The organism is Algibacter marinivivus, assembly GCF_003143755.1.
Lineage (GTDB): Bacteria > Bacteroidota > Bacteroidia > Flavobacteriales > Flavobacteriaceae > Algibacter_B > Algibacter_B marinivivus.
Genome location: NZ_QFRI01000001.1, coordinates 634,385 through 692,055 on the forward strand (window position 1 = coordinate 634,385; position 57,671 = coordinate 692,055).

General features: G+C 32.0%; 62 protein-coding genes and 1 tRNA gene (2 of these 63 running past the window's edge). 25 read left to right on the plus strand and 38 right to left on the minus strand.

Annotated features, from left to right (window positions below; genetic code table 11):
• A protein-coding gene (locus DIS18_RS02990; RefSeq protein WP_109351546.1) for a DUF4407 domain-containing protein crosses the window boundary here: on the plus strand, positions 1 to 647 show its 3' portion. It extends 454 nt beyond the left edge of the window; 647 of the gene's 1,101 nt are visible here — the last part of the coding sequence; its start codon lies off the left edge, out of view; the stop codon is at positions 645 to 647.
• Here DIS18_RS02990 and DIS18_RS02995 read toward each other — a convergent pair whose 3' ends face one another.
• On the minus strand, positions 648 to 929 hold the full coding sequence (locus DIS18_RS02995) for an STAS domain-containing protein (RefSeq protein ID WP_109351547.1): 282 nt from the start codon (positions 927 to 929) through the stop codon (positions 648 to 650).
• 278 nt (positions 930 to 1,207) lie between these two features.
• On the opposite strand from DIS18_RS02995, the gene DIS18_RS03000 reads away from it, so the two are divergent.
• A complete protein-coding gene (locus DIS18_RS03000; protein ID WP_109351548.1) occupies positions 1,208 to 1,639 on the plus strand; it encodes a YybH family protein in 432 nt (143 codons plus the stop codon).
• 3 nt (positions 1,640 to 1,642) lie between these two features.
• Entirely contained in the window at positions 1,643 to 2,119 is a 477-nt protein-coding gene (locus DIS18_RS03005) for a GNAT family N-acetyltransferase (protein ID WP_109351549.1), read from the plus strand.
• Here the strand turns inward: DIS18_RS03005 and DIS18_RS03010 are convergent, their stop codons facing one another.
• The 4 genes from DIS18_RS03010 to DIS18_RS03025 all read right to left on the minus strand — a co-directional run bounded on the left by DIS18_RS03010 (position 2,120) and on the right by DIS18_RS03025 (position 7,161).
• Complete coding sequence (locus DIS18_RS03010) at positions 2,120 to 3,367, minus strand: NAD(P)/FAD-dependent oxidoreductase (protein WP_109351550.1); 1,248 nt, start codon at positions 3,365 to 3,367, stop codon at positions 2,120 to 2,122.
• Positions 3,368 to 3,416: 49 nt separating this feature from the next.
• The gene (locus DIS18_RS03015) at positions 3,417 to 4,424 is read right to left on the minus strand and encodes a 4-hydroxyproline epimerase (protein ID WP_109351551.1); all 1,008 of its coding nucleotides are present in this window, start codon (positions 4,422 to 4,424) and stop codon (positions 3,417 to 3,419) included.
• A gap of 28 nt (positions 4,425 to 4,452) precedes the next feature.
• Positions 4,453 to 6,036 carry an aldehyde dehydrogenase (NADP(+)) gene (locus tag DIS18_RS03020; protein WP_109351552.1) on the minus strand — a complete coding sequence of 528 codons (1,584 nt, stop codon included), beginning with the start codon at positions 6,034 to 6,036 and terminating at the stop codon, positions 4,453 to 4,455.
• A 195-nt stretch (positions 6,037 to 6,231) separates the two neighbouring features.
• The gene (locus tag DIS18_RS03025; RefSeq protein ID WP_109351553.1) at positions 6,232 to 7,161 is read right to left on the minus strand and encodes a dihydrodipicolinate synthase family protein; all 930 of its coding nucleotides are present in this window, start codon (positions 7,159 to 7,161) and stop codon (positions 6,232 to 6,234) included.
• 152 nt (positions 7,162 to 7,313) lie between these two features.
• On the opposite strand from DIS18_RS03025, the gene DIS18_RS03030 reads away from it, so the two are divergent.
• Entirely contained in the window at positions 7,314 to 8,159 is an 846-nt protein-coding gene (locus DIS18_RS03030) for an AraC family transcriptional regulator (protein WP_109351554.1), read from the plus strand.
• Here the strand turns inward: DIS18_RS03030 and DIS18_RS03035 are convergent.
• The 8 genes from DIS18_RS03035 to DIS18_RS03070 all read right to left on the minus strand — a co-directional run bounded on the left by DIS18_RS03035 (position 8,156) and on the right by DIS18_RS03070 (position 13,858).
• On the minus strand, positions 8,156 to 8,734 hold the full coding sequence (locus DIS18_RS03035; protein ID WP_109352566.1) for a PhnA domain-containing protein: 579 nt from the start codon (positions 8,732 to 8,734) through the stop codon (positions 8,156 to 8,158). The two genes, DIS18_RS03030 and DIS18_RS03035, sit on opposite strands and share 4 nt — an antisense overlap.
• A 112-nt stretch (positions 8,735 to 8,846) precedes the next feature.
• Positions 8,847 to 9,674, minus strand: coding sequence for a hypothetical protein (locus tag DIS18_RS03040; RefSeq protein ID WP_109351555.1), 828 nt, complete (start codon positions 9,672 to 9,674; stop codon positions 8,847 to 8,849).
• Positions 9,675 to 9,811: 137 nt separating this feature from the next.
• Positions 9,812 to 10,177, minus strand: coding sequence for an MmcQ/YjbR family DNA-binding protein (locus DIS18_RS03045; RefSeq protein WP_109351556.1), 366 nt, complete (start codon positions 10,175 to 10,177; stop codon positions 9,812 to 9,814).
• On the minus strand, positions 10,177 to 10,785 hold the full coding sequence (locus DIS18_RS03050) for a DUF4230 domain-containing protein (RefSeq protein WP_109351557.1): 609 nt from the start codon (positions 10,783 to 10,785) through the stop codon (positions 10,177 to 10,179). Before DIS18_RS03050 ends, DIS18_RS03045 begins: the two co-directional genes overlap by 1 nt.
• Complete coding sequence (locus tag DIS18_RS03055) at positions 10,786 to 11,535, minus strand: cyclase family protein (protein ID WP_109351558.1); 750 nt, start codon at positions 11,533 to 11,535, stop codon at positions 10,786 to 10,788.
• Entirely contained in the window at positions 11,532 to 12,665 is a 1,134-nt protein-coding gene (gene hemW, locus DIS18_RS03060) for a radical SAM family heme chaperone HemW (protein ID WP_109351559.1), read from the minus strand. The genes DIS18_RS03055 and hemW overlap by 4 nt, the downstream gene beginning before the upstream one ends.
• Positions 12,666 to 13,220, minus strand: a complete 555-nt coding sequence (gene ruvC, locus DIS18_RS03065; RefSeq protein ID WP_109352567.1) for a crossover junction endodeoxyribonuclease RuvC — start codon at positions 13,218 to 13,220, stop codon at positions 12,666 to 12,668. It lies immediately after the preceding gene.
• The gene (locus DIS18_RS03070; RefSeq protein ID WP_109351560.1) at positions 13,220 to 13,858 is read right to left on the minus strand and encodes an outer membrane beta-barrel protein; all 639 of its coding nucleotides are present in this window, start codon (positions 13,856 to 13,858) and stop codon (positions 13,220 to 13,222) included. Before DIS18_RS03070 ends, ruvC begins: the two co-directional genes overlap by 1 nt.
• A gap of 30 nt (positions 13,859 to 13,888) precedes the next feature.
• Between DIS18_RS03070 and DIS18_RS03075 the strand changes: the two genes are divergently transcribed.
• The 3 genes from DIS18_RS03075 (at position 13,889) to DIS18_RS03085 (ending at position 16,739) form a co-directional block, all read left to right on the plus strand.
• Positions 13,889 to 14,857 (plus strand): lysylphosphatidylglycerol synthase domain-containing protein, encoded by a 969-nt coding sequence (locus DIS18_RS03075; RefSeq protein WP_109351561.1) that lies wholly within the window; start codon positions 13,889 to 13,891, stop codon positions 14,855 to 14,857.
• Positions 14,858 to 14,958: 101 nt separating this feature from the next.
• Positions 14,959 to 15,984, plus strand: coding sequence for a glycosyltransferase family 2 protein (locus DIS18_RS03080; RefSeq protein ID WP_342752125.1), 1,026 nt, complete (start codon positions 14,959 to 14,961; stop codon positions 15,982 to 15,984).
• A 20-nt stretch (positions 15,985 to 16,004) separates the two neighbouring features.
• Complete coding sequence (locus DIS18_RS03085; protein ID WP_109351563.1) at positions 16,005 to 16,739, plus strand: Bax inhibitor-1/YccA family protein; 735 nt, start codon at positions 16,005 to 16,007, stop codon at positions 16,737 to 16,739.
• Positions 16,740 to 16,877: 138 nt separating this feature from the next.
• Here DIS18_RS03085 and DIS18_RS03090 read toward each other — a convergent pair whose 3' ends face one another.
• The 3 genes from DIS18_RS03090 to DIS18_RS03100 all read right to left on the minus strand — a co-directional run bounded on the left by DIS18_RS03090 (position 16,878) and on the right by DIS18_RS03100 (position 19,451).
• Positions 16,878 to 17,354: an energy transducer TonB gene (locus DIS18_RS03090; protein WP_109351564.1), complete on the minus strand. Its 477-nt coding sequence runs from the start codon at positions 17,352 to 17,354 to the stop codon at positions 16,878 to 16,880.
• 110 nt (positions 17,355 to 17,464) lie between these two features.
• Positions 17,465 to 19,087 (minus strand): M56 family metallopeptidase, encoded by a 1,623-nt coding sequence (locus DIS18_RS03095; RefSeq protein WP_109351565.1) that lies wholly within the window; start codon positions 19,085 to 19,087, stop codon positions 17,465 to 17,467.
• A gap of 1 nt (position 19,088) precedes the next feature.
• Positions 19,089 to 19,451: a BlaI/MecI/CopY family transcriptional regulator gene (locus DIS18_RS03100; protein WP_109351566.1), complete on the minus strand. Its 363-nt coding sequence runs from the start codon at positions 19,449 to 19,451 to the stop codon at positions 19,089 to 19,091.
• 142 nt (positions 19,452 to 19,593) lie between these two features.
• Between DIS18_RS03100 and DIS18_RS03105 the strand changes: the two genes are divergently transcribed.
• Positions 19,594 to 20,097 (plus strand): DUF456 domain-containing protein, encoded by a 504-nt coding sequence (locus DIS18_RS03105; protein WP_109351567.1) that lies wholly within the window; start codon positions 19,594 to 19,596, stop codon positions 20,095 to 20,097.
• A 261-nt stretch (positions 20,098 to 20,358) separates the two neighbouring features.
• Here DIS18_RS03105 and DIS18_RS03110 read toward each other — a convergent pair whose 3' ends face one another.
• The 4 genes from DIS18_RS03110 to DIS18_RS03120 all read right to left on the minus strand — a co-directional run bounded on the left by DIS18_RS03110 (position 20,359) and on the right by DIS18_RS03120 (position 24,502).
• Positions 20,359 to 21,033 carry a helix-turn-helix domain-containing protein gene (locus DIS18_RS03110; protein WP_109351568.1) on the minus strand — a complete coding sequence of 225 codons (675 nt, stop codon included), beginning with the start codon at positions 21,031 to 21,033 and terminating at the stop codon, positions 20,359 to 20,361.
• A gap of 9 nt (positions 21,034 to 21,042) precedes the next feature.
• Positions 21,043 to 22,878, minus strand: coding sequence for a tetratricopeptide repeat-containing sensor histidine kinase (locus DIS18_RS03115; RefSeq protein ID WP_109351569.1), 1,836 nt, complete (start codon positions 22,876 to 22,878; stop codon positions 21,043 to 21,045).
• A 106-nt stretch (positions 22,879 to 22,984) separates the two neighbouring features.
• Entirely contained in the window at positions 22,985 to 23,131 is a 147-nt protein-coding gene (locus DIS18_RS14905; protein ID WP_181363977.1) for a hypothetical protein, read from the minus strand.
• 366 nt (positions 23,132 to 23,497) lie between these two features.
• A complete protein-coding gene (locus DIS18_RS03120; protein WP_109351570.1) occupies positions 23,498 to 24,502 on the minus strand; it encodes a LacI family DNA-binding transcriptional regulator in 1,005 nt (334 codons plus the stop codon).
• A gap of 189 nt (positions 24,503 to 24,691) precedes the next feature.
• Here DIS18_RS03120 and DIS18_RS03125 point away from each other — a divergent pair, with 189 nt between their 5' ends.
• The gene (locus DIS18_RS03125; RefSeq protein WP_109351571.1) at positions 24,692 to 27,202 is read left to right on the plus strand and encodes a TonB-dependent receptor; all 2,511 of its coding nucleotides are present in this window, start codon (positions 24,692 to 24,694) and stop codon (positions 27,200 to 27,202) included.
• A 360-nt stretch (positions 27,203 to 27,562) separates the two neighbouring features.
• Here DIS18_RS03125 and DIS18_RS03130 read toward each other — a convergent pair whose 3' ends face one another.
• The 7 genes from DIS18_RS03130 to trxA all read right to left on the minus strand — a co-directional run bounded on the left by DIS18_RS03130 (position 27,563) and on the right by trxA (position 31,722).
• Positions 27,563 to 28,165, minus strand: a complete 603-nt coding sequence (locus DIS18_RS03130) for a hypothetical protein (protein ID WP_109351572.1) — start codon at positions 28,163 to 28,165, stop codon at positions 27,563 to 27,565.
• A gap of 242 nt (positions 28,166 to 28,407) precedes the next feature.
• Complete coding sequence (locus DIS18_RS03135) at positions 28,408 to 28,974, minus strand: hypothetical protein (RefSeq protein WP_109351573.1); 567 nt, start codon at positions 28,972 to 28,974, stop codon at positions 28,408 to 28,410.
• A 6-nt stretch (positions 28,975 to 28,980) separates the two neighbouring features.
• Complete coding sequence (locus DIS18_RS03140) at positions 28,981 to 29,199, minus strand: hypothetical protein (RefSeq protein WP_109351574.1); 219 nt, start codon at positions 29,197 to 29,199, stop codon at positions 28,981 to 28,983.
• Between the two features lie 322 nt (positions 29,200 to 29,521).
• Positions 29,522 to 29,595: transfer RNA gene (locus tag DIS18_RS03145), tRNA-Asp, on the minus strand.
• A gap of 141 nt (positions 29,596 to 29,736) precedes the next feature.
• Positions 29,737 to 30,666 (minus strand): DUF58 domain-containing protein, encoded by a 930-nt coding sequence (locus tag DIS18_RS03150; protein WP_109351575.1) that lies wholly within the window; start codon positions 30,664 to 30,666, stop codon positions 29,737 to 29,739.
• Between the two features lie 105 nt (positions 30,667 to 30,771).
• Positions 30,772 to 31,311 (minus strand): ClpP family protease, encoded by a 540-nt coding sequence (locus tag DIS18_RS03155; protein WP_109351576.1) that lies wholly within the window; start codon positions 31,309 to 31,311, stop codon positions 30,772 to 30,774.
• A gap of 93 nt (positions 31,312 to 31,404) precedes the next feature.
• Positions 31,405 to 31,722, minus strand: a complete 318-nt coding sequence (gene trxA, locus DIS18_RS03160) for a thioredoxin (RefSeq protein ID WP_109351577.1) — start codon at positions 31,720 to 31,722, stop codon at positions 31,405 to 31,407.
• Between the two features lie 336 nt (positions 31,723 to 32,058).
• Between trxA and DIS18_RS03165 the strand changes: the two genes are divergently transcribed.
• Together DIS18_RS03165 and DIS18_RS03170 are read left to right on the plus strand one after the other, a co-directional pair.
• Complete coding sequence (locus DIS18_RS03165) at positions 32,059 to 32,490, plus strand: SRPBCC family protein (protein WP_109351578.1); 432 nt, start codon at positions 32,059 to 32,061, stop codon at positions 32,488 to 32,490.
• Complete coding sequence (locus tag DIS18_RS03170) at positions 32,480 to 32,803, plus strand: ArsR/SmtB family transcription factor (protein WP_109351579.1); 324 nt, start codon at positions 32,480 to 32,482, stop codon at positions 32,801 to 32,803. The genes DIS18_RS03165 and DIS18_RS03170 overlap by 11 nt, the downstream gene beginning before the upstream one ends.
• Positions 32,804 to 32,928: 125 nt before the next feature.
• Here the strand turns inward: DIS18_RS03170 and dnaE are convergent, their stop codons facing one another.
• On the minus strand, positions 32,929 to 37,314 hold the full coding sequence (gene dnaE / locus DIS18_RS03175) for a DNA polymerase III subunit alpha (protein ID WP_109351580.1): 4,386 nt from the start codon (positions 37,312 to 37,314) through the stop codon (positions 32,929 to 32,931).
• Between the two features lie 295 nt (positions 37,315 to 37,609).
• On the opposite strand from dnaE, the gene DIS18_RS03180 reads away from it, so the two are divergent.
• The 4 genes from DIS18_RS03180 (at position 37,610) to DIS18_RS03195 (ending at position 40,686) form a co-directional block, all read left to right on the plus strand.
• Positions 37,610 to 38,668 (plus strand): lactonase family protein, encoded by a 1,059-nt coding sequence (locus tag DIS18_RS03180; protein ID WP_109351581.1) that lies wholly within the window; start codon positions 37,610 to 37,612, stop codon positions 38,666 to 38,668.
• A gap of 96 nt (positions 38,669 to 38,764) precedes the next feature.
• Complete coding sequence (locus DIS18_RS03185) at positions 38,765 to 39,283, plus strand: 30S ribosomal protein S16 (RefSeq protein ID WP_109351582.1); 519 nt, start codon at positions 38,765 to 38,767, stop codon at positions 39,281 to 39,283.
• A gap of 153 nt (positions 39,284 to 39,436) precedes the next feature.
• Positions 39,437 to 39,967: a ribosome maturation factor RimM gene (gene rimM, locus DIS18_RS03190; protein WP_109351583.1), complete on the plus strand. Its 531-nt coding sequence runs from the start codon at positions 39,437 to 39,439 to the stop codon at positions 39,965 to 39,967.
• Between the two features lie 59 nt (positions 39,968 to 40,026).
• Entirely contained in the window at positions 40,027 to 40,686 is a 660-nt protein-coding gene (locus DIS18_RS03195) for a tRNA1(Val) (adenine(37)-N6)-methyltransferase (protein WP_109352568.1), read from the plus strand.
• Here DIS18_RS03195 and DIS18_RS03200 read toward each other — a convergent pair whose 3' ends face one another.
• On the minus strand, positions 40,687 to 41,565 hold the full coding sequence (locus DIS18_RS03200) for a dimethylarginine dimethylaminohydrolase family protein (protein WP_109351584.1): 879 nt from the start codon (positions 41,563 to 41,565) through the stop codon (positions 40,687 to 40,689).
• The gene (locus tag DIS18_RS03205) at positions 41,566 to 42,873 is read right to left on the minus strand and encodes an amino acid permease (RefSeq protein ID WP_109351585.1); all 1,308 of its coding nucleotides are present in this window, start codon (positions 42,871 to 42,873) and stop codon (positions 41,566 to 41,568) included. It lies immediately after the preceding gene.
• 76 nt (positions 42,874 to 42,949) lie between these two features.
• Here DIS18_RS03205 and DIS18_RS03210 point away from each other — a divergent pair, with 76 nt between their 5' ends.
• The 7 genes from DIS18_RS03210 (at position 42,950) to DIS18_RS03240 (ending at position 49,611) form a co-directional block, all read left to right on the plus strand.
• Positions 42,950 to 44,038, plus strand: coding sequence for an SRPBCC family protein (locus DIS18_RS03210; RefSeq protein WP_109352569.1), 1,089 nt, complete (start codon positions 42,950 to 42,952; stop codon positions 44,036 to 44,038).
• Between the two features lie 130 nt (positions 44,039 to 44,168).
• A complete protein-coding gene (locus DIS18_RS03215) occupies positions 44,169 to 45,347 on the plus strand; it encodes an acyl-CoA dehydrogenase family protein (protein WP_109351586.1) in 1,179 nt (392 codons plus the stop codon).
• A 79-nt stretch (positions 45,348 to 45,426) separates the two neighbouring features.
• Positions 45,427 to 45,801: a hypothetical protein gene (locus DIS18_RS03220; protein ID WP_146191789.1), complete on the plus strand. Its 375-nt coding sequence runs from the start codon at positions 45,427 to 45,429 to the stop codon at positions 45,799 to 45,801.
• Between the two features lie 155 nt (positions 45,802 to 45,956).
• Positions 45,957 to 46,976 (plus strand): transporter, encoded by a 1,020-nt coding sequence (locus tag DIS18_RS03225; RefSeq protein ID WP_109351588.1) that lies wholly within the window; start codon positions 45,957 to 45,959, stop codon positions 46,974 to 46,976.
• A 97-nt stretch (positions 46,977 to 47,073) separates the two neighbouring features.
• On the plus strand, positions 47,074 to 47,832 hold the full coding sequence (locus DIS18_RS03230) for an SGNH/GDSL hydrolase family protein (RefSeq protein ID WP_109351589.1): 759 nt from the start codon (positions 47,074 to 47,076) through the stop codon (positions 47,830 to 47,832).
• A gap of 63 nt (positions 47,833 to 47,895) precedes the next feature.
• A complete protein-coding gene (locus DIS18_RS03235) occupies positions 47,896 to 48,795 on the plus strand; it encodes a metallophosphoesterase family protein (protein ID WP_109351590.1) in 900 nt (299 codons plus the stop codon).
• A gap of 21 nt (positions 48,796 to 48,816) precedes the next feature.
• Positions 48,817 to 49,611, plus strand: a complete 795-nt coding sequence (locus DIS18_RS03240) for a DUF1853 family protein (RefSeq protein ID WP_109351591.1) — start codon at positions 48,817 to 48,819, stop codon at positions 49,609 to 49,611.
• Here the strand turns inward: DIS18_RS03240 and DIS18_RS03245 are convergent, their stop codons facing one another.
• The 6 genes from DIS18_RS03245 to trmB form a co-directional block, all read right to left on the minus strand.
• Entirely contained in the window at positions 49,612 to 49,941 is a 330-nt protein-coding gene (locus tag DIS18_RS03245) for a 2Fe-2S iron-sulfur cluster-binding family protein (RefSeq protein ID WP_109351592.1), read from the minus strand.
• Positions 49,942 to 50,151: 210 nt separating this feature from the next.
• The gene (locus tag DIS18_RS03250) at positions 50,152 to 50,394 is read right to left on the minus strand and encodes a NifU family protein (RefSeq protein ID WP_109351593.1); all 243 of its coding nucleotides are present in this window, start codon (positions 50,392 to 50,394) and stop codon (positions 50,152 to 50,154) included.
• 3 nt (positions 50,395 to 50,397) lie between these two features.
• A complete protein-coding gene (locus tag DIS18_RS03255) occupies positions 50,398 to 51,534 on the minus strand; it encodes an Mrp/NBP35 family ATP-binding protein (RefSeq protein WP_109351594.1) in 1,137 nt (378 codons plus the stop codon).
• A 223-nt stretch (positions 51,535 to 51,757) separates the two neighbouring features.
• Positions 51,758 to 52,087 carry an MGMT family protein gene (locus DIS18_RS03260; RefSeq protein WP_109351595.1) on the minus strand — a complete coding sequence of 110 codons (330 nt, stop codon included), beginning with the start codon at positions 52,085 to 52,087 and terminating at the stop codon, positions 51,758 to 51,760.
• Positions 52,088 to 52,089: 2 nt separating this feature from the next.
• Positions 52,090 to 52,719, minus strand: a complete 630-nt coding sequence (locus DIS18_RS03265) for a lysine transporter LysE (protein ID WP_245925563.1) — start codon at positions 52,717 to 52,719, stop codon at positions 52,090 to 52,092.
• 2 nt (positions 52,720 to 52,721) lie between these two features.
• Complete coding sequence (gene trmB, locus DIS18_RS03270; protein WP_109351597.1) at positions 52,722 to 53,396, minus strand: tRNA (guanosine(46)-N7)-methyltransferase TrmB; 675 nt, start codon at positions 53,394 to 53,396, stop codon at positions 52,722 to 52,724.
• Between the two features lie 180 nt (positions 53,397 to 53,576).
• On the opposite strand from trmB, the gene DIS18_RS03275 reads away from it, so the two are divergent.
• Entirely contained in the window at positions 53,577 to 54,623 is a 1,047-nt protein-coding gene (locus DIS18_RS03275; protein ID WP_109351598.1) for a glycosyltransferase, read from the plus strand.
• Here the strand turns inward: DIS18_RS03275 and DIS18_RS03280 are convergent.
• Both DIS18_RS03280 and DIS18_RS03285 read right to left on the minus strand, forming a co-directional pair.
• Entirely contained in the window at positions 54,606 to 55,649 is a 1,044-nt protein-coding gene (locus DIS18_RS03280; RefSeq protein WP_109351599.1) for a sensor histidine kinase, read from the minus strand. The genes DIS18_RS03275 and DIS18_RS03280 overlap by 18 nt on opposite strands.
• Positions 55,650 to 56,330, minus strand: coding sequence for a response regulator transcription factor (locus DIS18_RS03285; protein ID WP_109351600.1), 681 nt, complete (start codon positions 56,328 to 56,330; stop codon positions 55,650 to 55,652). It lies immediately after the preceding gene.
• Between the two features lie 195 nt (positions 56,331 to 56,525).
• On the opposite strand from DIS18_RS03285, the gene DIS18_RS03290 reads away from it, so the two are divergent.
• Positions 56,526 to 56,867 carry a T9SS type A sorting domain-containing protein gene (locus tag DIS18_RS03290; protein ID WP_109351601.1) on the plus strand — a complete coding sequence of 114 codons (342 nt, stop codon included), beginning with the start codon at positions 56,526 to 56,528 and terminating at the stop codon, positions 56,865 to 56,867.
• A 243-nt stretch (positions 56,868 to 57,110) separates the two neighbouring features.
• Positions 57,111 to 57,671, plus strand: partial view of a LuxE/PaaK family acyltransferase gene (locus DIS18_RS03295; protein WP_109351602.1) — the 5' portion only. Its footprint extends 420 nt past the window's final position; only the first 561 of its 981 coding nucleotides appear in the window; the start codon lies at positions 57,111 to 57,113; its stop codon lies beyond the right edge, outside the window.

The following is a 57,671-nucleotide window of genomic DNA, read 5'->3' on the forward strand; positions in this document are numbered from 1 at the left end:
TAAACAGTGATATCTTAGCCTTACAAGAAGAAATTGACACTAAAGAAACTGAAGTTAACCAACTTTATGATACCTACATTGCTGAAGCCGAAGGAACAGCCGGCACTAAACTTTTAGGTAAAGGACCCGTTTACAAGGAAAAACGTGAAAAGCACGATGCTTTATTAGCTGAATTACAGCAATTAAAAATTGATAACAAAGCTAAAATTCAAGCTATAGAAACAAACATAGTAAAACTTAAAGGCGATTACGACACCCAGATTGAAACAACACAACCTATAATTAATAATTTTGATGGACTAATGGCTCGTGTGAATGCGTTAGGAAAACTTCCTTGGCTACCATCATTCTTTATTTTTATGCTTTTCTTAGCTATTGAAACGTCTCCTATTTTCGCAAAATTATTATCGCCAAAAGGGGCTTATGATTTTAAGTTAGATGACCAAGAAACGGCATTAAAAACCAATGTTCTTCAAAATAAAAATCAACGAGAAGCCATGTTAAAAACAGATTACGCAATTAACGATCGTATTTATGGTGATATTGAAAAAGAGGACGAACTATATAACTACAAGCGCAAAAAAGCGAGGGAACTTATGCAATTGCAAGCAGATGCCTTTTATAAGAAACAGAAAAACATATTATAATTATGCTGCTGCTGTTTCAGTTTTAAAATGATCATATAATTCTTTACAACCAAGACCTATTATAGAAAGTCTTTTATTTTTGGCTAAAGCTTCTTCATGAAGTTTTGCAATAGCATCTACACCATACTTGTCCATGCTTATAATGTCTTGAACACTGATAGTAAGATTGTTTACTCTTTCAAAAATGTTACTGAATTCATTATTAAATAAACTAACACTTTTCTTGTCAAGAGTTCCTTTAACTTTAAAGAAATTGTTACAACTAGTAATTTGAAAATCCATAATTAAGTGATTTTAAATGGTTAAACTATAAACTTGAGGGAGGGTAACCAATTGATTACGAGTTAAAAATATAAAAGTTAAAAGCTTTACACACTATTTTATCGATAAATAGTTTTTTAGTTTAGATTAAAAAAAACTTTCTGTAAATTTCATCGACGAGTAACCTTTCTTAATTATAAGATTTTGTTACATTTACTTTAACTTAATTGACTTTATACTCAAAAATTGGTATAAGTTTTGCGTACAAATGTAAGGATTTAATAAATATCTTTAATAAAATGAAAAAACTAGTACTATTACTTTGCATGGTTTGCTTCTTTAATGGCTTTTCTCAAACTGATGAAGAAGCTGATATAAAAGCCATAAACAAGGTTTTAAAAAAACAAAGAATTGCTTGGTCCAATAACGATTTAGAAGGCTATATGAAAGGCTATTGGAAAAGCGATTCACTTAAATTTTACGGTAGCAACGGTATTACTTATGGTTGGGAGAATACGCTAGAGCGCTACCAAAAAGCTTACCCAACAAAAGATCATACAGGAAAGCTTAGTTTTAGAATTAATGATGTTTCAAAAATAAACGAAGGTGCTTATTTTGTTTTAGGCGAATATCATATTAAACGAGAAGTAGGTAATGCTGATGGAATTTTTATGCTTGTCTTTAAGAAAATTAATGAAGAGTGGAAGATTATTGCTGATACATCAACATAGCCTATGCAACCAATAGTAAGAAAAGCTACTTTAAATGATGTTCCTGTTTTATTAAAGTTTGAACAAGACCTTATTGAAGCAGAACGACCAATGGACATTACCATTAAGAAAGAACAAATAAGTTATTATGATGTTTCTAAATTTATAAAAGATGATGATTCTGAATTATTTGTGGCAGAATTAAATAATGAGATAGTCGCTTCTGGTTATGCTAAAATAAAAGATGACCGACATTATTTAAAGCATGATAAGCAAGGATACTTAGGCTTTATGTTTGTACCTGAACGTCACAGAGGCAATGGCTATAATAAGCTTATTATGGATGCGCTTTTAAAATGGTGCAAATCAAAAAATATACACGAAATTAGACTTGATGTATATGATGAAAACCCTTCTGCAATAAGAGCCTATGAAAAAGTAGGTTTTAAAAAACATTTGATTAATATGAGATTAGATATTGGAGATTTAGATTTTAAATAATTAAAAGACTCTATCTGGATGGTAATTATTTATTTCTAATGACGTTTTTCTATCTGATATTATTTCTGAAACTAATTTACCTGTTGCAGTTCCCATACTCCATCCCATCATAGCATGTCCTGCAGCAATGGTTAAGTTATTACATTTTTTTGATTTCCCAATATATGGTAATCCATCTGGTGACACAGGTCGCAAACCACATGCTGCTTTTTGTTTCTCATTCTCAGTTAATTCAATATTTGGATAATACGCTTTAGTTGCTTGTGCGATAGCATCAACTCTAACTTTATTAATGCTATGATTGATTCCTGCAATTTCCATAGTTCCAGCAAATCGAGTAAAACCATTCATTGGTGTAACAGCAACCTTAGCTTCACATAAAATGGCAGGAACAGAAATTCCTGTTTCCTTTTCAGTATTAATTCGATATCCCTTTCCTGCTTGAAGCAATAACTTAATTCCTAATTTTTTACTAAGGATATTACTCCAAGATCCAGCAGCTAAAACAAATTCATCTGCCATTAAAACTTGCTTATTCGTTTTAATTGATATTATAGATGCATTTGATACTTCTAGATCTAAAACCTTTTCGTTTGCAAAAAAAATAACACCACTAGCTTTTAAATAAGCTTCCATTTCTGTCATAAATTCATGAGGTGTAGTATGATGATCACATTCAAAATAAGCAGCTCCTAAAGCATCTATTTTTACATTTGGGTCTATCACCTTAATTTCATCAGAATTCACTTCTCTAGCCGATAAACCTAAATCCGTGGCTAGTTTAACTACTTTAATTTCTTCTTCAAGTAATTTTTCAGTTTTACATAGCATAAGCAAGCCTTTTTTCTCATAATGAAAACTAAAATTTTCTTGCTCTTTTATATCTGTATATAGCTCTTGACTTAATACAGAAATATCCCTTATTACTGGAGCCACTTTATCCACATGCTTTTGGTTACATGATTTATTAAAAGCTAAAGTCCATTTTAAAAAATCTAAATCTAGACGTGGCTTAATATATAAAGGGCTTGATTTGTTAAACATCCATTTCAAGCCTTTTTTCATAACACCTGGGGCTGATAATGGAATGATATGACTTGGAGACAAATATCCTGCATTTACATAAGATGCCCCTGAATCAAGGTTAGATTGATCAACAATAGTCACTTGATGTCCTTCTTTTTGAAGATAATATGCGGAGCATAAACCTATAATTCCGCCACCAATAACTACAATATTTTTTGACATTTAATTTAATTTAAAAAAAACTACTTCGGAATGATTCTATCTTTCCGAGTTAAATCACCTGAAAACCATGTGCGTAAGGATCATCATCATCTATTGTAATGGTATTGTGCCCATATATTCTTGCCCATCCTTTTATACTTGGAATAACTGCAGGTTTTCCATTTAAAGTTACTTCTTTTTCAACACAGCCAATAAATTTACTCCCAATAAAACTTTCATGAATAAACTCTTCTCCTATCTTAAGTTTTCCTTTTGCATGTAATTGTGCAATTCTAGCCGATGTACCTGTACCACAAGGGCTTCTATCAATAGCTTTGTCACCATAAAAAACGGCATTTCTTCCAGATGATGTTGGGTCAATTGGGTTTCCAGTCCACAACATATGTGTAACGTTTTTAATTGTTGGGTTCTCTGGATGAATAAATGTATTTGGATATTTCTTATTGATTCTATCTCTAACTACTTGAGAGTATTGAACAATTTTTGAAGCTGTAAAATCATGAACACCAGAGAAGTTTTTTTGTGGATCAACAATAGCATAATAGTTTCCGCCATAGGCAACATCAAAAGTAATGTCTCCTAGTTCTGGGCAATCAATCGTTAAATCTTCAGCAGCTAAATAACTTTTAACATTTGTTAGTTTAACCCATTCTACTTTATTATTTGTTTTCCCATATTCAATATGCACTAATCCAGCAGGGGTTTCCATTTTAATTTCCCCTGGAATCTTGGGTTTTACTAATCCTTCTTCTATGACTATTGTGATTGTTCCAATAGTTCCATGTCCGCACATTGGCAAACATCCAGACGTTTCAATAAATAATATAGCAAAGTCGTTTTCAGGATTATGAGGTGGATATAAAATACTTCCACTCATCATATCATGCCCGCGAGGTTCAAACATTAAACCTGTTCTAATCCAATCATAATCTTTCATGAAATGAAGACGCTTTTCATTCATGGTGCTTCCAATTAATTCTGGACCACCTTTTTTGATTACACGCACTGGGTTTCCACAAGTATGTGCATCAATACATTCGAAAGTATATTTAGGCATGCTTTATTCTAACTAAATAATGATGTTATTAAATTTTATTTGTTGTTTCATGGTTATCTACAAACCTTGAAATATTTAATGGGTTTTCATTTTTTAGTTCATCAGGAAGCAATTCATTTGGCCAATTTTGATAACTCAATGGCCTTACCCAACGTTTAATTGAATCTATCCCAACAGCAGTAAATCTAGAGTCTGTAGATGCTGGATATGGTCCACCATGGACCATAGAAGGACACACTTCTACTCCTGTTGGAACACCATTAAAAATTAATCTTCCAACTCTATTTTGTAGTGCTGAAATAATATTATTATAGCTATTTAACTCATTATTTTCAGCTATAATGGTTCCTGTTAATTGCCCTTCTAATTTTGAAATAACTTGCTGTAACTCTTCTGCATTATCGCATGCTACAACTATTGAGTATGGACCAAAAACTTCTTGATGCAAAGTTGTGTTTTCTAAAAACACTTTTCCTTCTACTTGAGTGACTGTTTGTTTTGCATAATTATGTTGGACGTTTTCATCATAATTAGCAACTACTTTTAAACCTGATTGAGAAAGTGCTACTTCCTTATTCTTACTATATGCATTAAGAATATTTGGATGTAACATGCAAGATGGATCTATTTTAATAATCTCATCAGATAAATTTGAAATAAATTCATCTAACTCATCTCCTTTAATTCCTAATAACAAGCCTGGATTTGTACAAAATTGCCCTGTACCTAAAGTTATAGAACCTGCGTATGTTTTGGCGAGAGTTTCATTTCTGTTTTTTAAAGCTTGGGGTAGAATTACAACTGGATTTATACTTCCCATTTCTGCAAAAACTGGAATAGGCTCTTCACGTTGTGATGCTAAATCATATAAGGCACGTCCGCCTTTTATGCTTCCTGTAAAACCAACTGCTTTTACTTGTGGATGTTTAACTAACCACTGACCTACTTCTATACCGCTACTGTTTATGTTTGAAAACACACCTTCTGGCATACCTGTTTTTTTAGCTGCTTTAATAATAGCTGAAGCAACCAACTCTCCAGTTCCTGCATGCATTGGGTGAGATTTTACAATTACAGGACATCCAGCTGCCAAAGCTGCTGCTGTATCACCTCCAGCTGTTGAATATGCCAAGGGAAAATTACTTGCTCCAAAAACAACTACTGGTCCTAAAGCTGTTAGCATTTTACGAATATCTATTTTTGGCATGGGTTCTCTATCTGGTTTAGCAGTATCAATTGTTGCTTCTACCCAAGAACCTTCGGACACTAAATCAGCAAATGTACGGAGTTGAAAAACGGTTCGCCCTCGCTCTCCTTTTGCCCTTCCTTCTGGCAGTCCAGTTTCAGAGCAATACGTTTTAATCAACTCATCGTCTAATGCCAAAATTTCGTCTGCAATGGCATTTAAAAAATCTGCTTTTTTAGCTCCTGATGTAGATTTAAATACTTCAAATGCTTGAGTAGCTAAATTTGCTGCTTGATTTATTTCCTCTTGGGTTGCTTCAGTGAATTCGTGTTCGTTTTCAATATTTAATTGCGGGTTGAACGTCTTATACGTTTTATTTCCTTTTGCCGATAATTGGCTCCCAATACAATTTTTTCCTCTTATCATATTTTATTTATTCGTGCTAATTGCACTTTAATATCAGTTAATTTACAAACAAAACTAGCTATTAATATTTAAAAAGCAAGCCTGGGCAGACCAACCCGTGTTAGGGATTGAAACGGCATCCTTTTTTGCCATTAAAAGCAAAAAAGATATAGTGTAAAGCCCGACCACGACTAAGCGTGGTAACACCCAAATTATTTAAACTAAAACACTAAGGTTTTTATATTCTGGCAATTCTGGTCTTACTGATAAGGCATCTTCAATAATTTTTGTTATTTGCTCACGCTCATTACCTGCTAGGACTAGTCTTGGTGCTCTTACATGCTCTGAACCAATTTTTGTGTAAACGGATGCTAGTTTTATGTACTGGACTAATTTAGTGCTTATATCTAACTCTAGCAATGGCATAAACCACCTGTAAATATTAATTGCTTCTTGTATTCTGCCTGCTTTTTGAAGCTCGTAAATAGCAACTGTTTCAGCAGGAAAAGCATCTACTAAACCTGCTACCCAACCATCTGCACCAATAAGCAAACTTTCTAGCGCTAGGGTATCTACACCACACATAATGGCTAATCTGTCTCCAAAACGGTTTTTAATTCTGGTAATATTTGTAGTATCTCTGGTGGATTCTTTTACAGCTTGAATGTTTGGGCAACTTTTTAAAAGTTCTTCAAACATATCTAAAGTAACTTCAATTTTATAATCTACAGGATTATTGTAAATCATTATTGGTAATGATGTACTGTTTGCAACGGCTTTGAAATAGGCAACTACTTCTTCGTCACTTGCCTTATATCGCATTGGTGGTAACATCATTAGTGCTTTTGCACCATCTTCTTCAGCGGTTTTAGCTAATCCTATTGCCGCTTTAGTTGTTTGTTCTGCTATATTCATTAATACAGGGACTTTGCCTTTAACCAAGGCAACAGTTTCTCTTGTTAGAATTCGTCGTTCTTCGTCTGTTAGGGTACTAGCTTCTCCTAGTGTACCTCCTAACACAATGCCGTGAACTCCTGCATCTAATTGTGCATTAATGTTTTTTCTAAATAATTGTAAATCCAATTCATCATTCTCGGTAAATTGGGTTGTTACAGCTGGCATTACGCCTTTCCATTGAATACTCATAATTTTTAAATTTGATAGTGTAAAATTACACTTGCTAGTCTGTTTTCAAGCATGGTTTTTTAATCATAATACATACTATATTATCCAATAAAGTTATTTAATTTAAATTTTAGAGTATTATTTATGTATTTTTAAGTTTTAATTCAACATTCATGAAAGTTTTACCTTTTAAGATCCCTAAACCTGATGATGATGCTCTTGTTTATCAGGTTGACTTTGGTACTTCTTTTTACGACAAACTTCACCAGCATAAAGAAATTCAAATAAGTTATATTGTTGAAGGTTATGGCACCTTAGTAGTTGGAGACTCAATTAATGATTATACAAAAAATGATGTTATTATAATTGGTGGTAATGTTCCTCATGTTTTTAAAAGTGAACAAAATGATTCATCAAATTTCCACATGATTTCATTGTTCTTTACGCGAGAGTCTTTTGGTTCTCTTTTTTTTGATCTAGAAGAGCTGAAAGAAGTTCTGGTTTTTTTTAAACGTGCTAAACATGGTTTTAAAATTTCAACAAAGCTAAAGCAGATAGAAGTATTATTTCTTGAATTAGAAAAAAGCACAAAGTTGAATCGGTTTTTAATACTTCTCCAGATATTAAAAATAACATCTAAAGCTAATTATAAAAGCTTATCTTCTTTTATTTATGATAAAACCTATTCAGATAACGAAGGGCAAAGGATGCGTAATGTTTTTGATTACACAATGAATAACTTTAAATCTGATATATCATTAACCACAATTTCAAACGTGGCTAATATGACAAAAAATGCTTTTTGTAAATACTTCAAAAAGCGAACTAACAAAACGTACATTCAATTTTTAAATGAATTACGAATAGAATATGCTTGTAAATTATTAGAATCTGACAACGATTTATCTATAGTTGAAATTGCAGAACAAGCTGGTTTCAATAATATGTCTAACTTTAATAGACAATTTAAATCTATTAAACAATGTAACCCTTCTGAGTTTAGGAAATTGAGTTTTTAAAGTTTTTTGACGTAATCTGTAATAATCACAATTTGTTGTGCACCAACTTTTCCTTCAATATATTTTTGATTTTCTCGATCTAAACGAATATTTCTAACCGCAGTACCTTGTTTTGCTACCATACTTGAACCTTTAACTTTTAAATCTTTTACAAGCACAACGTTATCACCATTATCTAGGATGACTCCATTTATATCTCTGTGGATGATTTTTTCGCTTTCGTCTTTATCTTCTCCCGTTGCTCTGGCTAACGCCATAGCATCATCATCTAAATACATCATATCTAGTAAATCTTTTGGCCAACCTTCGTTACGGAGTCTTTGTAATATTCTCCAAGCCATAATTTGAACTGCAACGTGCTCGCTCCACATACTATCATTTAAACAACGCCAGTGATTGGGATTCATTTCTTTATCTCCATTAATTTGGTCTAGACAGGTTTTACAAACCAAAACATCGTTTGCAACGTTTTCATTTAATGATGGCGGAATGGTGTATTGGCTTAAATCTTGTGTAGATATGCACAATTCACAAGAGTTATTACTTCGTTCTTGCAATGTTTGTAAAACGCTCATAGTAGTATTGTTTCTATGCAATATTACACCTAAATTTGGGTTTGAACAAAGTTTGTTTATTAAACAAAAAAGACCGCCCATAGGCGATCTTTTAAATTTAAAACTTGTGATATTATTTTCTTAATTCAGGAACTACTGAATAAACAGCATCACTATGGAAACCTGTAAAGTACTTTTCACCTATTTCGTTCATTTTCTTTTTTGCCTCCTCATCACTCCAATGCGCTTTAAATAATTCTCCGTCTTTTTCAAACATATCATTAATATCATCTATTGAGCTTAAAAATGTAGCTTCAACAAATTGTCTTTTATCTGAGCCATAAGCATGTACCATAGGATAATACGCCTTTATGTATTCGTTTTTATTAGTCACGTTTTCATGGTATTCTTTAAACGTTTTCATAAATTCTTCTTCAGAACCATCTTCTGGATATGCAAAATGACTAACTCTTAAATGAACTATCATATCTTTTGTTGCTTCTATAGATAACGGTTTAGCAAAAGGCATGGTGCCATAAATTTCATCAGAATGCCTAACTTCATAGAAAGCACTTTGCTTTTTAAAAAATGCATCTCGTTTTGCTTTATCTGGCCAGCCAGCTTCAATCAATTCATCAGCTTTTTTTGCAGCTAAATCAATAGCATTCCAGTTTGGGTATGCTTGAACATAGATTAGTTCTGAATTATCAGCAGAAATATTATGCAGATAGAACCCTGCAGCCATAACATACTCATTCTTCATAGTTACTTTGTCCATAAATTCTTTTTCAACTGCTTTCCAATCATCCATGGTAAAGTCATCATTATCCATACTCCAATGCATGGTAGTCATAGTAACATACTCTGGACTTTGAGGTTGTTCTTGAGAAAAAGTAAATTGAACTGATAATAGCAATAGCATCATAGCAATTGCTGAAAATAATTGATTGGTTGTTTTCATAATCTGTTAAAAATTAAAGTTAATATATTGGTTAATTGAATACTACTTTAAGATTTAAGGGCTTTGATTATGCTAAAAATGTGTTAGGGAATTAGAGAGATTATAAATGTAATCAAAAACTATTGATAATCAATGTTTTAATTTAACAAAGATTCTCGCATCTTTTTTGTCATACCTTTTACAACCATATCATAAGAATGATCTATTAATGCTTTTATGAGTTTGGGTTGTAGCTCTCCTTCATAAATATTGATGGTATTCCAATGCTTATTACTTACATATGGTCCTGCATAAATACTTTTATATTGTGCTCTGAGTTCTTCAGTATATTCTGGGTTACACTTTAAAGTTATAGTAGATTCTCCTTTATCCCACTTTCGTAATGGTGCAAGAAGAAACATTTTGGTTAACACTTTAAACACAAGAGTATCTTCATCAAAAGGAAAACTCTCAGTGGTTCCTTTTTTACTCAAACAGTATTCTCGGATTTGTTCAATATCCACTACTGAAGTTTTTTAGTTTCAGAACTTTCAATTTCTAAAGCTGAATAATCTAACTTCCAACCGATAGTTTCAACAATAGTTTCTATAAGTAAAATGGTTTCTAGGGCTTCTTTTTGCGCCACTTCAATAAGCCCACTTTCAGGTATTTTATCTTGAATGTGTTGCTTAGCTTCGTTATGCAAGCCTGTTAAATCATTGGCTTCAAACTTATTAAAATAGCCATCAGATTTGTCATAATAATTTAGGTTAGTTTCTATAGAAAGTACTTCGGGCTGCGGAAAATGTTTTAAAATAATCTTCTTTTTGTCTGTATCTGCTTGCAAATCTATCTTAGACAAATCATAACCAACATGTGCTTTGGCATTTATAACAACTAGGGCTTTCTTTTTACTTGAAATGAGTTTTAGAAAGCGTTCTTTAACGTCTTCATAATGATAAATTTCTGCAAAATCACCTTCAACAGTTATAAACTTACATACCTTTTTTATCTTATCTAGGAGTATAGTAGATTGGGAATTAACAAGCTGTTTTTTCTTTATGGATTTTAAAACAGTTACAACTCCTAGGGTAACTAAAATTGCAATAATTGCTACTAAAAAAACTTCCATTTAACTTATAACTTTATATAAAACAGGCTTACTTGGTGATGCATCATTCTCAAATGGTGCTATTTGTAAATTTAAAAAATACTGACCATCTTCAATTTTATTTGATACATATATTAATTCTGTAATTGTTGAGTCTAATCTTAATTGCCCTTTGGTATTCCAAAATATATTATGCCCCATTAACTCACCTCCGTCCCTTTCTCTATCAATACTTGGCAAGTCGATTAAAAGGTGTTTTATGCCTTTGTTAACTAAAAATTTAACAGCATCAGCTTTTAAATATGGCCAATTGGTATTAGAATATTGTTTAGATAATTTTTCTCTAGTATTTGGTATTGTTCTTATAACAATTGCATCACGCATTTTATTTCCTAAAGCGAATTGTAATTGTTTTTTTGAAATAACATAGTCTTCTCCTTCTTTTTCAGGAGCAACAGTAACTACTTCTGCCAGAAAAAAAAACGTTTTTAAGTTTTTATTGATAGAGTGTACCTTATCAGTAATATGTCCAACACATTCGGTATGTGTGCCATGAGCATGAGGATTAAATTGAATATTATTAAAATTAATATCAGCACCTTCTTTTACAGAGGCTATCCACTCGCCGTCTCTCACAGGTTCAATTTTTGGAGCATCAATATACCATGCATTTACATTTTTCTTTGATGAAACAAGCGGCATTGATATATCTAATGGCTTTGATAAATCTACTTGAAGTTTTCTAGAATTATATTGTATTGTTGCAATCAAGATAAATTAATTTTAAAGAGGTTTGAAGCTATGCCATCACTTAAAAATTTGCCTTTTTTTGTGGTTAGCAATTTGTCTTCTTCAATATACAATAAATGTTCCTTAATGTAAATTTCTGACTGATCTAAAAGATATCTTTTATAACTTTCTCCAAAATCATCTTCAACTTTCTTTAACGATACACCCCAAATGGTTCGCAAGCCAGTCATAATATATTCATTGAATTTATCAGTTACAGACAACTTTTCAATTTCAATTGGTAAAACATTATTCTGTACACTTTTAATATACTTTATATTGTTAGACACATTCCAACCTCTATGGTCACCATCAAAAGAATGTGCTGAAGGGCCAATACCCAAATAGGGTTTCCCAAGCCAATATGAGGAATTATTTTTACTAAAAAAATTAGGCTTACCAAAATTTGAAAGCTCGTAATTAATAAACCCTGAAGCTTCTAACTTATCTACAAGTATATTAAATTGCTCTTCTGCTAAATCATCATCTACATTATCAATAACACCTTTTTTAATGAATGTTTCTAAGGCGGTTTTAGGCTCAACAGTTAGTGCGTAACAAGATATGTGAGGCACTTTAAACGAAAGAGCCGTTTCTATATTTTCAAGCCATTCTTCATTGGTTAATCCTGGGATTCCGTAAATTAAATCTATTGAAATATTATGAAAGTGTTTTGTTGCTTCTTCTAAACAATTTAAAGCTTCTTTTTCATTGTGAGCACGATTCATCAGTTTTAAGTCTCGTTCAAAAAAGGATTGGACTCCTATGCTTAATCTATTTATTCGTGTATTTTTTAATTCGTTTAAACGTTGAGGAGTTAAGTCATCAGGATTAGCTTCAAGTGTGATTTCAGGATTTTTCACCACCTTAAAGTTATTATAAACAGTATCAATTAAAACACATATTTCATCATTGGTTAATAATGAAGGGGTACCTCCTCCAAAATAAATAGTTTCAACAGTTTCTTTTTTGAATTCATTTTTTCGAAGTTCTAACTCTTTAACTAAACATTGAATGAGCTCACTTTTCTTATTTAAAGATGTTGAAAAATGAAAATTGCAATAATAGCATGCTTGTTTACAAAATGGTATATGGATATAGATGCCAGCCATTTATTTCTTTACCCTTCCTTCATTCTGCTTTACAAAAGCACTCCAACCAGAATAACTCTTACCAACTTCAACTCTACCAGAATTATAAAAATGGCAAACCGCTGCAGCTAAACCATCTGTAGCATCTAAATTTTTAGGTAATGTTTTTAAACCAAGTAAACTTTGTAGCATTTTAGCAACTTGCTCTTTACTGGCATTTCCATTACCTGTAATAGCCATTTTAATCTTTTTAGGAAGATATTCTGTTATAGGGATTTCTCTGCTCAAACCTGCTGCCATAGCTACACCTTGTGCACGACCTAACTTTAACATACTTTGTACGTTTTTACCAAAAAAAGGTGCTTCAATAGCTATTTCATCTGGGTTGTGCGTATCTATAAGCTCTATAGTACGCTCAAAAATAAGTTTCAATTTTAAATAATGGTCGTTATATTTTTTTAAATCAAGTTCATTAAGCTGAACAAATTGCATCGTCTTTCCCACTACTTTTATAAGTCCAAAACCCATAATAGTTGTTCCAGGATCAATCCCTAAAATAATTCTTTCCTTTTGCATTAATCTCCACAATAATAACAACCACTTAGCGAAATAGATGCGCCAAAAGTTATGGTTAATAAATCTCCGTTAAACGATCCAAAACCATCAGAAACAGGGTTAAAATCTTTACCAAAGCCAAAAATATAAGAGGTATCTAAATAAACAGAAAGCTTATCTGAAATACCATAATGCAATTCAATACCGCCCATAGCATTTAAATATGACGTTTTATTTTCTCCGAAATTACCCAAAGGTTTTATCATAGAAAACCCAGGGCCTACATGAATAAAAGCTCCCATTCTATCTGAAAAACTTGTAATTATTGAAGCATCATAAACTACTTGTATGTTAATACGAGAGTAATTCACTTTAAAGTCTGGGGTATTATCTATATTAGAAAATCGATTAAAGCCAAAATCTAATTTTGCGCCTAAAAGAGGTTTAAACATATACTGTACGCCCAAGTTAATTGTTGGAAAATTAATTGAGTTTGCTTGAAAATCATCAACAAATCCATTCGAAGATGGACTATTTACCCCCAAAGCAAATTGCGCTTTAACAGTACTGGTATCACCTTGCGAAAAGCTTGAAAAACCAACTAAAAGAAAAGCTAATGCCAACCAGAATTGTGTATTCAATTTAAAATTTGAGGTCATGTGGTAATATTAATTTAATTTGCAACACCAATGCATTACGCACTTCCATACAAAACTAAACAATTCTTTTTTGTGCTTATCAAATTAAGCATTGTAGTTGGTGCTTTTTATTTTATCTATCAAAAGTTATTAAATAATGACATTTTAAGCTTTACCGATTTTAGTGATTTTTTGACAAAAAACAACGTTTTTTCAACAAAAACCATACTTTTTTTATTGTTTTTAACTGGTTTCAACTGGTTTTTCGAAATTTTAAAATGGAAAATTTTAGTCTCTTCAATTAAAAAAATAACATTCAAAAATGCTTTAGAGCAAAGCCTAGGTTCTTTAACTGCTTCTTTATTTACCCCAAACCGAATTGGAGAATATGGCGCAAAAGCCATCTATTACAGATCCAATTTCAGTAAACGCATCATGTTAATAAATTTAATGAGCAATATGCTTCAAATGACAGTTACAACTGTTTTTGGCATCATTGGTTTCTGCTTCTATATTTTAAAATACGATCCTGAAATAAATCATTATAAACTCGCACGATTTCTAGTTTTTGTTGTACTAGCCATTGTTTTATTAAGTTTTGGATTAACAAAAAGCAAATTCACTATTAAAGGGTTTTCAGTTGAAAAGATTAAACGTTTTATATTTCAATACTCAAAAAACAGATTAATTTTAGGCTTTACATTTTCAATGATTAGATATTTCATTTTTTCATTTCAATTTTATGCCTTACTAGTTATTTTTGAAACTAACCTCAATTATTTTGATGCCATGGTAATCATTACATCTATGTATTTATTATCGTCTATAATACCTTCAATATTTATTTTTGATGCTATTATCAAAGGCAGTGTAGCGGTATATTTATTTACCCCTACAGGTATAAACGAACTTATTATACTATCTATAATAACAATTGTGTGGCTATTAAACTTTGTGCTACCAAGTTTTTTTGGTAGTTATTATGTGCTTAATTTCAACTTACCAAAACACGAAGATTAAGTATGATTTTTACATTTTTCATCATAATTCTTCTCTACCTATTTATAATTGGGATTTTCATTTTTGGATTTGATAAAGTCCCAGTTTTTAAGTTAGAGGACATGAGTTCGAAGACAAATTTTTCTATTGTAATTCCTTTTCGAAACGAAGCTGAAAATTTACCAGATTTATTAGAATCCATTAAATCTCTAAATTATCCTAATCATCTTTTTGAAGTTATTTTTATTAATGATGATTCTGAAGATGATTCTGTTGAGATTATTCAAAAATTTTTCAATAAATCTCAAACAAATTTTTCAATAACCTCAAACGAAAGAAAAACAAATTCACCAAAAAAAGACGCCATAACCATAGCCATAGAAAAAGCAAAATACAATTGGATTATTACAACAGATGCCGATTGCCAATTACCAAAATTCTGGTTAGATAGTTTTGATGAATATATTCAAAAACATGATGTGATTTCTATAGCAGCACCTGTTACTTATAAAGAAAAGAACGCGTTTTTAAATAGGTTCCAAATACTGGATATGTTGAGTTTACAAGGTGCAACTATAGGTGGTTTTGGTATTAAAAAACCCTTTTTGTGCAATGGTGCAAACTTTGCCTATAAAAAATCAACATTTAAAGCGTTAAATGGTTTTGAGGAAAACACAAACATTGCAAGTGGCGACGATATTTTTCTCTTGGAGAAAATTGCAAAAAAACACCCAAAACAAGTCGCTTACTTAAAATGTAATCAAGCCATAGTTAAAACAGAATCTCAATCAAATTGGAGGAGTTTAATTAGTCAACGCATCCGTTGGGCTGCAAAAACTAGTGCTTATAATAATTGGTTTGGCAAACTCACAGGACTAGTAGTTTTAATCATGAATGCCTTAATCATTATTAGTTTATTATTGTCTTGTATCGGCGCAATAAACTATAGTACTTGCTTTTATATTTTCATAATAAAATTTAGTATCGATTTTCTTTTAATTTATAAATCGGCTACTTTTTTTAATCAAAAAAACGTTTTAATAAGTTATATTTTTGGATTTCTAGTCTATCCTTTTTTTAGCGTATATGTAGCTTGTATTTCAAGCTTTTCAGGTTACAAATGGAAAGGAAGACACTTTAAAAAATAAATTTAGTAGTTTTATCTTCTATGGATTTATTCAAAAAAACATCAAACCCAGCATTTAATAATTATTTTTTCGGTGATGATAATACGTCATCAAAAACCATGTCGGTAACTGGTATTTTCATAAAATCCATGTTATCCATAGCCATAATTGTAATCATTTCTATAGGCATGTGGCGACTTCACGAGCAAGGAGTTAAAATAAAATGGTATTCCTTAGGTGGTATGCTAGCAGCTATAATTATTAGTATTGTTATTTCTGTTCGCCAACACTGGGCACATATTCTAGTACCGCTTTACGCCATCGCAAAAGGATTCTTTTTAGGAGCAATGACGGTTTATGCTCACGCACAATTTCCAAACCTACCCTATCAAGCCATCGGAATTACTGTCGTTACATTCATCGTTATGTTATTACTCTATCAAACACGTTTAATTATAGTCACAAAAAAACTCCGAAGTGTTATTATAACTGCAGCCACAAGTATTTTTGTAATATATATCATCTCTTGGATTTTAAGCTTTTTTGGTATAAAAGTCTTTATCTGGGGCACCTCATGGCCAGCTATAATATTTAATATACTCGCAGCCATTTTCGCCTCTTTATCGCTACTTCTAGATTTTGACTACATCGAGCGCCACAAAAACAAATCACCTAAATACAAAGAGTGGCTTGCCACTTGGGGGTTATTAGTAACTTTAGTTTGGCTATATATGGAAGTTTTAAGATTAATGCGGAAACTAGCCATTCGTTTTTAAAAAATTTGGGCGTTACCCATAAAGGGTCAGGCTTTCACTACTCTCCCGATTATCATCGGGATCAAACATGCCGTTCAATCCCTAACGTAACTATCAGCCAAGGTCTCTGGTATTTAGCCATAAAAACATCTCTAAAAACTAATTAACACTAATAATTATTGGCAAATTAAACTCTGTAGTAACCTGTTGTCCGCGTTTTATAGCTGGATATATTTTAGGCAAAGTATCCAAACTTCTATTAAGAAGTTCTTTTATATTAGGAATTTCTTGGAGTGTCACAGAATCAACCCTAGACTCCAACAACCTCAACATTCCTTGTTTAGAAACCTGAAATTCTAAAACTAAAGTATCATGAATATCTTGCGAAACTACTATCATTTCCTTTTGTAAAAAATCTGTAATATTAGTAGTTATAGTTTCCTGAAAACATGCTTTTTTATCTACTTTACTTAAAACAGAATCACAGATAGTAAAACTAGGATATTCATCAACATTATTCCAATTAAAAGTCTCTAACTCCTCTTTTAAAATAGCTTCAGAAGATGTTTTTTTTACATTGAAATAGTCACACGCTGTGAATAACAAAACAAAAATAAAAACAAAAGAATACTTCATGAATACCAAGTGAAGCCGAAAAATACAATTTTTTTAGCTTCTATAAAGTCTAAAAAATAAAAACCGAAGCTAGAGCTTCGGTTTTAAATAATATTGCTTAAAAATAACATCTATTCTTTAGACTTATTTTCTTCAATTGCAAAAATAATAGGTAATGAGTAAGGCACATTCACTTTTTTACCTTTATGCTCACCTGGAGTAAATTTAGGTAATGTTTTAATAACACGTATAGCCTCTTTTTCCAACTCAGGATGTGGCGCTCTTGAACGTACGTCTACAATATCACCTTCAGTATTTATTTTAAAAATAACGTTTATACGTTGTCTACCCGTCAACTTTAACTCATTAGCAAGCTTCACATTAAAATTTGTATTAACATGTTTTGAAACATTCATAGCCATACATTTCTTTTGCTTATCTGCTGGCATATCCTCACAACCAGGGAACAACGGCACTTGATCTATAACTCCAAAAGGAATATCAATATACTTGATTATATCAGCAAAAAACGGATCATCAAAACCATCATCACTAGTTAAAACAAGTAGTTTTTTTAATTCTTTCTCCTCATCATCATTTATATGTCCTTGAACTTGAATTTGCTCAAAAACAATACATATCTTTTTCACTAATTCAGAATCTGTTTTTTGAGAAGTATAATTAGTTACTTCTTTAACTAAATCTGGATCAAAATTTTCACCTTTAACAATTGCTGATAATAGCTTTAGCCCTTTTTCTTCATTATCATTCAAATTACCTTGAATTTCTATCTGCTTTTTTATAGCTTTTATTTTTTCAATTAGTGGGGTTTCTTTTTCAACTTCTTTTTCAATATTATAACTTGTCTCTTTATTATTTTTAGCTTCAATGCAAGAAGTATAAACTAGCATTCCAAATACCATTGGAATTAATAACGCGTATTTAAACAGTTTAATTTGTTTTGATTTTGATTTTTGTAACATAATAATTCGTTTTTTGATTAATGATTTTTTAAAAAATGGATTGATAAATGAAATATTTTTAGTCTCAAAGACTTGAGATAATAAGTTTTGATAGTATTGGTTTTTACTTTGAGTTTTTACGGCTTGGTCATCTGCAATAAATTCATGAAGAGACATCATTCTATTTTGATACATATATACCAAAGGGTTAAACCAAAATAAAATTCGCATTAACTCAAAAAACAATAAATCTAATGTGTGTTTTTGTTCTACATGAATCATTTCATGCTTTAAAACAGATTCTCTTTCTTCTTTTTTTAATTCTGTTCCTAAAAAAATACAATTAAGAAATGAAAAAGCGGCACTACTATTTAATAGGCTTACAATAAATAAATTTCCTTTTTTTTGCTTGGGACTTTTATAAAGTAGCCTTAAAATTTTTGATAGTTTTATTATGAATAGCATAAGCGCCAATCCTGTTCCAAAATAAAGAAATAGCTCCCACGACCAAATTGAGTTTTGATTTACTAACATTTGATTTAATTCAACAGCATTTCCTGAAAGTACTTGAGAACTACCAATAAAAACTTCAGGTAAGTTAACCACATACTCTTGAGAAATAATATCTCTTAAACTACTTATTTTAATAACAGGAAGTATTAAAGACAATATTGCAGTACCTAATAAATAAGCTCTGTTTACGTTAAAAAACGTCTCTTTCTGCAAGAACAAATCATAAACAATTAAAAAGAAAACTTGAAACGCAACAATTTGAATTATATAATATAACATCCTATGAATCTTTTTTATTAATCTCTTTTAACACAGACTCTAAGTCTTTAATATCCATATCATTTTTCTTCACGAAAAAAGACACCATACTTTTAAATGAACCTTGAAAATAATTATCAACCAGTTTATTTATAGATTGGTTACTATAATCTTGTTTAGCCATTAATGGAAAATAAACATGCCCTTTACCTGCTTTTTCATAATCAACAAAACCTTTACCCTCTAAAATTCTAACAATAGTAGATACTGTATTATAGGCTGGTTTTGGATCTGGAAATTCTTCAATTATAGCTTTAACATTGGCTTTCTTTAATCGCCAAAGAATTTGCATAATATCTTCTTCTGCTTTAGTAAATTGCTTCATAATTAATACGTATTAATTTATTCAACTAAACTTTTAGTTTTACAAATATAACTAAAAAATTAGTTCAAACTAATTTTTTAGTTTAAAAATGTAACATTTGGCATGATTTTTAGTCTAAACAGTATATAACTTAAACATTTTTATGGATATTATTTTAATCATTATTGCTGCTTTTATTATGTTTTTAGGTATTATAGGCAGTTTTTTACCTGTATTACCAGGACCTCTTACTAGTTGGATTGGACTTTTAGTTGTTCATTTTACAGATGCCATTCCTATGGACAAATCATTTTTAATCATAACTTTTATTATTGCTATATTTATTTGGGTGCTCGATTATATTATTCCTGCTATTGGAACCAAACGCTTTGGAGGATCAAAATATGGAATGATTGGTACCACTATTGGTCTTATAGTTGGACTCATAGCTCCTATTCCTGGTGGTATTATTATTGGCCCTTTTATTGGTGCGTTAATTGGAGAACTAATTAATAAAAACGATACTAAAACGGCAACAAAAGCTGCTTTTGGATCTTTTATAGGTTTTTTAACGTCTACTTTTATAAAGTTTGTAGTCGCTATAATTTACCTAGGCCTTTTTATTGGTATTCTATGGGATTATAGAAACGTATTATTTCAGTTTTAAAAAAGAAGAACCCTGTGGGTCTCTCACCTCCACAGGGTTTGTAAATTGCTATTATCAACAAAAAAATTGAGGGATTAATTAATTTTTTGAAGTGTTGATATTACAAAGATAACTATAAGGATTCTCTTTGAACTGCGGGAAACCCGTAACCGCTTTACGGTGTTATTGTAGTTTTCAGTTATATCAAGGCTTTTGAATCATAAAAAAAAGATGATTTTTTATTAAAAAATCATCTTTGTACTATTCTGTAGCATATTTCATCTAAACAAAACCTTTTTTTCTGGCTTCATTTAATAAGGTTTCATCTTGTCCATCTGAGACTTCAAAAATTTCTCTAAGTTGTTTTTTTCTCTTCTCAACAGCGCTCAAAGAGATATCTAAATGCGCAGCTAAATTTTTGGTTTTCACACCTTGAGAGAGTAAGTGAAGAATTTTTCTGTTCTTTTCATCAACAACAATATCACTTGTAATAGCTTTTCTTATATGGCTATTAACAGTTCCGCTATAAAAAGGAGGGTTATTGAGTACCGCTTGAAATGCACTCGCTAATTCACTGGATGTTAAATCACTTTTAATCATAAACCCTTCAGGGTTGATTGTTTTTATGATATTATGAATCCTGAAAGACTCATTAAACATCGTTAGAATAATAATTTTTGCTTCTGGCAATATCTTTCTCGCATATTCTGCTAGATCTTCACCAGAACTCATGGTACCATCTGTTGAAGGGGGTAAACTAATATCTACAAATAATACATCATACGGTGCTTCAACTTGAACAGATTTATCCATACAAGAAACGGCTTCATCACAATTATTTGCAATATCTATAGTTAGTTCTTGATTGTCTTTTTTAGAAAATAATAATGTATTTTGATAACCCTCAATAATCATTGGGTGGTCATCAATCATCAATATTTTAATTTTTTCAGTCATAATTTGGCGTTAGGGTATTGGTGCCTCTATAGTAACTTTTGTTCCTATATCTTTTTCTGAATTTATACTTAAAGTACCGTTTATTTCTTTAATTCTAGAATTCATGTTTTTTAAGCCTATTCCAGACTTAGCTTTATTAACATCAAAACCAGAACCATCATCCTCAATTGTTAAGCAAATTACGTTATTTTTCGATTTAAAACTAATATTTACCTTGGATGCACTAGCATGCTTATAGATATTATGCAATGTTTCTTGAATAATTCTGTATATATGAATTTTCTTTTTGTTGGTTACTGAATCCCAATTTATATCATCATCATGCTCTAATGCATAGTTAAGATTATATGCTAAAGATTGGGTTTCTACTAGTGTTTTAATAATATCAATAAATCCAGAGCCCGAAACAAAATCTGTATTTAACTCGTGTGATACTTTTCTAATATCTTCTTCAATAGTCTTAAGTCCTTCTATATACTGACTTCTGGTTTTGATCGCCTCATCACTATTACTCATATTTAAACTATCTAAGCTTAATCGCGTTCCAAATAGGCGACCTAAAACACCATCGTGAAGCTCTTCTGAAATTCGTTTTTTCTCTAGTGTTCTTGCTTCCTCAATACTTTCATTTTGAGATAACATCAAGTTGTATATCTCCTCATTAGTTTCTTGTTGTTTTTGAATAAATTGTAATTCTTTGTTTTTATTTCTTTGAGTAATTACTAGATATAACAAAAATGAAGCTAAAATTGCTACCACAGATATTATTAACAGCCACGTCCGTTCTTTAGATATCTTAATGTTTTCTTGCTCTATTTGTTTAGTTTCAAAACGGATTCGAGCAAATTTGTTTCTAATCGCTCTTTCAGCTTTTTGCAAACTATCACTAAGTTTTACATAGGCTTTTAAATGTTCTGCAGCTTTTTCTCCTTTTTCTATTTTAGAGAGTAAAAGCAAGGATTTTAATAAATCATCGTTATGATATTCTTCAGAGATATTTTTAGCTTTGTATGCATAATATTTTGCAGAATCTTCATTTTTAATATTATTAAAATACTCAGCTAAATGTTGGTTAATAATAATTGAATTATAGCCATTTGGATTTACACTATCAGTCACTTTAAGTGCGTCAAAATAAAGATTAGGTAAGTCCTTATGTTTTCCAGAAAGATATAAAGTATGAGCAAAATTATCCAAAACTAAGGCATATATATCTGGGTAATTATTAATTAGATCTTTTTTATTTATAATTTGACTGTAATATTCTAATGCCAAATCATATATCCCTGCATTTTTATAAGAGAGTGCTAAATTATTTTTGGATTTAATTATTGTAACTTCATTATTCCCTTTTAATCTTTCTTTTAGATCTAAAGATTTTTTATAATATGATATTGATTCTTCATACTGTTCAAGCTGTCCAAAGACCAAACCTAAATTATTATATATGAATGATTTGTACTTTTTTACTTCGTTTGTTTCTTTGAGAGACTCTAAAAGTGATATGGCTTCTATGGAAGTGAGTTCGCTTCCTGTCATATCTTTCTCGTTTTTTTGGATAACTGCTATACCATACAATGTACGAGCTAACTTGATTTTATTGTTTAAATTTTTATAATATTTTTCAGCTTTGTGATAATGATAATAAGCACTATCAGCCTGAAAATCATATCGATAAAGTTCTCCAATTCTATAATGAGAATTAGCTATTAATGATGAATCTATAATCTTTGAATTGAGAATATTCTTTTGAATGGAATCTATTAAATAGGAATTATCAATTTCTTGAGTAAAACCCCAGATACTATATGATAAAATTAAAATTTTAAAAAGAAAAAATCTCAAAGAATAAAAAATTGATATTTATCAAATGTATCTATAATTTTTTAAATTAAATAAAAAAGCCCTTTGTTATATAACAAAGGGCTTTTTATCTTATTATAGACTGGATTTAATCATCTAAACCACCACCTGTAGAAGGAACTTCAGTTTTTTCTGGAGCAGCTTGTATATCATCTTCATTTAAATCTTGTTTTGTACAAGACGTGAGAGACGCAAAAAACAATGCAGTAATTAAAGTAATTTTTAAAAATTTCATATTAATTCGAATTTAAGGTTTCACATGTTTTCTCTATTCTTATCGAATAGAATATTGAACTAGGACTTTGTAAACAAAATCTTAGCTAAGGGAAAAATGGAATAATTAACTTAAATCGAATACATACAAAATGTATAACGACTCTATATTTTTTTTAATGAGGGAACTGACTTATAAAAGTCAAAATGGATTAATTTTCTTAACCGGACTTAGGGAATAAACTAGGGGTCGCCCAACTAAGGACAGCTAAAATAAAAGCCACGCTTGAATAAGCTAGATTTTTTTCGACAAAATGTAAAATATTCGACGAAATGCACTTTTTTTTATCGACGAAATGCAAAATGCTCCGCTTTTGTATGTCTTAGATTACAAGGTAGAATTGTTTTTAACCAAACTTGTTTTTACTATTTTGGTTTTTACATCCTCTTCAACACCAGTATTTTGGATTCTTTTAATAAGTAATTCTGCTGCTTGTGCTCCAATTACTTTAGCATGTTGCCTTATAGTAGTTAATTTTGGAAGCGTATGATTAGAATCTGATTTGCTTGCAAACCCAATTACAGATATATCTTTTGGTACTTTTAAACCAAAACTTAATGCTGTATTTAAAGCAATAACACCAGAAGAGCTATCAGCAGCAATAATAGCATCTACACTTTTATTTTTCTTGAAAAATGTTTTTATTTTCTTTTGGTGATCGTCTTTCTTTTTTATTTTTAAAACTGCAGGCTCAATACTTCCATTCTCTAGAATAGCCTTATTATAACCACGCTCTCTTAATTTACCAACACTAATATCATTTATATTACTAACAAATACAATATGCTTTCTGCCTTCTTCTATCAAACTTTTTGTAGCGTTGTAGGTTGCATCAAAATCATCAACAATAACTTTATCGCACATAACATCATGCGCTACTCTATCAAACATAACTATTGGAAGTCCTTGTTTAATAGTTCTTTTAAAATGTTCTACTTCATTATTAACTTGAGATTCCTCTGCTACAGATAATATAAAACCATCTACGCTTCCATTAGCTAATAATTGTAAGCTCTCTTTTTCTTTCTCAAGAGATTCATTAGAAATGCATGTTATTATGTTATATCCGTGTTTTGTGGCTTCTCTTTCTATACCAAAAAGAACTTTTGCTAAAAACCTATTAAGTATATTTGGAATAATTACTCCAATGGTTTTCGTTTTATTATTCTTTAAACTTAAAGCTACCTTATTTGGCTTATAATTATACAATTCTGCAAGTTCCTTAACGCGTTTCACAGTATCTTCACCAATCTCTTCGCTATTATTTAAAGCTTTAGAAACTGTTGATATCGAGACGTTTAATTCTTTTGCTAATTGTTTTAAAGTAACCATACGAGTAACACCTAAGTTTTATAACTATGCAATTTACAAAAATTACACGCACCCAATAAGAATTATTTAACATATAGCTATGTTTTTCCATTAAACCTTAAACAAAAAAAATAGTCTGATTAAAAACTAAAATCACATACTTTTTATAGATAAATTTGAAAAATTATTTATAAAATTTTTCTTTTTTAAATGAAACATATAATCACTACGTTTTTATTTCTTCTAATAGGAACACAAATTATTCAAAGTCAAATTTCAGGTAAAATTATTGATGTCAATACAAATGCTCCTCTAGAGTATGCCACTGCTGCACTCTATTCAAAGCTTAATAAAGAATTGATTACTGGTGTTATTACTAATGAAGATGGAACTTTTTCTATTCAAAACATTAAAAAAGGAACTTACTATTTGGAAGCTTCTTTTATTGGTTATGAAGTAAAGACAGTTGATAATATAGAAGTAACAAATAAAAATGGCCTTGTTTCACTAGGCACTATTAGTTTAATTATTGGAAAGAATCAGCTAGATGCTGTGGTTGTAAAAGGTGAAAAGGCTACTGTAATCAATAAAATTGACAGACAGGTATTTAATACTAAAGCATTTCAAAACACTAAAGGTGGTTCTGCTACAGATGTTATTAAAAATTTGCCTTCTATAAGCGTTAATGGTTTAGGAGAAATAAGTGTCCGTGGTAGTAGCGGTTTTGTTGTACTACTTGATGGCAAACCAGTTCAAGGAAATGCCTCTACGCTTTTAAATCAATTACCTGCAAATGCTCTTGAACGTGTTGAAATGATTACTGCACCTTCTGCAAAATATGATCCTGAAGGAAAAGCTGGTATTTTAAACATCATTACAAAAAAGGGTGGTGGAATAAGCGGAAACTTTGCTCAAATAAACGTTAGTGCTGGTTTACCTTCTATTGAAGATTATGACAATAAAGAAAACACACAACGTTACGGTATTGATGGTACTTATAACATAAGAAGAGAGAAATGGAATATCTCCATTGGTGCTAATTACCAAAGAAAAGATATTAGCGGTAGACGTGAGGGTGAAGTTTGGACGATTGTTGATGATGTATTTACTAGTTTTCCCTCTGATGGTGAGCGTAGTTTTGATGAAGAAAACTTTTCAGGTAGGTTTACTTTAGATTTTACACCTGATTCTAACAATGAATTCTCTTTAGGGTTTTATGCTGGAAAGCGAGAAAAAGCAAGAACTGCTGATATCCTTTATAATAACGAAGCCTACCCAGTTGATGATGAAGACAATAAAATATTTGAACTTTCTTACTTCAACGAAAACCTAAGAATTAGAAAAGGAGATTTTGTTTTAGGAAGTATTGATTACGCACATACTTTTGCTAATAAATCAAAATTATCTTCTTCTTTTTTATATGAGTATACGCTATTGGGAGGTCCAACAACCAATAGAAATTTAGATTTTCCTAACACTGAAAGTTTAATTCAAGATGAATTTAACACCAATGATAATCCACTAAATGGTTTTAGAGGACAATTAGATTACTTATGGAAACCACTTTCATTTGGAACTTTAGAAACAGGTTATCAATTTAGAACTTTAGATAATAGAGGAGATTTCTTTTACGGAAGACGAACTGATTTTAATGATGATTTTGAAAGAGTTGATTTATTCTCAAGTGATATTGATTTAATAAGAACCATCCATTCTACTTATGCACAATTAAGTGGCAAAAAAGATAAATGGGAATATGCTGCAGGTTTACGGTTAGAGATACTAGACAGAGAATTAATTTTAGCAGACAAAGCAGGTACTTTTGAAGAAACTTTAGATTACAATTACGAAAAACTGTTTCCATCTGCTTCTGTTCAATATAGTTTTAGCGATAAAACAAACGTAAAAGTAGCTTATAGCAAGCGCGTTGACAGACCATCTGCGTTTAAATTAAATCCGTTTAGAGAACGTGAACATTCTGAAACTTTAGAGCAAGGTGATAAAAATTTACTTCCGGAGTTTATTGATTTGGTTGAATTAGGCATCACTAAAAAATTCAACAAAGGCAACTCTATTTTTGCAACAGCCTATTTTAGAAATGTTGAAAATTTAGTAAATCGTGTGAATCAAATTTACAGTGGCCCTCCAATTGATCCAGACGATGCTCGTTTTGATAATGTAGTTTTAGACCGTATTTATTCAAATATAGGCACAGGGCGTTCACTTGGTTTAGAACTAGGCGCACAACTAAAACCAACTAGTAAATGGAGTAATTTCATAGGATTTAATATTTATAATTTCGAAATTGATGGTGCTTACAATGGTGAGAAAATTGATAGCAATGAAACGCAATATTCTATAAATGCAAATAGTACTTATAATTTCTCAGATACTGCTACACTTCAATTCACTTTAAATTATTTATCTGAAAGACAAACAGCTCAGGGAAAAGACTCAAGATTCTACTCACCTAACTTAAGTTTCAAAAAGAGTTTCTTGAACAATCAATTAGTAGCTACTTTACAATGGCAAAATATTGATATGGGTTTACTTGACACAAACGAGCAACGCATAACAACATCCAGACCTGGTGAATTTTTCACTACAACAAACTATGTTTATGAGGTAGATGTTATTATGTTAAACCTATCTTACTCGTTTAACAAAACTAAAAGTAAAGCGAAGTTTATTGATAGTGAGTTTGGGAAGCGGGAGTTTTAAATAAAATAAATTTATAGATCTAGGTAAAATCTCTGAAAAAACAAAAGGTTTATAAGTAATATATAAACCTTTTTCGCTATTAATTAAATCAATTCTTAGTAAGAATTTATAATGCAATTTAACAGCAAAAAAATAACATTATGTAACATGTGTTACGTTTATCATTTTAATAAAAACAAAAAAGCTTCACAATTTCGATAACTCGAAAAAGGAAAGCTTTCTATTAGTTAAATATTAAACTCATACATCAGATTTTTTGTATAGATCAAACGACTCAACTAAATTAGTTGAGTTTAATATAAAACAAAACCCAATCTATAAAGAATGGGTTTTACTATTTTTGATAATTTTTTATTTAATCTAAAAAGGTGGTGGTGTACCTCCTCCATCACAATCTGTTAAATCTGCTGTAAAATACATTGCCCAACTATTACCGCCAAAATCTTCACCTTCTGCCCAAGCAGTCTCTTCAGATGGACCATCTACCTCTGCATGTGCAGCAAAACATAACTCACCTGTAATATCACCAATATCAATGGTATAAATCACTTCAGTTGTGCCATTATCATGCTCACCCGAGTAGTCAAAGTGTCCAATTTTCGGGTTGTTAGCTCCGGTAGTTGGGAAGCCATCTTCCTCACAATTTGTAATATGCAAGTGTGTTGCATTTAAAACCCAATCGCCATTAGTAACATAAGTTATTGTTAGAATATTACCATCTATATCAACAGTCACATTTCCAATATCGTAATGCTGTCCAGCAATTAGACTGACTGAGTAACAATGTTCATCAGAAGATGTATTTGTAGAATTACTACTCTCCTCTAATTCAAAATTTTGCTCTTTTTGGGGTGATTCTTCTTTTGCAGAAATTTGATTTTTAGACTGCTCTACACTTTCTATATTACATCCAAAAACCAATATACTTAAGCATAAAAGATAAACTTTAGCTATACGTTTCATAACATTTGTATTAAGTAGGTTTATAAACCAAATATAGATCAACACAGACTAATTGTAAAATATTTTCGCTGAAATGCAACTATTTTTAAAAAACAAAAAGATTTTTACTACACGATGTATCTGTGAATGGTTATAAATAACTTTTTAAGCAATCCAATAAAAAATAATTATTTTTGAAATTAAAAAAGGCTAATCACTTGGATTAGCCTTTTCTGGACTCATTGATACTTAAATAAATTATATTATTTATCAGTCATCTTTAGTCGTTTCACTTTTTTCACCTTTTCGTCTAGTATTTCTACTTCATTTTCTAAGGCTTCTATCTCCTGCATCTCTTCATCAAATTCTTTATTTGTTAATTTACCTTGCTTCTTTTTAGCTTCAAGTTTTTCCTTAGCTATTCTGACTTTTTCTCTGGCATCATTAACTTTAGACTTACCTTTTTCAAGTGTACTTTCTAACTGCTTTACATTCTCATCCTTTTTTAGTTTAGCTTGTCTAGCACGCTCCTGTCCATAAGCTTTACCTTCTAACCCATATTTATCTTTTCCATAGGCATTTCCATCCTTTTCAAGATTCTCGACTGTTTCTTCAGCTTTTTCCTTATTCTTTTTTATCTTTTTTTCAGCTTTATCCTTCTTTTCCTTTATATCTTTATCGATATCCTCTTTTACATTTTTCTTTTCCTTCTTGATTTTCTTTTCTACTTTTTCTTTTTTACCTGCATGTTCAGGTTTTTGAGCAAAACCTATCGCCACAAAACTAAATAGCGATACAATAGTTAAAAATAATTTTAATGTATTTTTCATAATAAATTAGTTTTCTATTTCGTTTAACATTTTATCTAACTTTTTAATCGAAGCCTCTATACTTTCTTCAGTTTTCTTAATCTCACCTGTAATCGCCTCAATAGAATCTATCTCTTGTTTTAACTCAGTAATTTCAGTTTTAGTTAATTCTTCACTAACTGTTTTCTCTTTTTTATTGCCACAACTTAAAATAAGTATAGACAAAAGAATGATGATTTTTTTCATAATTTAAGATTAAATTTAGTTAACTGTTGTTTTAGACACAAATCTTAAACGAAGGTCACATATTAAAAAAGTCTAAGACTTTACTTTGACTCTAGCTTACAAATAGTGTAAATAATAAAGTTATAAAAACACAAACCCTTTTGCAAACTATCAGAAAAACAAAAAAGCTTCACAATTTCGATAACTCGAAAAAGGAAAGCTTTCCATTGGATTACCAAATTGCTTTGGCAAACTACATCCTAGACACCTCTAGGACAACACAACTTCTTTTAATTACCAAAAAAAGCCCTAATTTCTCAGAGCTTTCTTTTTGCAATTTTTGCGGTCTGGACGGGACTCGAACCCGCGACCTTCGCCGTGACAGGGCGACATTCTAACCAACTGAACTACCAGACCGTTGCATTATTGCGGTTGCAAATATACACGCCTTTTTTTATATCTCAAACCTTTTTTGAAGTTTTTTAAATAATATTTAAAATATATATTCTCTAAAAAAGGAAGGCTTTTATAATCATTTAATTTTCAACTTAATCGTCCTTAAACAAACTTTTGACGCTCTACCATATAAGTGGTCAAGATGTTATTAAAATCCTTATTAATATCAGCTTCAACATATTTTATTTTGTACTGCGCACATTTTAAACGTAACGCTTCAAAATACGAATCAACCGTTTTACTATAACTTTCTTTTATAGAATCCGCATACAAATTAATATACTCACCTGTTTCAACATCAATAAACCGTTTTGGTTTGTTATCAAAATCGAAGTTTAATTCTTTGGCTTTATCAAACACATGAAACAAAACCACCTCATGCTTATTATACTTTAAATGACGTAATGCTTCAAATAACTTTACCTCATCTTCCGTAGTTTGAAACATATCCGTAAATAAAAATATCATCGAGCGTCTATGAATTTTTTCTGCTATTTCATGCAAGTATTTATACGTCTCTGTTTGTTTATTCAAAGGTTTAGAAACTACAGCTTCACTCAAATGATTCAACAACATTTGATGATGGCGTTCACTACCCTTCTCAGGCGCATAATAATCATAGTTATCACTATAAATGCTTAGCCCAACAGCATCTCGTTGTTTTTTCAAAATATGCATTAACGAGGCTGCTGCCAATGCTGAAAACCCAACTTTATTTAAACTATCAATCGAAAACGAATCCAGTTTCGGGTAATGCATCGAGCTACTATTATCTAATATAATATGACAGCGTAAATTGGTTTCATCATCATAACGCTTCGTATAAAGCTTATCCGTTTTTGCAAACAGCTTCCAATCGATATGACGCGTACTTTCACCTTGATTATAAATTTTATGTTCCGCAAATTCTGCCGAAAACCCATGAAACGGACTCTTATGCATACCAGCAATAAAACCCTCAACCACCTGTTTTGCAAGTAGCTCAAGATTTTTAAAACCCTCTGCTTTATTTAGTTCGCTTCGTAAATTCATTTAATAAAATACTAAACCGCTTCGCTATTAGAATTAAAAAACAAGACTTCAAACAAAAATGGTACTCATCTTTATTCTCTTTTCTATTTTCTCTTCTCTAAAAAATTAGATAACACCATCAACAATCCCATAAGCCACAGATTCCTCTGCACCCATCCAATGGTCTCTATTAAAATCTTTCATCACTTTATCAAAATCCTGTCCGCAATTATCAGCCAAAATTTTAGCACTTAACTCCTTCGTTTTCAAAATCTCTTGAGCTGTAATTTCAATATCACTAGCTTGTCCTCGAGCACCACCACTAGGTTGATGAATCATCACTCGTGCATGAGGCTGGATAAAACGCTTCCCTTTAGTACCAACCGATAACAAAATAGACCCCATCGAAGCCGCCAATCCTGTACAAATAGTCGATACATCACTTTTTAAAGATTTTATACAGTCATACATCGCAAAACCAGAGGTTACATAACCACCAGGACTGTTAATATATAAATGGATATCTGCTGTTTCCAGAGCATCCAAATAAAGCAATCTATCAATCACATGTTTAGCCGATTTATCATCCACCTGACCCCATAAAAACACCTTACGTTGCTCAATTAATTTGCTATCAATAGCATCCTGTATTTTCAATTTACTCATATCTAAATATCTTTTTATTAACTACTAAGCATCTAAAATAAAAAAAGGTTCACCATTATGGCAAACCTTTTAACTTTCTTTTTATTAAACTTTCTATAAAAGTCCGTCAATAGCTTCTGTGTAAGCATTTTTTGGTGCAACACCAACTTGTCTTCCAACTACCTCTCCGTTTTGAAAAACTAAAACAGTAGGTATGTTACGCACACCATATTTAGCAGCAAACTCTTGGTTCGCATCCACATCAACCTTTCCTACAACAGCTTTACCTTCGTATTCATCGCTAATTTGTTCAATAATTGGTCCAACCATTCTACAAGGTCCACACCAAGCTGCCCAAAAATCAACCAATACTGGTTTGTCGCTCTTTAAAACCGTTTCTTCAAACGTTGCATCTGTAATCTCTAATGCCATAATATTTATATTTTAATATGTTCTTAATTCGTTTTAATAACACAAATTTAGTCAAAAAATATTCCAAAGCTTACAAACCAACAATTTGTTTTCCCTATAACGGCATCAGTTAGGTTTATTTCTATAATTTGGGCGCAACCACAAGGGTCGGGCTATCCGTTACAAGTCCTCGCTCCCACCTATCGGGATCGCTGTGGGCTTTCCTCTACTATCCCTTGCGCGAGTGCAGAACACCAATTGAAATTTTAGTTAAGCAACTAAAAAGTTGCGTATTAAATTTATTTACTTTAATTTAGCAACCATAAAGTTGCATATTAATCAAAAAACCTAACTATAATGAAAGATTCAATCAAAAAAGAAGTGATTTTTAATCACGCTATAGACCAAGTATGGAATGCCATTACAAAAGCCGAAGAAATCTCAACATGGTTTATTCCAGCCGATTTTAAAGCCGAAAAAGGATATAAATACCTATTCACTTCCCCTCCAAACGAAAAAGGTTGTAACACAATTGGTGGAGAAATATTAGAAGCAAATCCTTATGTTTTAGTTTACACATGGATTGTTGGTGGAACAGAAACAGAAACCACTGTAAAATGGGAACTAGAATCCACAGCAGAAGGCACAAAACTGACCCTAGAACACACCGGTATTTCAAAATACGCAGGCGAAACGGCTATTGAAATGTTCGAAAGCTTTAATGGCGGATGGGACAATTGTATTAATGGTTTAACTAGCTATTTAAAAGAAACAGTAAATGCAGGATAAAATCACCAGACTTTTTAAAGCCATTGCAGACCCAACAAGGCGTGATATTTTTCATGCCTTGGTGATTGCAACCTCGGCATTATCAATCACTCAAATCTCAAATCAGTTTGAAATGACCCGCCAAGGCGTCACCAAACACATTAAAACTTTAGAAGAAGCGGGGTTAGTCTATATTAACTCACAAGGAAGAGAACGCTTTTGTAATGCCAACCCAAAAGAACTACAAGACCTTAACAAATGGATGAAGTTCTATGAGCAATTCTGGGATGATAAATTGAGTAGTTTGGGGGATTATTTGGATGAAAAAAGCTAATTAAACTCTTCATCATAATAGAGGTAAGACATGACAATTTGTTCATGATAATTTCGATGATAGAATTAACAGATTCTCACGCTTTTTTTTCATGAAAAAGCTCAAAATGACGCTAAAACTATAACCTAATTCAACTTAAACCTCACATCCTGTGCCTCCAACTCACTCAATAGCTCCTGAGACACTTTAACTTTCTGTCTTCTACTAGACATGCTCAATTTCATCTTTTCATTCATATCATAAACCAAAAAATTCAATGCTTGATTCCCAGGATGCATGTGCAACAACTCTTTTAAGGCTATTATTTTTTGTTCCGTTAAATCTTTAATATCGACCTGTATCGATAGTTTTTTAGCATATTGTTCCATCACATCATGCAACAATTGAAAACTATTAAACTGTAATCTTGGATCGCTCTTTTTACCTGTGTCTTTATTGGTCCATCCTTCACGCACAAAGCTTTTTACAAACACAAAATTGTTCTGTAATAAAAAGTGCCTGTATTTTAAATATTCTTCACCAAAAATTCTAAACTCGTAACTATCAGTATAATCTTCTATCGTAAATAATGCCCAACCTTTTCCTTGCTTGCTCACACGATGTTGTACATCGGTAACCACACCTCCAAACACCAATTCACGATTCACATAAGGTTCTAAATTATTAAACATCCCAACGGTGGCATTACAAAATGTCTTCATTTCGGTTTTAAAATCATCCAACGGATGACCAGAAATATAAACCCCGACAACTTCACGCTCTTTACTCAAAGTTTTCATAGTGCCCCATTCTTCACATGGTGGCACTTCAGGTTCAGAAAATTGCACACTACTCTGCTCTCCAAACATGTCTATCTGTGCAGAATTTTTATTCTCTTTATACTTTTGGGCAAACTTTATGGCCTTTTCTAAAAAGGTAATTCCATCGCCATCATCATGAAAATATTGCGCACGATGTATATCGCCAAAACCATCAAAACCACCTGCATAGGCTAAATTTTCAAAGGCTTTTTTATTAGCGGCTCGTAAATCAATACGTTTTGCAAAATCGAAAATAGAACTGTAATGTCCGTCTTCTTTTCTATGCTCCACAATAGTCATTACTGCACCATGACCAACACCTTTTATAGCTCCCATACCAAAACGCACCGCACCATCTTTATTTACAGAAAATTTATAGTAACTTTCATTTACATCTGGCCCTAAAACGTCCAACTTCATACGTTTACATTCTTCCATAAAGAAAGTAACTTGCTTGATGTCATTCATGTTATTGGAAAGCACCGCAGCCATATATTCCGCAGGATAATGCGCTTTTAAATACGCCGTTTGGTAGGCAATCCACGCATAACATGTGGAGTGTGATTTATTAAAGGCGTAACTCGCAAAAGCTTCCCAATCTTTCCAAACTTTTTCAAGAATTTTAGCATCATGTCCGTTTGCACTGGCTTGCTCAATAAACTTAGGTTTCATTTTATCCAAAACCGCAATTTGCTTTTTACCCATCGCTTTACGGAGTACATCGGCTTCACCTTTTGTAAAACCTGCAAGACTTTGAGACAGTAACATTACTTGCTCTTGATATACCGTAATACCATAAGTTTCCTTTAGGTATTCTTCCATCGCTGGCAAATCGTACTCAATGTCCTCATCGCCATGTTTTCTACGAACAAAACTCGGAATATATTCCATTGGTCCTGGACGGTACAAAGCATTCATCGCAATTAAATCTTCAAAAACCGTAGGTTTTAAATCCCGAAGGTGTTTTTGCATCCCAGGCGATTCGTATTGGAAGACCCCAACGGTTTCACCTCGTTGGAATAAGGCATAAGTTTCTTCGTCATCTAAAGGAAAATTCTCTGGGTCTAATTGGATATCATGCTTTGCTTTTACGATTTTAACTGTGTCTTTAATTAAGGTCAGCGTTTTTAAACCCAAGAAATCCATTTTCAGTAATCCAGCATCTTCCACAACCGAGTTATCAAACTGTGTGACATACAAATCTGAATCTTTTGCAGTTGCTACAGGCACAAACTTGGTAATATCATCTGGCGTGATGATAACACCACAGGCATGAATTCCTGTATTTCTAACAGAACCTTCAAGACTTCTAGCAAGATTTACAGTTTCAGCTTGCAAATCTGAACCATCTGCAATATTTAGAAGCTCGTTTACTTTTTCTAAATCTTCAGCCCTAAACTTCTTCCCCAATTCTTTTTCATCTAAACCAAAAATCTTCCCAAGTTTAGACATGGTCGGAATCAATTTCGCAATTCTATCGGCATCAAATAATGGTAAATCTAGTACACGCGCTGTATCTCGAATGGACGATTTTGCAGCCATCGTACCGTAAGTAATAATTTGCGCTACTTGATTTGAACCATATTTATCAATAACGTATTGCATGACACGTCCACGACCTTCATCATCAAAATCGATATCAATATCGGGCATACTAATACGATCTGGATTTAAGAAACGCTCAAAAAGTAAATCGTACTTCAACGGGTCAATATTTGTAATCCATAAGCAATAAGCCGCTACAGAACCAGCAGCTGAACCACGCCCAGGACCTACCGAAACATCCATATTTCTGGCTTCGCGAATAAAATCTTCAACAATTAAGAAATATCCTGGATAACCTGTGTTTTCAATTACAGATAACTCAAAATCGAGTCGTTCTTTTACTTCTTCTGAAAGTTCTTCGCCGTATCGTTTTTTAGCACCTACATAAACCAAATGTTTCAAATAAGCGTTTTCTCCACGCTTGCCGCCATCAGCCAAATCTTCATCATGTTTGAATTCATTAGGAATATCAAACGCAGGTAATAACACATCACGAGCCAATTGAAAGGCTTCAATTTTATCGACAACTTCCTGCACATTTATAATTGCTTCAGGAACGTCCTGAAACAATTTTTTCATGGCATCTGGCGACTTAAAATAATATTCTTGATTTGGTAATCCATAACGGTAACCACGACCTCTTCCGATTGGTGTAGCTTGTTTTTCACCATCTTTCACACATAATAAAATATCATGTGCATTGGCGTCTTCTTGTTTTCTGTAATACGTATTATTTGATGCTACTAGCTTAACATCATGTTTTTTTGCCAACTTAATTAAAGTTGGATTTACACGATTTTCATCCTCTTGATTATGCCGCATGAGCTCTACATACAAATCGTCTCCAAATTCTTCTTTCCACCACAATAAAGCTTCTTCAGCTTGATTTTCGCCAATATTTAAAACCTTACTAGGGACTTCGCCATATAAATTTCCTGTAAGAACAATTAAATCTTCTTTATACTGCTGAATCAATTTTTTATCAATTCTCGGTAAATAGTAGAAGCCATCAACAAAGGCATGAGACGATAATTTTGCTAAATTATGATAGCCATTTTTGTTTTTTGCGAGTAACACAATTTGGTAGCCATTATCTTTTCTCGTTTTATCCGTATGGTCTTCGCATACAAAAAACTCACAACCGACAATAGGTTTTATCAATTTTACATCTGTGCTTTCACCTTTTTCCTCAGCTTCAGCTATTTTTTCTTTAATGCTTTTATTCGCTTTATTAACGGCATTTACAAAGTGAAAGGCACCCATCATATTTGCATGATCGGTTAAGGCTACAGCTGGCATATTATGTTCTCCTGCAGCAGCAACAATATCCGAAACACTCATAGTAGATTGTAACACCGAAAATTGCGAATGGTTATGCAAATGCACAAACTCAACATCCGCTAAATCGGATGCGTTTTGTTTAATATCTTCTGTAGAAATTCCAGATTTTGCCTTTTCAATGCGTTCTCGAATTTTAGCACTTTCCTTTTTAAGATTGATGTGCTTTAATCCAATGGTTTGAATGGTATCTGGATTCTCTTTTTTGAAATTTTCAAAATAATCAGGAGCAACATCTAATTGTTCTTTGGTGTATTCACCTAAACGAATCAACTCGAAAAAACAACGCGTAGTAGCCTCAACATCGGCAGTAGCATTATGAGCTTCAGAAAAAGGCACGTTAAATAAAAACTCATGAAGCTCTGTTAATGTTGGTAATTTAAACTTCCCATAACGTCCTCCAGGAATTTGGCACAAACCTGCTGTATGCTCAGTACAAGTATCTAAAACGGGGAGTTCTTGCAAAGGGTTTTCAACATCACCACGAACAAATTCCGCACCCATAATGTTTAAATCGAACTTTACATTTTGCCCAACAACAAACTTAGTTTTAACTAAAGCTTCATTAAACTTCTCTAAAACCTCAGCCAAAGGTATACCTTGTTCTTGGGCTAATTCGGTAGAAATACCGTGGATTTTCTCTGCATCATAAGGAATATTAAAACCTTCTGGTTGCACCAAATAATCTTGACTTTCAATACAATTACCCATAGCATCGTGGAGTTGCCACGCGATTTGAATACACCTTGGCCAATTATCAGTATCTGTAATTGGTGCATCCCAACGTTTTGGTAATCCGGTGGTTTCAGTATCGAAAATTAAGTACATGTCCTATGTTTATGGGTTGAATTGCCTATTTGTTTAGCCACAAATGTCGAGCATATAAAAATAGGTAGAATTTGTACTTTTTTAAAATGAAGTTATAAACAGTTGTAAACAAAAAATGCAACCCAAATGGGATTGTGTTTTTCTTAACCGTTTATTAATATTTGATGACACTAATTTTTCTTGTACTTTTTTCAGTATCAATAGCCGATTTAATTGTATTAAAAGACATTAACATTTAAAGCCATTATTTAAAATAATTTATCATAAATTAGATTTTTAATATTTAACAGTTATCATGAAATCATTCGTACTTCTCTTAATGCTTACATTCACTTCAAACTGCTTTTCACAGACTGTGCAATTGTATGTGGGCACTTATACAAAAGGAAATAGCAAAGGAATTTATAAAGTGAATTTTAATACCGAAACAGGACAATTAAGCAACTTAAAACTAGCTATATCAATAGATAACCCTTCATTTTTAACGTATTCACCAGACAAGAAATATTTATATTCTACGAATGGTAGTGAAAGCGGATTTATTTCTTCCTACAAAATAAAAGATGATGGAAGTTTGGTTTTATTAACGCGAGTAAGTAGTATGGGAAAAGGTCCATGTCATATTTCAATTCGTGAGGACGGTGAAACGATTTCAGTTTCAAACTACGTTGGAGGCAATATTGCTATTTATCCTGTAAATGAAGATGGGAGTTTAGCTGAAGCTAGTCAGGTTTTTAATCAAAATAGTGCTGATAGAAAATCTCACGCACATTCTGCTTTGTTTTTTAAAGACGAATTATTTGTTGCCGATTTGGGTAGAAATGCCATTTATCAATACATATTAGATGGTAATGACTATAAATTAAATTCTGAAGCTATTATAAAAACAAAAGGAAATCCCGGTCCTCGACATTTTAAACTAACTAAAGACGGCAAATTTATTTACCTTATTAATGAATATGGTGCTACAATTACTACCATTAAAAGAACAAAAAAAGGATTCAAAGAAATTGATGAAGACAGTACTTTAGAGCCTGGATTTACTGAATTTAATAAGTGTGCAGACATTCACATATCTAAAGATGAGCGTTTTGTATACGGTTCCAATCGTGGCGAAAATACCATTGCTGTTTTTCAACGCAATACAACAAATGGAAAACTTAATAAAATACAGAGTATGTCGGTTCATGGTGATTGGCCGCGTAATTTTACTATAGATCCAACAGGTAAATTTCTATTGGTTGCTAATATGAGAACTGAAAACATAGCAGTATTTAGTATTGATAAAAAAGCTGGTACACTCACTTACTTAAGTGATTTTAAAGTTCCAGAACCTGTTTGTTTATTATTTTAAATTCGTATTTAATTAAAGTATTAGTTTTTAAAAAAATATGGTATATTTGCGCCCTCATTAATAACCGAGGTCGAGAACCTCAAATAATTAATTATTATGCCAGTAAAGATTAGATTACAAAGACACGGTAAAAAAGGAAAACCTTACTACTGGATCGTAGCAGCTGATGCACGTTCAAAAAGAGATGGTAAATACCTAGAAAAATTAGGTGCTTACAATCCAAACACAAACCCAGCAACTGTTGAATTAAACGTTGATGGGGCTGTAAAATGGTTACAGAATGGTGCACAACCAACTGATACTGCTAAGACATTATTGTCTTACAAAGGAGCCATGTTAAAAAATCACCTTGCAGGTGGTGTTAGAAAAGGTGCTTTAACTGAAGAGCAAGCAGAAGCTAAATTTACTGCTTGGTTAGAAGAAAAAGAAGCCAAAATCCAAGCTAAAGCTGATGGCTTAACAAAAGAAGAAGCAAAAGCAAAGGCTGACGCTCTAGCTGCTGAAAAAGCTGTTAATGAAGCAAGAATAGCTGCGGCTGCTCCTGCTCCTGTTGAAGAAGAGGTAGCTGAAGAAGCTCCTGCTGCTGAGGCTGAAGCTTCAAACGAAGAAGAATAAAAAAATAATTTTTTATACTTTTAAACTCCGATAGAAATATCGGAGTTTTTTATGCAAAATTGTTTTGCATTATGCTGAATTTATTTCAGCATCTTTAAAATCAAGGAATAAGATCCTGAAAACTAGTTCAGGATGAAAAATTAAAAATTTTTCATGAAAAAAGAAGATTGTTTTTACATAGGAAAAATTGTAAAAAAATATAGTTTTAAAGGTGAAGTTTTAGCTAAACTAGATACTGACCAACCAGAGCTTTACGAAAACCTTGATGCTATATTTTTAGAATTAAGAAACAACCTTGTACCTTTTTTTATTGAACGTTCTCAACTACACAAATCTGAATTACTTCGTATTAAATTTGAAGATGTAGATACAGAATCAGATGCTGATGCCATTATGAAAAGTGGTTTGTATTTGCCTTTAGATTTATTACCAAAACTAGAAGGTGATAAATTTTACTTTCATGAGGTGATTGGATTTACCATTACAGATAAAAACTTCGGAGACGTTGGGATTATTAAAGCTATTAACGATTCAACCGCGCAATCACTTTTCGAAATAGACCGTAATGGGATAGAAATTCTAATCCCAATGAATGATGAATTTATTGTAAAAGTTGATAGAGACAACAAAACTATTATTGTTGAGACTCCAGAGGGTTTAATTGATTTATATTTAGAAGAATAATCGTGTCTAAAAAACCATTTAAATTTAAAGATTTTACAATAAACCAAGATCAATGTGCCATGAAAATTGGAACTGATGGTGTATTATTGGGGGCTTGGACTTCTTTAGAAAAAAATCCGTTTTCTATTTTAGACATTGGATCTGGAACTGGCATTTTATCACTTATGATGGCACAAAGAAGTCATGCAGAAGTAATAGATGCATTAGAAATTGACGCCCAAGCTTTTGAACAATGTGTTAATAATTTTGAACAATCACAGTGGGGAGACAGACTATTTTGTTATCATGCTTCATTAAAAGAATTTATTGAAGAAATAGAAGACGAATATGATCTAATTATTTGCAACCCTCCTTTTTATTCTGAAAATTTTAAAACAGACAATAAACAACGAGACTTAGCGCGATTCCAAGACGCCATGCCTTTTGAACACTTACTAGAAAGTATTTCTAAATTACTATCTAAAAACGGTGTCTTTTCAGTAGTTATTCCTTTCAAAGAAGAATCTCAATTTATAGCTTTAGCTTCAAAACACCACTTATTCCTTAATAGAAAACTACAGGTTAAAGGCAGTCCTCAATCTGAAATAAAACGAAGTTTATTAGAATTCTCATTCAGCGAAAGCGAAATATCTAATGAGGAGTTAACTATTGAAACAGAAAGACATCAATACACAGACAAGTACATTAATTTAACCAAAGATTTCTACTTGAAAATGTAATTAACTAGACCTATCTAATGGTCTAGTTAAGCAAGTCGGTCCGCCGCCTCCTTTAATACTAATATCTTCACCTTTATACAAAGTGACTTCACATCCAGCTTGTTCTAATAATTTTTGAGTTTTTGGATTGCCTTTAACCATAATACATTTTCTTGGTGCAACTGCCAATACATTGCAACCCATAGATTCAAATTCTTCATCTGGAACTTCAATCAATTCAAAACCTCTTCGCAATAAGTCATTTCTAAATTTTACAGGCATTAAAGGAGAATACACGACTGCTAAATCTTTATCAACAGGACTTAAAATACTCATTAAATGAAATACATCATTTTTGCCTTTATAATGTGGTAATTCAGCAATTACAACTTCAATACCTTTTGGCTCTAATAACAATTTAAGCTGATTAATCCCTTCTAAATTAGTTCTATACGTATGGCCAACAGCTAATGTTTTATCATCTAACCAAGCCACATCACCACCTTCTAAAGTTCCAGGTGCTTCAATAATTCCTAATATTGGGATATTATTTTCTTTATAAACTTCTAGTTGAGATTGTGGTTCATTAATTCGTCCTCCTTTCCCCATATTGCAAATAATCATCCCAAAATCTGTAGCTATAGATGCATCTCTACAGTAAATTGAATCAATCTGCACATTTTGATTGAATGGAAAGTGTTCAACTTTTATATTATTATCCAGTAGATATTTCTGAAATAGTGAATATTCTGCTAATGCCTTTTCAAAATCTGGACGAGACAGATAATTTAGTTTCTGCCATTGATTTTCTAAATGAACATCAGATATAAAAGCATTTATTGCTGGTTTAATATATACCGATTCTAGCTTTTTGTATTCTGAATGACGTGTTGTTTTCATTTATTTCTCACGTTTATTCCATTGCATAATAACAAAAACAGGGATTCCTAATAACAATAATAATAATCCAAAAAGAGCGCTTTCTTCTCCAGCTCCGTAAATAGCCCAAAGTGAGTAAGCAATTCCTAGCAAACTTAAGGTTAGCACTTTAATCCAGTTTTTAACTTGAATTTTTCTTTCAATTAAAACAAGAACATAGGCTGCCGATACGAACAAATATGGAATAAGATTTGAAAAGACAACAATATTTGCAATAAATTTAAACTGATCTACAAGTCCGTCAGACAAATTCATTAACATTATAGCTGTAGTAAGTAAACCCCCAATAATTAATCCAAATACAGGAGCACCATTTTTATTTTGTTTTCCAAATATTTTAGGAAACAGTTGATCTTGGGATGCAGCCATTGGTATTTGACCCGTAAACAACACACCAACATTAAGGCAGCCTATTGCAGATATTACAATTCCTCCAGCAACAAAATACCCGCCAAAATCACCTCCAATAAGTCTTGCAGCATCTGCAAATGGAGAGGGAGATGAAGCCAGTACATCCATAGGTAAAACGCCAAAAAGAACAAATGTACTTAAGATATAAACTAAAGCGACAATCATTGTTCCAAAGAAGGTTGCTTTAGGTATATTTTTATCAGGATTTTTAATATCCGCAGCTGGCACAGAAGCAGATTCCAGCCCTAAAAAAGCATACAAAGTTGCTGCTGCAACAATTGGTATTACTGGAAAATCACTTTCTCCTGTTAAATTAAATGCTGGAAAATTATTAATATCAAATAAAAATAGACCCGCTATTATTACAAAAAACAGAGGTAATAATTTTAAAATGGTTGTAATAACTTGAAATTTACCTGAATCCTTAATTCCTCTTGCATTAATCCAAGTAAGAAACCAAACTATAGACAGTCCTGATAACACCCTAATTACACTATCACTTTCAAGCACTGGAAAAAAGAAACTTAAGGCGCCAATAACAGTTATAGCAAGTGCTGCATTACTAACCCAAATTGATATCCAATAACCCCAAGCTACTAAGAAGCCTATAAAGTTCCCAAAACCAGCTTTAGAATAGGCATATGGACCTCCACTTTTATCTTTTATTATTTTACTGAAATTGCCAAAAATCTTTGCTAAAATTAATGCTCCAGCTGCGGTAAACAACCAACCTAAAAAACTTATGCTGCCATATGGAGCAAGTATAGCTGGTATAACAAAAATTCCAGCCCCAATCATACCTCCAATTACGTATGAAGTAGCAGTAATTAATCCAATTTTTTGTGTCTGAGAATTCATTTGGTTGGTTTTGAAAGCGGTAAAAATTATATTGAGTAAATTAGGGACGAAAAGCGAATGTACAATTATATTATTTATGACCAAGAAATATACTATTGATTCAGATATTAGAAAAGCTGAAACACTTCCCGCTATTTTTTATAAAAACAAAAACACTTTTGAGACTTTAAAAAATCAAGTGTTTCTTAATTCATGGCAGTTTATAGGTGATGAATGCTTATTGAATGAACCTGAATCTGTATATCCTTTTGTATTATTAGAAAACTTTCTGTCTGAACCATTATTATTAACTCGTGACGGAGATAATAAAATAAATTGTCTTTCGAATGTCTGCACACATAGAGGAAACTTAGTAGTCTTAAACTCTGGAAAGCAAAAAAAATTAATCTGTGGTTATCATGGTAGAAAATTTAACCTTAAAGGTGAGTTTGAATTTATGCCAGAATTTAAGGAAGTGCTTAATTTCCCAAAGCCATGTGATAATTTACATGAATTCCCATTAATAAAATGGGGGAGCTTATTGTTTGCAGGGTTAAATCCATTGTTCAATTTTCAGCAAGTAATTGATAAAATGAATGAACGGATTGGATTTCTTCCTTTTGATGATTTTTCACTAGACAAATCTTTAAATAAAGATTTTGTTGTGAATGCACATTGGGCGCTATACTGTGATAATTATTTAGAGGGATTCCATGTGCCATTTGTACATAACGATTTGGATGCTGTATTAGATTATGGTAGTTATAAAACAGAAACTTACGAATATTGCAATCTTCAAATTGGATATTCAGATGAGGCAACCCATACTTTTAATTTACCAGAAGACCATATAGATTATGGCAAAAATGTTGCAGCCTATTATTATTGGGTATTCCCAAACATGATGTTTAATTTTTATCCTTGGGGTCTGTCTTTAAATATTGTTCATCCGCTGTCAATTAATAAAACTAAGGTCTCTTTTATCTCTTATATTTTAGATGCTTCTAAATTAGAACAAGGCGCAGGAAGTGGTTTAGAAAAAGTAGAAAAAGAAGACGAGGAGATTGTAGAAAATGTTCAAAAAGGAGTTAATTCTTCATTCTATAAATCTGGCCGATATTCACCTAAAAGAGAACAAGGTGTGCATCATTTTCATAGTTTACTTGCCCGATTTCTAAATCTTTAAAATTCTCTAAAAAAAAAGGTACTGATTCAGTTGCTTTAGTTAAATTTGAGCAATGAAAAATATTGAATTATTAAAAAAACAATGCTTTTATTGATAATTTTGTTTTAAAACACACTAATACCTAGTCTTTATGAAACCAGACTTATTTGAAGCACCAGATTATTACAACCTTGATGAATTATTAACTGACGAACATAAATTAGTACGTGATGCTGCCCGAGAATGGGTAAAACGCGATGTTTCTCCAATCATTGAGGAGTATGCTCAAAAAGCAGAATTTCCAAAACAAATTATTGGTGGTTTAGCTGAAATTGGAGCTTTTGGACCTTACATTCCAATGGAATATGGTGGCGCTGGTTTAGATCAAATTAGTTATGGATTAATCATGCAAGAGATTGAACGTGGAGATTCTGGAGTACGCTCTACAGCTTCTGTTCAATCATCATTAGTTATGTATCCTATTTGGAAATATGGCAATGAAGCACAACGTAATAAATATTTACCTAAACTAGCTTCTGGTGAATGGATTGGTTCTTTTGGTTTAACAGAACCAGACCATGGAAGTAACCCTGGAGGCATGACTACTAATTTTAAAGATATGGGTGACCACTATCTTTTAAATGGTGCAAAAATGTGGATTAGTAATGCTCCTTTTTGTGAAATTGCTGTGGTTTGGGCTAAAAATGAAGAAGGTAGAATTCATGGATTAATTGTTGAACGTGGTATGGAAGGATTTTCTACTCCTGAAACACATAATAAGTGGTCGCTGCGTGCATCTGCAACTGGTGAACTTATTTTTGATAATGTAAAAATCCCTAAAGAAAACCTGTTACCAAATAAATCTGGTTTAGGAGCACCTCTTGGTTGTTTAGATTCTGCACGTTATGGAATTGCTTGGGGTGCTATTGGCGCCGCTATGGATTGCTATGACACAGCTTTAAGATATAGCAAAGAGCGCATGCAGTTTGGAAAACCCATTGGTCAGTTTCAGCTACAACAAAAAAAATTAGCTGAAATGATTACCGAAATTACTAAAGCACAACTTTTAGCTTGGAGACTTGGCGTAATGCGTGAAAATGGCACTGCAACTTCTGCCCAAATATCTATGGCCAAACGCAATAATGTAGATATGGCTATTAATATTGCTCGAGAAGCTAGACAAATGCTTGGTGGCATGGGTATAACTGGGGAATATTCTATCATGCGTCATTCTATGAACCTAGAAAGTGTTATTACTTATGAAGGCACTCATGATATTCATTTGTTAATTACAGGGTTGGACGTTACAGGTTTGAATGCTTTTAAATAACTAGTTAAAATTAAATTTTCGTTCGCAAGTTTTTATACAATTCGGCATCTTAATTATATATTTGCCAAAAAAATATTTCTTGCATAAGTTTACAGCAATATTTTTCGTGTTTTTATACATGCTTGCTATGTTAAGACCTGTTCAGCCTTATGTTGAATATGTACTTAATCAAGATTATATTGCTGAGTTTTTATGTATTAATAAAGACAAGCCTAAACTCCAATGTAACGGTAAATGTCATTTAGTAAAAGAAATTAAAAAACAGCAAGAAACAAATCCTTTGAATTCGCTACGTATAGCGTTAGAAAACTATCCTATAGGATTTGTTAGTATTTTAAAAATCTCTGCTTCACAATTGCTGAGTACTTCAGAAAAGGATAAGAATTCTTTTTATCAAAAATTCTACGACTATAGCTACAATTATAGTGCGTTTCAACCACCTGATTTAGTGTAATTTTACAGCTACTTTTAATATTTATGACGCCTTTGCGTTAGCGATAGTAGTGATAGCTTTTGGCGAGGTGAGCATCGAGCCAAAACTACAAACGGATAGCGCGACCCTTGTGGTAACGCCCAAATAATTACACTTACAATTAATTTAAATACTCAATGAAAAATATAATCATTGCAATACTTTGTGTTGCAACAACACTATCTTTTGCGCAAGAAAAAGAAGAAAACAATAAATGGTCATCTAACAGACCTGATGGGCATGCACCTATTTCTGTAATGGGAGACCACACACACCATAAAGGTGAATTTATGTTCTCTTACCGATACATGACTATGGACATGCGCCAATTAAGACAAGGTACTAATGACGCTACAACAGCAGAGGCACATTCTAATTACATGGTAGCGCCATTAGATATGACGATGAATATGCACATGATTGGTACTATGTATGCACCTTCAGATAAAATAACTGTAATGGTTATGGCTAATTATTTAGAGAATGACATGAATTTACAAATACGAAATGGTAACCAATTTACCACCAACACATCTGGCTTAGGCGATGTTTCTGTAAGCGCCTTATATAGTGTTTTCAATAAAAATAGGAAAGCTATGCATGCTCAAATTGGTATAAATATTCCAACTGGAAGTATTGAAGAAAAAAATGTACTTCCTGTATCTATGGGAAACGCTGTTCAATTACCTTATCCCATGCAACTAGGAACTGGTTCTTTTGGTGCTAATTTAGGATTGACGTATTTAGGACAATGCGATACGTTTTCTTGGGGACACCAAATTACAGGAATGATAAACATTAATGATAATGACCAAGATTATAAATTTGGAAATCGATACAAACTAAATAACTGGATTGCCGGAAAAATTGGAGATAACTTAAGTGTATCGGTAAGGCTAGAAGGTGTGTTTGTTGATGAAATTGATGGTGCTAGCGGCGCATTAAATCCCATGATGGTAACTACTGCTGATACTGTAAACTCTGGAGGAACATTTGTTAATTATGGCTTTGGTTTAAACTATTTAGTAACAAGTGGTGGACTAAAAGGCTTGCGATTTACTACTGAAATTTCCACACCGCTTTATCAAGATTTAAATGGTATTCAATTAAAACAGAATTATAATTTAACCTTTGGTTTACAATACGCATTCCATTAATCCTTTTTGTTTCAAATCTTAAAAAGCATCTTTTTTAAAGATGCTTTTTTTGTACATTTTAATGTTTACTGGCAATATTGTATCTTTAAAATAAAAAATGAAATTGAAATTTACCTTACTATACTTTAGTTTGGGTGTGTTTTTAGTGTTAGGATGTTCTGAAAATCCTGATGTTGAAACCTTAAATGATGACACTGAAATTGAGGATAGCACTGAACAAAATGAAGAAGAAACTAATACAGAAACTTCAAATGGTGTTAGTTTAAGTATTCTTTCTCTAGGAGATAGTTACACAATTGGTCAAAGTGTATGTGAAACATGCCGATTTCCTGAACAATTAAAAGAAGGCTTAAAAAAAAGAGTGGAATCAGCCTCAAGTATTAAGTTAAAAGTTATAGCCAAAACTGGTTGGACCACCTCTAGCTTAATTAGTGCTATTAACACAGAAAATCCACCAAATGATTATGATTTAGTAACCCTTTTAATTGGTGTTAACAATGAATTTCAAAACAGGCCTTTTTCTATTTACGAAACTGAATTTCCAGAACTTGTAAAAACAGCTATAAACAAAGCAAAATCTAACAAAAACAAAGTTATAGTTATTTCTATACCCGATTACGCTTATACGCCTTTTGGAAAAGGTAATATCACTATTTCTAGACGATTAGATAGTTACAATGAATTTGCAAAAAATTATTGTGAAGACAACAACATTAGCTATGTATACATAACCGATATAACTCGAGAAGGATTAGATAAACCTGAACTTGTGGCATCAGATGGCTTACACCCATCAGAATTAGCTTATACTAAGTTTGTTGATCGCATACTTCCTGTGGCTCTTTCAAAACTTTAAAATTAATTGAAAATCAAAAAAAGTGTTTCTATAATAAATCCTTTTTTTGATTACATTTACTCTATGTTTTCATCCAAGAAAAGATTAGATAACGCTTACAAAAATGCTAAAGTCATTGATTTTGATGATGATAGTAAGTTTATTCTATTTAGCGATTGCCATAGAGGTGATAATAGTTTTGCTGATGATTTTGCCAATAACCGAAATATCTACTTCCATGCTTTAAAGCATTATTATGCTGAAGGATTTCAGTATTGCGAGTTGGGTGATGGCGATGAACTTTGGGAAAACCTATCTTTTGAATCCATCTTGAATGCTCATAAGAATGTGTATATGCTTATGAAGCTATTTCATAAGGGTAATAGGCTACATATGATATGGGGAAATCATGACATGGTTTACAGAGACCCAAACTATATAAAGAAACATTTATCTACTTATTTTGATCCGAAAGTTGGAGAAGATGTTGAACTTTTTGGAGATATAAAATATCATGAAGGACTTGTTTTAAAACATTGCATGACAGGTCAAGAATTATTTTTAACCCATGGGCATCAAGCAGATTGGTGGAATTTTTTATTTTGGAAATGGAGCCGATTTATGGTTCGTGTACTTTGGAAACCACTTAACGTTATGGGAATTGCAGACCCAACAAGTCCTGCTAAAAACTACAAAGAACTCATTAAAGTTGAACGTAGAACTAAAAAATGGATTACTGAAAACAATAATTTAATGACTATTGTTGGACACACTCACAGACCACGTTTTCCAGAGCCCGGTGATATTGCTTTTTTTAATGATGGTAGTTGTGTACATCCAAGAAGTATTACAGGCATTGAGATTGAAAATGGCGCTATTTCATTAATTAAATGGCAAATTGCTACAAGAGATGATGGAACACTTCAAATTGTTAGGGTTTTACTTGAAGGCCCTGTGAAGTTGGTGGATTATAAAACCGAATAAAAACACATTTCTTAAATTCCAATGCTTAAAAAAAGATATGAAGGCTTTTTAAAAACACCTTGTTTGTGGGTAAACAATTCTATTTTTAATATTGAACAATTTGAAATTTCTTCCAAGTATGATAAGATTGAGATTTCATTAGATGAAAATCTTCGTCTGGGTAAATATGTTGAGCGTTTAGTGTCTTTTGAATTAGAACAACAAAATGATATTTCTGTTTTAGCTGAGAATATCCAAATTCAAGATGGTAAAATTACTTTGGGTGAATTGGATTGTTTACTGCTTAAAAATGATAAGCCCGTACATCTTGAAATAATTTATAAGTTTTACTTATATGATGAATCTGTAGGAGATTCTGAAATTAATCATTTTATTGGCCCTAATAGGAAAGATTCTTTATTAGAAAAACTCAATAAATTAAAGGATAAACAATTACCTCTACTCTACTCTGATGTTTGTAAACCGTATTTAGACACTCTTGATATAAACATTGAAGTTATTAAGCAACAAGTGTATTTTAAAGCACAGTTATTTTTACCTTTTTCAAATCAAGACATAAAACTTAATACTTTGAATACAGATTGTATTGCTGGGTTTTATATTAATCTAAATGCATTACAACAATTTGAGGATTGCAAGTTTTATATACCAAATAAAAAAGATTGGTTAGTCATTCCGCATGCTAACGTGAACTGGTTAAACTTTAATACATTTGAGTTGAAAACCAAAAATTTTCTTGAACAAAAATTTTCTGCTTTATGCTGGATAAAATTTAAGAATGGAGAATTAAAAAAGCTATTTTTGGTTTGGTGGTGATTAACTCTCAGGAGCAAGCTCTACTTCAAGGCCTTCCATTTCTGGAGTGATTTGAATTTGGCAGCCTAAACGACTATTATCTTGAACATCAAAAGCTTCGGACAACATAGCTTCTTCATCATCACTCATTTCTGGCAATTCCGTATCACTTTTAACATAACACTGGCAAGAGGCACACATAGCCATACCGCCGCAAACACCGATAGTACCTTCTGGAGCAAGTTCGTAAGACCTTACAACTTCCATAAGATTCATGGCCATATCAGTTGGTGCAACAATGTCGTGTGTTACGCCGTCTCTGTCTGTGATTTTTATATTTACGTCTTCCATGTTTTAATTTTGTAATTCTACCAAATGCATGTCATAATTCATGCCACAAATTTAATGTAAGTACTTTTATTTTAACGCTTTTTAGTAGTGAATTTAAAATGCCTTGTAAAAAAATAAGGAATCCTTAAAATTATAGAATTTTAAGGATTCCTTTTTCATTGGATTGTTATTTTAATTGAAACTTTAGCAGAACCTTTTTAAGTTTTCTGACTAAGCATCTATATTTACTACTTGCTCTATTTGTGGTGCGTGCTTTTTGATAGTCATTTCTACACCAGATTTAAGCGTCATTTGGTTAACACTACAACCTACACATGCGCCTTTTAATTGCACTTTTACTAGTTTATCATCTTCGATGGATAATAGAGAAATATCACCACCATCACTTTGTAAAAATGGACGAATTTCATCTAGTGCTATTTCAACTTTTTCTTTTAATTCTTCTGAAGTCATACTTTATTTTTTTACTGCTGAACAACCTGCCATGGTTGTAATTTTAATGGCTTCGGTTGGTGGTAAATCGTCGTTTCGCCTTACTACTTCTTGCACCACATTTTGAGTTAGCTTCTCGAAAGCTTGCTCTAGTGGCGTTGCTGTTTGTAATGCTGCTGGACGACCAACATCTCCTGCTTCTCTTATACTTTGTACCAAAGGTAATTCTCCTAAAAATGGAACATCTAAATCTTCTGCTAAATGTTTTGCACCTTCTTGTCCGAAGATGAAATATTTATTGTCTGGTAATTCAGCAGGAGTAAAGTACGCCATATTTTCTATAATTCCTAAAACAGGCACGTTAATACTTTCTTGTTGAAACATTGCTACACCTTTTTTAGCATCAGCTAACGCAACGTTTTGAGGTGTGCTTACTACAACTGCTCCAGTAATTGGTAGTGATTGCATGATACTTAAATGAATATCTCCTGTTCCGGGTGGTAAATCTAATAACAAGAAATCTAATTCACCCCAATGAGCATCAAAAATCATTTGATTTAGTGCTTTAGCAGCCATTGGCCCTCGCCATACTACTGCTTGATTTGGTTGTGTGAAAAATCCAATAGATAATACTTTTACGCCGTAATTTTCTATGGGTTTCATTTTTGATTTTCCATCAATGTTCACTGCTAAAGGTTTTTCAGCTTCTACATCAAACATAATTGGGATAGATGGCCCGTAAATATCAGCATCTAAAACGCCTACTTTAAAGCCCATTTTCGCTAAAGCAACAGCTAAATTTGCTGTTACTGTAGATTTCCCTACACCACCTTTTCCTGATGCTACTGCAACTATATTTTGTATCCCTGGTATTGGGTTTCCTTTTATAACATTTGTTTTGGGTTTTGCTGGTGCTTCAACTTTAACGTTTACTGTAATTTTTGCCTTCTCATAAACCTTTTCATGGATGGTTTTAAGGATATCAACTTCCGTTCTTTTTTTAGCTTGTAAACTTGGGTTTTTTATTGTGATATCAACAATAACCTCATCTCCAAATGTGATGACGTTTTTTACAGCACCGCTTTCTACCATATTTTGTCCTTCTCCAGGAACGGTAATATTTTCAAGCGCTTTTAGTATATCTTTTTTATCTAGTTTCATGTGTTATTTAATACTTGACTTTTAAAGGTCACATGCAACATTCCTTTTAAAATTTCAAGATGTCTCAAATCTTAGTTATGAATGTTTTATTTTCTCTATTAAGAATCATTCTAAGGGCAAAGATAGAGAATAAAGATTGAAGACAGCAGTCTGAAGTTAGAAGTTTTATTGATGTGATTATTAGGGATTTTTATGGTAGACCATTTTAATTATTTAAAAATAATTACAACTCCTTAGAAGGGTCCCAATACACTTTTTCTAAATCTTGAATTTGATTTTCAATAACTTTAACGCCTTCACTTTCTAACAGTTGTTGCATAAGGTTTGTGCCATCAAAATGATGTTTTCCTGTTAGTAAACCTTTTCGGTTTACTACACGGTGTGCAGGTACATCTTTTCCACTAGAACCATTCATGGCATACCCAACCATTCTTGCGCTTCTTGCTGCTCCTAAATATTTTGCAATGGCTCCGTAACTTGTTACACGTCCATAAGGAATTAGTTTTGCAACTTCATAAACTTTATCGAAGAAATTTAAAGTTTCTGGTTTCATTTTTAAATGTCTTGAATGATATTAATTAAAGTGAAAATAGAAATAACACCTGTGATACCTCCAATAATGCGATTCATGTTTTTTTGAGAAGTAAATGTTTTTCCTTTAATTTTATCAAAGAAGAAAATATACATATAGAGTGTTACAAATGTTCCTGTAGCAGCCCCAATAACATAGGCCATAATGCTAGATTTTTCGAACGTCATCCAACCGAATGACGCTAAGGTAATTGTCATATAGGCTTGATATGGTATAGGAAACACATTGATTGCCGACATGAATATGCCTTGAAAAAAACGACTGTGCTTACTTTTTATTTTTGGTTCTATTTGTTGCTTAGGAGTTGATTTAGCAACAAACAAAAAATAAATAGTTATTAAAATAAATATTACTAAAGCTACGCTTCTTAAAACACCTATTACTTCAGGGTGCATAGTTAAATAACGCGCAAAAATACTAGCCAAATAGGTTTGTACTAAAACAATAACGCATACACCTGCAGAAAACACTATACCTCTTACATGGCCTTCTTTAAGGCTTATTTTGGCTGCCGTCATGTTCAACAACCCTGGTGGGATAACACCAATCATTGCAAAAAATAAACCTAAAAAAAAGATAAAGGTTATGCTCACGCTTATTTAATTTTAAACCTAATATACGTAATTGGTTTGTTTTGTTCTAAGTATTGAGACTCGTAATAGGTTTGAATACTTGTTACCTCTTCTGGACTACCTTCTTGCTTGTAAACATTATGGTTTGCATAAAGTACATCGTGTCCCGCGCCATGTAACAAACCTAAAGTATAACCATGCATAAATTCACTATCTGTTTTGAGATTCGCAACACCTTCTGGTTTTAGTATTTTCTTGTAACGTTCTAAAAAAGTAGCATTAGTCATGCGGTGTTTTGTACGCTTGTATTTTATTTGTGGATCTGGGAATGTTATCCATATTTCGTCTACTTCATGTTCTGCAAAAGCATGATCTATGAGTTCTATTTGCGTACGAAGAAAGCCTACGTTTGAAATGTTTTCTTCAATGGCTGTTTTAGCACCTCTCCAGAAACGAGCACCCTTTATATCTATACCTATAAAGTTTTTATTTGGATATTTTTGAGCTAATGCAACAGAATACTCACCTTTACCACAACCTAACTCTAAGATTAAAGGATTATTGTTTTTAAAAAATTGTGATCTCCAATTTCCTTTTAAATCGAAATTTGATTCCACCAAATCTTCTCTTGAAGGTTGAATAACATTAGCAAATGTTTCGTTTTCTTTGAACCTTCTTAGTTTATTTTTACTCCCCAAAACTTCTTATTATTAATTTTGATTTGGTAAAATTAAGCAAATACACAAGAACCTTAATAGCTTATCTTTGAAATTAGTTAATATGTGCGTTAGGGATTGCAGTGTAAAGCCCATAACGAGGTACGAGTGAGGACTTGCAATGGAAAGCCCGACCCTTGTGGTAACGCCCAAATTATTAAAATGAAAAAACGAATTTTAGTTGCGCCTTTAAATTGGGGACTTGGACATGCTACGCGTTGCATACCCATTATTAACGCTTTGATTGACGGAGGATTTGTGCCCGTAATTGCTAGTGATGGTGCTGCTTTAGAGCTATTAAGAAAAGAATTTCCGAACTTATCTACGATTGAGTTACCATCTTACAACATTATTTATACGAAAAATGGTAGACTTTTTAAATTAAAACTTCTGAAGGATTCCCCTAAGCTTTTAAAGGCGATTAAGGCTGAAAAAAAAGCGATTTCTAGAATTTTGGAGCATAATGACATTGCTGGAATAATTTCGGATAATAGATTAGGGGTTAGAAGTAAAAAAGTGCCATCGGTTTTTATTACGCACCAGTTGAATGTTTTGAGCGGAAATACCACTTGGCTAAGCTCTAAAATGCATCAAAAAATCATTAAAAAATTTGATGAATGCTGGGTTCCTGACACTAACGATGCTATTAATTTAAGCGGCAGATTAGGGCATGTTGATGATTTTGACATGCCTGTTAAATACATAGGCCCGCTGAGTAGATTTACTAAAAGTTCCAACAAAGTGAAGAACGATTTGTTGGTTTTGCTTTCCGGCCCTGAACCACAACGGTCCTTACTTGAAGAACAATTATTTTTTAACTTAAAAGACTACACAGGAGAAGTTGTTTTTGTAAAGGGTATTGTAGAAAAAAAGCAAACTAAACAAGTATTAGGCCATATTACTATCTATAATTTTATGACATCTAACTTACTTGAAAAAAGTATTAACGAAAGTACTTTAATACTATCTAGATCTGGATACACAACTATTATGGATTTAGCTAAACTTAATAAAAAAGTATTTTTTATCCCCACACCAGGACAGTTTGAACAGGAGTATTTGGCAAAAAGACTAAATGAAATGCTTTTAGCACCTAGTTGTAAACAGGAAGATTTTAATTTGAGTAAATTACAAGAAGTTGAAAACTATAAAGGACTTAAATCTATAAACTTTGAAACTAATTTTAAAGATTTATTCGGTTTTTTCTAGGGTAAAAGAAAACTCACTCCCCACACCATACTCACTTTCAACATATATTTTCTCTTCGTGAGCTTCAATAATATGTTTTACAATAGAAAGCCCAAGACCAGAGCCCCCTTCTTTTCTCGAACCACTTTTATCAACACGATAAAAACGCTCAAAAAGTCTAGGTATATGTATTTTATTTATACCCTCACCATTATCAGTAACTCTTACAATTACTTTATTTTTAATTAGGTTTTCTATACTAACTTCTGTAGTGCCTTTTTCGCTTCCATACTTTAATGAGTTTATTATTAAATTAGTTAGAACTTGCTGAATACGGTCTTTATCTGCTTTTACAGTTATAGGGCTAGGGTAGTCTCTGTCAAAAGTTAATGTTATGTTTTTCTTGTTAGCTTTAATTTCTAACATATCAAAAACATTTTCTACAAGATCAACAATATTAAAAACCTCCATATTTAAACTTAAATCACCTACTTCTAATTTGGTAATCATGTCTAAATCATTAATAATATAACCTAACCGCTCTATCCCTTTGCTTGCTCTTTGTAAATATTTCTCTCTAATATTTTTATCATTCATTGCTCCATCAAGTAGGGTTAAAATATATCCTTGAACAGTAAATAATGGTGTTTTTAACTCATGAGACACATTTCCTAAAAATTCTTTTCGGTACTCTTCTCTTACTTTTAGAGTTTCAATTTCAAGCTTTTTATCTCTAGCAAATTTGTCTATTTCTTCAGTTAAGGTTTGCATGTTGGTGGTAATAGCCCCTTTTGCTATACTAGCAGATTCTAGTAATGTTAAATCATCATATATTTTTTTAACCCGCTTGTATATAAAACGCTCTACACTAAATTGAATAATTACAAACGAAAATAAAAAAATACAAACAGAAAAAATTAGCGGATAATACCACTGAAGTATTTGATAGTAATACAAAAAAACACTCATTAAGAGTGTTGTGTATATTGTTATGTATACCGCTGTACGAACAGCAAATCGATATGACTTTTTAAATTTTGGCTGCATTTAATCAACAAACTTATAACCTACACCTTTAATAGTTTTAAAGCTTTCGTCTCCTAATTTTTCACGAAGTTTTCTAATATGAACATCAATAGTTCTACCTCCAACAATAACTTCGTTACCCCAAACGGCATCAAGAATTTCGTCTCTTTTAAACACTTTCCCTGGCTTCGATGCAAGTAAAGATAATAATTCAAACTCTTTTCTTGGTAAAATAAGTTCTTTTCCTTTCGAGACAATTTTATATTCATCCCTATTAATAACTAAGCTACCAACTTTAACTGTATTAGCAACATCTTCTTCTTTAAAACGTCTTAAAAGCGCTTTTACTTTGCTTATTAAAACTTTAGGTTTAATGGGTTTTGTTATGTAATCGTCTGCACCTGCATCAAAACCTGCAACTTGAGAGTAGTCTTCTCCTCTAGCAGTTAAAAAGGTAATTATAGTATTTTTTAAATTCGGATTTTTTCTAATAATTTCACAAGCTTCAATACCATCCATTTCTGGCATCATTACATCTAAAATTATTAAATGTGGCAGTTCTTTTTTTGCTTTTTCAACTCCTACTTGTCCGTTTTCGGCAGTAATAATTTGATATCCTTCATTAGACAAATTATAACCAACTATTTCTAAGATATCTGGTTCATCATCAACCAATAGTATTTTAATATCCTTCTTTTTCATTACTCTTAGATATATTTATTGAAGTAAAGATAAAACTTAAAACACAATTTAATATAAATAGCTAATTTAATAACATTAAGATAACAAACCCTTAATATCAATTTTAAGATTTCGACCAATTACTGCAATATTTAACAGTGTTTTGGCATCACTTTTGCTGTAAAATACTACCTTTGTATAACCAAATCGTAGTGTATGAAAAATATTTACTCATTATTTTTATTCGCCGTATTAGCATGTTTTACAATCCAAAATCTGGATGCTCAAAACCTTGCTAAAAACCCCTCTACGCAACCTAATATTGAAGGATTAGCCATTTACCCTAACCCTGTCAATAGTCAAAGACCTATAATAAACATTACCTCTAAGCGAAGTTTAATTAAACAAATTGAAATATTTGATGTGCTTGGTAAACAAGTTTTTGCTACCGTTTTATCTGGCAGAGAATTAAATATTTCTAACTTAAGAAAAGGTGTTTATATTTTAAAAATTACTGAAAATAACATCAGTGAATCAAGGAAACTTGTTATCAGGTAGAAAAAAGTATAATATATTCTTAATGCGTTGCTTTTTAGCAGCGCTTTTTTTTTGCGTTACCACAAGGGTCGGGCTATCCGTTACAAGTCCTCGCACCTCTCCCTTAACCCCGATAGCTATCGAGGTCGGGATCAGGCTGTGGGCTATCCACTACTATCCCTAACGCGCATTCTAACTCACAATCAACAGTATAACTTATTTTGAGGTTGAATAGGTATTGTATACTTTTGTTTCTTAGAACTTATGATAGACACAACCTCTATTTTTAACATAAAAAATCAAACTGAATTTGAAGCTTTAGCCTTAGAAGTTTTTAAATTTCAATTTGAAAACAATCGTGTCTACAGGTCTTTTTGCGATTTACTTTACAAACACCCTAGTGAGGTTAAAACAATTAAAGATATTCCTTTTTTACCCATTCAGTTTTTTAAAACACGAGATGTTTTAAGTTCTAAAGACACCGTAAAAACAACTTTTACAAGCTCTGGAACTACTGGAGATGAAACAAGTAAACATCACGTTACCGATTTAAATGTTTACACCAAAAGTTTTACAAAAGGTTTTGAACTGTTTTATGGTAATATTGAAGACTATGTAGTTTTAGGGTTGCTACCTTCTTATCTAGAGCGTGAAGGCTCATCGTTAATCTACATGGTAGATGCTATGATAAAAACCTCCAAACATTCAGAAAGCGGCTTTTATTTAAACAACCTTTCTGAGTTAAAAAAAACTCTAGAAAAAACAGATAGAGAAGGTAAAAAGGTATTACTAATAGGTGTTTCTTTTGCGTTGTTAGATTTAATT

What these genes read in the sequence shown, in the direction of transcription:
- DIS18_RS02995 (WP_109351547.1), bottom strand. Translation starts at nt 929, where the DNA reads ATGGATTTTCAAATTACTAGTTGTAACAATTTCTTTAAAGTTAAAGGA.
- DIS18_RS03000 (WP_109351548.1), top strand. Translation starts at nt 1,208, where the DNA reads ATGAAAAAACTAGTACTATTACTTTGCATGGTTTGCTTCTTTAATGGC.
- DIS18_RS03005 (WP_109351549.1), top strand. Translation starts at nt 1,643, where the DNA reads ATGCAACCAATAGTAAGAAAAGCTACTTTAAATGATGTTCCTGTTTTA.
- DIS18_RS03010 (WP_109351550.1), bottom strand. Translation starts at nt 3,367, where the DNA reads ATGTCAAAAAATATTGTAGTTATTGGTGGCGGAATTATAGGTTTATGC.
- DIS18_RS03015 (WP_109351551.1), bottom strand. Translation starts at nt 4,424, where the DNA reads ATGCCTAAATATACTTTCGAATGTATTGATGCACATACTTGTGGAAAC.
- DIS18_RS03020 (WP_109351552.1), bottom strand. Translation starts at nt 6,036, where the DNA reads ATGATAAGAGGAAAAAATTGTATTGGGAGCCAATTATCGGCAAAAGGA.
- DIS18_RS03025 (WP_109351553.1), bottom strand. Translation starts at nt 7,161, where the DNA reads ATGAGTATTCAATGGAAAGGCGTAATGCCAGCTGTAACAACCCAATTT.
- DIS18_RS03030 (WP_109351554.1), top strand. Translation starts at nt 7,314, where the DNA reads ATGAAAGTTTTACCTTTTAAGATCCCTAAACCTGATGATGATGCTCTT.
- DIS18_RS03035 (WP_109352566.1), bottom strand. Translation starts at nt 8,734, where the DNA reads ATGAGCGTTTTACAAACATTGCAAGAACGAAGTAATAACTCTTGTGAA.
- DIS18_RS03040 (WP_109351555.1), bottom strand. Translation starts at nt 9,674, where the DNA reads ATGAAAACAACCAATCAATTATTTTCAGCAATTGCTATGATGCTATTG.
- DIS18_RS03050 (WP_109351557.1), bottom strand. Translation starts at nt 10,785, where the DNA reads ATGGAAGTTTTTTTAGTAGCAATTATTGCAATTTTAGTTACCCTAGGA.
- hemW (WP_109351559.1), bottom strand. Translation starts at nt 12,665, where the DNA reads ATGGCTGGCATCTATATCCATATACCATTTTGTAAACAAGCATGCTAT.
- ruvC (WP_109352567.1), bottom strand. Translation starts at nt 13,220, where the DNA reads ATGCAAAAGGAAAGAATTATTTTAGGGATTGATCCTGGAACAACTATT.
- DIS18_RS03070 (WP_109351560.1), bottom strand. Translation starts at nt 13,858, where the DNA reads ATGACCTCAAATTTTAAATTGAATACACAATTCTGGTTGGCATTAGCT.
- DIS18_RS03075 (WP_109351561.1), top strand. Translation starts at nt 13,889, where the DNA reads ATGCATTACGCACTTCCATACAAAACTAAACAATTCTTTTTTGTGCTT.
- DIS18_RS03080 (WP_342752125.1), top strand. Translation starts at nt 14,959, where the DNA reads ATGAGTTCGAAGACAAATTTTTCTATTGTAATTCCTTTTCGAAACGAA.
- DIS18_RS03085 (WP_109351563.1), top strand. Translation starts at nt 16,005, where the DNA reads ATGGATTTATTCAAAAAAACATCAAACCCAGCATTTAATAATTATTTT.
- DIS18_RS03090 (WP_109351564.1), bottom strand. Translation starts at nt 17,354, where the DNA reads ATGAAGTATTCTTTTGTTTTTATTTTTGTTTTGTTATTCACAGCGTGT.
- DIS18_RS03095 (WP_109351565.1), bottom strand. Translation starts at nt 19,087, where the DNA reads ATGTTATATTATATAATTCAAATTGTTGCGTTTCAAGTTTTCTTTTTA.
- DIS18_RS03100 (WP_109351566.1), bottom strand. Translation starts at nt 19,451, where the DNA reads ATGAAGCAATTTACTAAAGCAGAAGAAGATATTATGCAAATTCTTTGG.
- DIS18_RS03105 (WP_109351567.1), top strand. Translation starts at nt 19,594, where the DNA reads ATGGATATTATTTTAATCATTATTGCTGCTTTTATTATGTTTTTAGGT.
- DIS18_RS03110 (WP_109351568.1), bottom strand. Translation starts at nt 21,033, where the DNA reads ATGACTGAAAAAATTAAAATATTGATGATTGATGACCACCCAATGATT.
- DIS18_RS14905 (WP_181363977.1), bottom strand. Translation starts at nt 23,131, where the DNA reads ATGAAATTTTTAAAAATTACTTTAATTACTGCATTGTTTTTTGCGTCT.
- DIS18_RS03120 (WP_109351570.1), bottom strand. Translation starts at nt 24,502, where the DNA reads ATGGTTACTTTAAAACAATTAGCAAAAGAATTAAACGTCTCGATATCA.
- DIS18_RS03125 (WP_109351571.1), top strand. Translation starts at nt 24,692, where the DNA reads ATGAAACATATAATCACTACGTTTTTATTTCTTCTAATAGGAACACAA.
- DIS18_RS03130 (WP_109351572.1), bottom strand. Translation starts at nt 28,165, where the DNA reads ATGAAACGTATAGCTAAAGTTTATCTTTTATGCTTAAGTATATTGGTT.
- DIS18_RS03135 (WP_109351573.1), bottom strand. Translation starts at nt 28,974, where the DNA reads ATGAAAAATACATTAAAATTATTTTTAACTATTGTATCGCTATTTAGT.
- DIS18_RS03140 (WP_109351574.1), bottom strand. Translation starts at nt 29,199, where the DNA reads ATGAAAAAAATCATCATTCTTTTGTCTATACTTATTTTAAGTTGTGGC.
- DIS18_RS03150 (WP_109351575.1), bottom strand. Translation starts at nt 30,666, where the DNA reads ATGAATTTACGAAGCGAACTAAATAAAGCAGAGGGTTTTAAAAATCTT.
- DIS18_RS03155 (WP_109351576.1), bottom strand. Translation starts at nt 31,311, where the DNA reads ATGAGTAAATTGAAAATACAGGATGCTATTGATAGCAAATTAATTGAG.
- trxA (WP_109351577.1), bottom strand. Translation starts at nt 31,722, where the DNA reads ATGGCATTAGAGATTACAGATGCAACGTTTGAAGAAACGGTTTTAAAG.
- DIS18_RS03165 (WP_109351578.1), top strand. Translation starts at nt 32,059, where the DNA reads ATGAAAGATTCAATCAAAAAAGAAGTGATTTTTAATCACGCTATAGAC.
- DIS18_RS03170 (WP_109351579.1), top strand. Translation starts at nt 32,480, where the DNA reads ATGCAGGATAAAATCACCAGACTTTTTAAAGCCATTGCAGACCCAACA.
- dnaE (WP_109351580.1), bottom strand. Translation starts at nt 37,314, where the DNA reads ATGTACTTAATTTTCGATACTGAAACCACCGGATTACCAAAACGTTGG.
- DIS18_RS03180 (WP_109351581.1), top strand. Translation starts at nt 37,610, where the DNA reads ATGAAATCATTCGTACTTCTCTTAATGCTTACATTCACTTCAAACTGC.
- DIS18_RS03185 (WP_109351582.1), top strand. Translation starts at nt 38,765, where the DNA reads ATGCCAGTAAAGATTAGATTACAAAGACACGGTAAAAAAGGAAAACCT.
- rimM (WP_109351583.1), top strand. Translation starts at nt 39,437, where the DNA reads ATGAAAAAAGAAGATTGTTTTTACATAGGAAAAATTGTAAAAAAATAT.
- DIS18_RS03195 (WP_109352568.1), top strand. Translation starts at nt 40,027, where the DNA reads ATGAAAATTGGAACTGATGGTGTATTATTGGGGGCTTGGACTTCTTTA.
- DIS18_RS03200 (WP_109351584.1), bottom strand. Translation starts at nt 41,565, where the DNA reads ATGAAAACAACACGTCATTCAGAATACAAAAAGCTAGAATCGGTATAT.
- DIS18_RS03205 (WP_109351585.1), bottom strand. Translation starts at nt 42,873, where the DNA reads ATGAATTCTCAGACACAAAAAATTGGATTAATTACTGCTACTTCATAC.
- DIS18_RS03210 (WP_109352569.1), top strand. Translation starts at nt 42,950, where the DNA reads ATGACCAAGAAATATACTATTGATTCAGATATTAGAAAAGCTGAAACA.
- DIS18_RS03215 (WP_109351586.1), top strand. Translation starts at nt 44,169, where the DNA reads ATGAAACCAGACTTATTTGAAGCACCAGATTATTACAACCTTGATGAA.
- DIS18_RS03225 (WP_109351588.1), top strand. Translation starts at nt 45,957, where the DNA reads ATGAAAAATATAATCATTGCAATACTTTGTGTTGCAACAACACTATCT.
- DIS18_RS03230 (WP_109351589.1), top strand. Translation starts at nt 47,074, where the DNA reads ATGAAATTGAAATTTACCTTACTATACTTTAGTTTGGGTGTGTTTTTA.
- DIS18_RS03235 (WP_109351590.1), top strand. Translation starts at nt 47,896, where the DNA reads ATGTTTTCATCCAAGAAAAGATTAGATAACGCTTACAAAAATGCTAAA.
- DIS18_RS03240 (WP_109351591.1), top strand. Translation starts at nt 48,817, where the DNA reads ATGCTTAAAAAAAGATATGAAGGCTTTTTAAAAACACCTTGTTTGTGG.
- DIS18_RS03245 (WP_109351592.1), bottom strand. Translation starts at nt 49,941, where the DNA reads ATGGAAGACGTAAATATAAAAATCACAGACAGAGACGGCGTAACACAC.
- DIS18_RS03250 (WP_109351593.1), bottom strand. Translation starts at nt 50,394, where the DNA reads ATGACTTCAGAAGAATTAAAAGAAAAAGTTGAAATAGCACTAGATGAA.
- DIS18_RS03255 (WP_109351594.1), bottom strand. Translation starts at nt 51,534, where the DNA reads ATGAAACTAGATAAAAAAGATATACTAAAAGCGCTTGAAAATATTACC.
- DIS18_RS03260 (WP_109351595.1), bottom strand. Translation starts at nt 52,087, where the DNA reads ATGAAACCAGAAACTTTAAATTTCTTCGATAAAGTTTATGAAGTTGCA.
- DIS18_RS03275 (WP_109351598.1), top strand. Translation starts at nt 53,577, where the DNA reads ATGAAAAAACGAATTTTAGTTGCGCCTTTAAATTGGGGACTTGGACAT.
- DIS18_RS03280 (WP_109351599.1), bottom strand. Translation starts at nt 55,649, where the DNA reads ATGCAGCCAAAATTTAAAAAGTCATATCGATTTGCTGTTCGTACAGCG.
- DIS18_RS03285 (WP_109351600.1), bottom strand. Translation starts at nt 56,330, where the DNA reads ATGAAAAAGAAGGATATTAAAATACTATTGGTTGATGATGAACCAGAT.
- DIS18_RS03290 (WP_109351601.1), top strand. Translation starts at nt 56,526, where the DNA reads ATGAAAAATATTTACTCATTATTTTTATTCGCCGTATTAGCATGTTTT.